Origin of the sequence: Aliidongia sp., from assembly GCF_035943795.1 — a bacterium.
Classification (GTDB): domain Bacteria; phylum Pseudomonadota; class Alphaproteobacteria; order ATCC43930; family CGMCC-115725; genus Aliidongia.
The window spans coordinates 1-42984 of record NZ_DASZBY010000021.1 but is presented as its reverse complement, the minus strand read 5'-3'; the positions used below and the strand labels follow the sequence as shown (position 1 = coordinate 42984).

40 protein-coding genes and 1 other RNA gene are annotated in these 42984 nt (G+C 67.4%); 22 read left to right on the top strand and 19 right to left on the bottom strand.

Going from position 1 to position 42984, the window contains the following annotated elements; translation table 11 throughout:
- Positions 1-199, top strand: a 199-nt coding sequence (locus VGV37_RS03620) for an SRPBCC family protein (RefSeq protein WP_326878251.1), incomplete at its 5' end; no start/stop codon positions are given.
- A 2-nt stretch (positions 200-201) separates the two neighbouring features.
- Positions 202-1236, top strand: coding sequence for an iron-sulfur cluster-binding domain-containing protein (locus VGV37_RS03615; protein ID WP_326878250.1), 1035 nt, complete (start codon positions 202-204; stop codon positions 1234-1236).
- 91 nt (positions 1237-1327) lie between these two features.
- Here the strand turns inward: VGV37_RS03615 and VGV37_RS03610 are convergent, their stop codons facing one another.
- Entirely contained in the window at positions 1328-1516 is a 189-nt protein-coding gene (locus VGV37_RS03610) for a hypothetical protein (RefSeq protein ID WP_326878249.1), read from the bottom strand.
- A 256-nt stretch (positions 1517-1772) separates the two neighbouring features.
- On the opposite strand from VGV37_RS03610, the gene VGV37_RS03605 reads away from it, so the two are divergent.
- Entirely contained in the window at positions 1773-2252 is a 480-nt protein-coding gene (locus VGV37_RS03605; RefSeq protein ID WP_326878248.1) for a PAS domain-containing protein, read from the top strand.
- Positions 2253-2429: 177 nt separating this feature from the next.
- On the opposite strand, the gene VGV37_RS03600 is transcribed toward VGV37_RS03605, so the two are convergent.
- Entirely contained in the window at positions 2430-3374 is a 945-nt protein-coding gene (locus tag VGV37_RS03600; RefSeq protein ID WP_326878247.1) for an EamA family transporter, read from the bottom strand.
- Positions 3375-3467: 93 nt separating this feature from the next.
- Between VGV37_RS03600 and VGV37_RS03595 the strand changes: the two genes are divergently transcribed.
- The 10 genes from VGV37_RS03595 to VGV37_RS03550 all read left to right on the top strand — a co-directional run bounded on the left by VGV37_RS03595 (position 3468) and on the right by VGV37_RS03550 (position 16471).
- Positions 3468-4058 carry a CGNR zinc finger domain-containing protein gene (locus VGV37_RS03595; protein WP_326878246.1) on the top strand — a complete coding sequence of 197 codons (591 nt, stop codon included), beginning with the start codon at positions 3468-3470 and terminating at the stop codon, positions 4056-4058.
- Positions 4059-4191: 133 nt separating this feature from the next.
- Entirely contained in the window at positions 4192-6654 is a 2463-nt protein-coding gene (locus tag VGV37_RS03590) for a penicillin acylase family protein (protein ID WP_326878245.1), read from the top strand.
- Between the two features lie 173 nt (positions 6655-6827).
- Entirely contained in the window at positions 6828-8300 is a 1473-nt protein-coding gene (locus VGV37_RS03585) for a M81 family metallopeptidase (protein WP_326878244.1), read from the top strand.
- 45 nt (positions 8301-8345) lie between these two features.
- Positions 8346-10043, top strand: a complete 1698-nt coding sequence (locus VGV37_RS03580) for an amidohydrolase (RefSeq protein ID WP_326878243.1) — start codon at positions 8346-8348, stop codon at positions 10041-10043.
- Positions 10044-10099: 56 nt separating this feature from the next.
- Positions 10100-11695, top strand: coding sequence for an ABC transporter substrate-binding protein (locus tag VGV37_RS03575; protein ID WP_326878242.1), 1596 nt, complete (start codon positions 10100-10102; stop codon positions 11693-11695).
- A 69-nt stretch (positions 11696-11764) separates the two neighbouring features.
- On the top strand, positions 11765-12700 hold the full coding sequence (locus VGV37_RS03570; RefSeq protein ID WP_326878241.1) for an ABC transporter permease: 936 nt from the start codon (positions 11765-11767) through the stop codon (positions 12698-12700).
- Between the two features lie 7 nt (positions 12701-12707).
- The gene (locus VGV37_RS03565; RefSeq protein ID WP_326878240.1) at positions 12708-13529 is read left to right on the top strand and encodes an ABC transporter permease; all 822 of its coding nucleotides are present in this window, start codon (positions 12708-12710) and stop codon (positions 13527-13529) included.
- On the top strand, positions 13526-14506 hold the full coding sequence (locus VGV37_RS03560; RefSeq protein ID WP_326878239.1) for an ABC transporter ATP-binding protein: 981 nt from the start codon (positions 13526-13528) through the stop codon (positions 14504-14506). The genes VGV37_RS03565 and VGV37_RS03560 overlap by 4 nt, the downstream gene beginning before the upstream one ends.
- Entirely contained in the window at positions 14499-15500 is a 1002-nt protein-coding gene (locus tag VGV37_RS03555; RefSeq protein WP_326878238.1) for an oligopeptide/dipeptide ABC transporter ATP-binding protein, read from the top strand. The genes VGV37_RS03560 and VGV37_RS03555 overlap by 8 nt, the downstream gene beginning before the upstream one ends.
- The gene (locus VGV37_RS03550) at positions 15497-16471 is read left to right on the top strand and encodes a succinylglutamate desuccinylase/aspartoacylase domain-containing protein (protein WP_326878237.1); all 975 of its coding nucleotides are present in this window, start codon (positions 15497-15499) and stop codon (positions 16469-16471) included. Before VGV37_RS03555 ends, VGV37_RS03550 begins: the two co-directional genes overlap by 4 nt.
- Positions 16472-16487: 16 nt before the next feature.
- Here the strand turns inward: VGV37_RS03550 and gndA are convergent, their stop codons facing one another.
- The 5 genes from gndA to VGV37_RS03525 all read right to left on the bottom strand — a co-directional run bounded on the left by gndA (position 16488) and on the right by VGV37_RS03525 (position 20799).
- The gene (gene gndA, locus VGV37_RS03545) at positions 16488-17921 is read right to left on the bottom strand and encodes an NADP-dependent phosphogluconate dehydrogenase (RefSeq protein WP_326878236.1); all 1434 of its coding nucleotides are present in this window, start codon (positions 17919-17921) and stop codon (positions 16488-16490) included.
- An 81-nt stretch (positions 17922-18002) separates the two neighbouring features.
- Positions 18003-18932 (bottom strand): aminotransferase class IV, encoded by a 930-nt coding sequence (locus VGV37_RS03540; protein WP_326878235.1) that lies wholly within the window; start codon positions 18930-18932, stop codon positions 18003-18005.
- A gap of 79 nt (positions 18933-19011) precedes the next feature.
- Positions 19012-19521: a peptide-methionine (S)-S-oxide reductase MsrA gene (gene msrA, locus VGV37_RS03535; protein ID WP_326878234.1), complete on the bottom strand. Its 510-nt coding sequence runs from the start codon at positions 19519-19521 to the stop codon at positions 19012-19014.
- Positions 19518-19967, bottom strand: coding sequence for a peptide-methionine (R)-S-oxide reductase MsrB (msrB, locus tag VGV37_RS03530; RefSeq protein ID WP_326878233.1), 450 nt, complete (start codon positions 19965-19967; stop codon positions 19518-19520). Before msrB ends, msrA begins: the two co-directional genes overlap by 4 nt.
- 88 nt (positions 19968-20055) lie before the next feature.
- The gene (locus tag VGV37_RS03525; protein WP_326878232.1) at positions 20056-20799 is read right to left on the bottom strand and encodes an SDR family oxidoreductase; all 744 of its coding nucleotides are present in this window, start codon (positions 20797-20799) and stop codon (positions 20056-20058) included.
- Positions 20800-20978: 179 nt separating this feature from the next.
- On the opposite strand from VGV37_RS03525, the gene VGV37_RS03520 reads away from it, so the two are divergent.
- Positions 20979-22394, top strand: a complete 1416-nt coding sequence (locus VGV37_RS03520) for an FAD-binding oxidoreductase (protein WP_326878231.1) — start codon at positions 20979-20981, stop codon at positions 22392-22394.
- Positions 22395-22441: 47 nt separating this feature from the next.
- Positions 22442-23200, top strand: a complete 759-nt coding sequence (locus tag VGV37_RS03515; RefSeq protein WP_326878230.1) for an SDR family NAD(P)-dependent oxidoreductase — start codon at positions 22442-22444, stop codon at positions 23198-23200.
- Here VGV37_RS03515 and VGV37_RS03510 read toward each other — a convergent pair.
- The 3 genes from VGV37_RS03510 to VGV37_RS03500 form a co-directional block, all read right to left on the bottom strand.
- Entirely contained in the window at positions 23193-24419 is a 1227-nt protein-coding gene (locus VGV37_RS03510; protein ID WP_326878229.1) for an MFS transporter, read from the bottom strand. The two genes, VGV37_RS03515 and VGV37_RS03510, sit on opposite strands and share 8 nt — an antisense overlap.
- A gap of 85 nt (positions 24420-24504) precedes the next feature.
- Positions 24505-25563, bottom strand: a complete 1059-nt coding sequence (locus VGV37_RS03505) for an MBL fold metallo-hydrolase (protein WP_326878228.1) — start codon at positions 25561-25563, stop codon at positions 24505-24507.
- Positions 25564-25568: 5 nt separating this feature from the next.
- Positions 25569-25742, bottom strand: coding sequence for a DUF4169 family protein (locus VGV37_RS03500; RefSeq protein WP_326878227.1), 174 nt, complete (start codon positions 25740-25742; stop codon positions 25569-25571).
- 163 nt (positions 25743-25905) lie between these two features.
- Here VGV37_RS03500 and VGV37_RS03495 point away from each other — a divergent pair, with 163 nt between their 5' ends.
- Complete coding sequence (locus tag VGV37_RS03495) at positions 25906-29220, top strand: AsmA family protein (RefSeq protein WP_326878226.1); 3315 nt, start codon at positions 25906-25908, stop codon at positions 29218-29220.
- Here the strand turns inward: VGV37_RS03495 and VGV37_RS03490 are convergent.
- The 9 genes from VGV37_RS03490 to VGV37_RS03450 all read right to left on the bottom strand — a co-directional run bounded on the left by VGV37_RS03490 (position 29210) and on the right by VGV37_RS03450 (position 35945).
- Positions 29210-29422, bottom strand: a complete 213-nt coding sequence (locus tag VGV37_RS03490) for a ribbon-helix-helix domain-containing protein (RefSeq protein ID WP_326878225.1) — start codon at positions 29420-29422, stop codon at positions 29210-29212. The two genes, VGV37_RS03495 and VGV37_RS03490, sit on opposite strands and share 11 nt — an antisense overlap.
- Positions 29423-29472: 50 nt before the next feature.
- Positions 29473-30873 carry a class II fumarate hydratase gene (gene fumC / locus VGV37_RS03485; RefSeq protein ID WP_326878224.1) on the bottom strand — a complete coding sequence of 467 codons (1401 nt, stop codon included), beginning with the start codon at positions 30871-30873 and terminating at the stop codon, positions 29473-29475.
- A gap of 135 nt (positions 30874-31008) precedes the next feature.
- Positions 31009-31506 (bottom strand): periplasmic heavy metal sensor, encoded by a 498-nt coding sequence (locus VGV37_RS03480; RefSeq protein ID WP_326878223.1) that lies wholly within the window; start codon positions 31504-31506, stop codon positions 31009-31011.
- 16 nt (positions 31507-31522) lie between these two features.
- Complete coding sequence (locus tag VGV37_RS03475; RefSeq protein ID WP_326878222.1) at positions 31523-32038, bottom strand: hypothetical protein; 516 nt, start codon at positions 32036-32038, stop codon at positions 31523-31525.
- 58 nt (positions 32039-32096) lie between these two features.
- The gene (locus tag VGV37_RS03470) at positions 32097-32627 is read right to left on the bottom strand and encodes a sigma-70 family RNA polymerase sigma factor (protein ID WP_326878221.1); all 531 of its coding nucleotides are present in this window, start codon (positions 32625-32627) and stop codon (positions 32097-32099) included.
- 164 nt (positions 32628-32791) lie between these two features.
- On the bottom strand, positions 32792-33295 hold the full coding sequence (locus VGV37_RS03465) for an SspB family protein (protein ID WP_326878220.1): 504 nt from the start codon (positions 33293-33295) through the stop codon (positions 32792-32794).
- 49 nt (positions 33296-33344) lie between these two features.
- Positions 33345-33694: a transfer-messenger RNA gene (gene ssrA / locus VGV37_RS03460) on the bottom strand.
- Between the two features lie 38 nt (positions 33695-33732).
- Complete coding sequence (locus VGV37_RS03455; RefSeq protein WP_326878219.1) at positions 33733-34338, bottom strand: 2-hydroxychromene-2-carboxylate isomerase; 606 nt, start codon at positions 34336-34338, stop codon at positions 33733-33735.
- Positions 34339-34340: 2 nt separating this feature from the next.
- Positions 34341-35945 (bottom strand): acyl-CoA synthetase, encoded by a 1605-nt coding sequence (locus VGV37_RS03450; protein WP_326878218.1) that lies wholly within the window; start codon positions 35943-35945, stop codon positions 34341-34343.
- Between the two features lie 138 nt (positions 35946-36083).
- Here VGV37_RS03450 and VGV37_RS03445 point away from each other — a divergent pair, with 138 nt between their 5' ends.
- From VGV37_RS03445 to VGV37_RS03420, 6 genes are all read left to right on the top strand, one after another.
- The gene (locus tag VGV37_RS03445; RefSeq protein ID WP_326878217.1) at positions 36084-37058 is read left to right on the top strand and encodes a Gfo/Idh/MocA family oxidoreductase; all 975 of its coding nucleotides are present in this window, start codon (positions 36084-36086) and stop codon (positions 37056-37058) included.
- 4 nt (positions 37059-37062) lie between these two features.
- Positions 37063-37917 (top strand): hypothetical protein, encoded by an 855-nt coding sequence (locus tag VGV37_RS03440; protein ID WP_326878216.1) that lies wholly within the window; start codon positions 37063-37065, stop codon positions 37915-37917.
- Positions 37918-38019: 102 nt separating this feature from the next.
- Positions 38020-40083, top strand: coding sequence for a molybdopterin oxidoreductase family protein (locus tag VGV37_RS03435; protein ID WP_326878215.1), 2064 nt, complete (start codon positions 38020-38022; stop codon positions 40081-40083).
- A gap of 208 nt (positions 40084-40291) precedes the next feature.
- Complete coding sequence (gene galU, locus VGV37_RS03430) at positions 40292-41161, top strand: UTP--glucose-1-phosphate uridylyltransferase GalU (RefSeq protein ID WP_326878214.1); 870 nt, start codon at positions 40292-40294, stop codon at positions 41159-41161.
- A gap of 36 nt (positions 41162-41197) precedes the next feature.
- Positions 41198-42577, top strand: a complete 1380-nt coding sequence (gene pgmG / locus VGV37_RS03425; RefSeq protein ID WP_326878213.1) for a phosphoglucomutase/phosphomannomutase PgmG — start codon at positions 41198-41200, stop codon at positions 42575-42577.
- A gap of 105 nt (positions 42578-42682) precedes the next feature.
- Positions 42683-42982 carry a hypothetical protein gene (locus VGV37_RS03420; RefSeq protein ID WP_326878212.1) on the top strand — a complete coding sequence of 100 codons (300 nt, stop codon included), beginning with the start codon at positions 42683-42685 and terminating at the stop codon, positions 42980-42982.
- Positions 42983-42984: the final 2 nt, after the last annotated feature.

The window sequence follows — 42984 nt, the reverse complement described above, 5'->3', positions numbered from 1 at the left end:
GACCGAGGTGTGGACCGCGACCAACGACCAGGATCGGCGCCTGGCCGAGAACAACCATCGCGGCATCCGCTCGTCGGCCTACCGGCCCGGCCCGTTCGCGCCGTCGGAATTCATGCTGAAGAATTTTTCCGACTGGTATGCGGGCAAGCTCGAGCGCTATTGCGCCGGCCCGACGCCCCGGCTCGCGGCGGCGGAATGACGGTGCCGCCGGAAACGGGCCGGATCGCGCTGACCTGCCGGGCGATCCGCGAGGAGACCGCCGCGATCAAGACCTTCGTGTTCGAACCGTCGCAGCCGATGGCTCACGAGGCGGGGCAGGCGCTGGCCTTGTCACTGTCGGTCGATGGCACGCCGCTGACGCGAACCTTCTCGATCTCCTCGGCGCCGGAAGACGGCGGTCTTATCGAGGTGACGGTGAAGGCCCATGCCCAAGGCATCGCCGGACCCTGGCTGCATCGCAACCTCGCCGTCGGGCACCGGATCGAGGCACGCCGGCCGTTCGGCCGGTTCACCCTGGCTCGGCGGCGGCCCGATGCCCCGCTGGCGCTGATCTCGGCCGGATCGGGTGCCACGCCCTTGATGTCGATGCTGCGCCAGCTCGCCCGGACGACGCCCCGGGCGGACGTGACCTGGTTTCATACCGCCCGGGCGGCATCGGAGATCCTGTTCGCCGCCGAACTCGTGCGCCTGCAGGAAAGCATGCCCAACCTTCGGGTCGCGGTGACCTTGACCGTACCGGGCGCCGGCTGGTTCGGCTATCGCGGTCGCGCGACCCGCCGGCTGCTGTCGGTCGCGGTGCCCGATCTCGCCCGCCGCGATACGTTCTGCTGCGGACCGCACGGGTTCATGGACGAGGTCAAGCTCATCTTCGCGGCGGAAGGTGGACCGCCCGACCATTTCCATACCGAGGCGTTCCGGCCGCGCAGCCAGCCATCGGCGGGCGAGCGGCTGCCGGCCCCGATGGCGGACGGACCCGAATTCGCCCTTAGGATCGGCGAGCGCGTGCTGGGCATGCATGCGGGCGAAACGATCCTCCAGGCGGCGCTGCGCCAGGGCGTCGTCATTCCGTGCGGTTGTGGCCAGGGGCTGTGCGGTACCTGCCGGATCAGGATGGTCGACGGCACCGTCGACCTGCGCCACCAGGGCGGCATCAGCGCAGAAGACGAGGCGGAAGGGTTCATCCTTGCCTGCTCGTCGCGTGCGCACTCCGACATCGCCATCAGCCTCGCCGACTGACTGTCGGCCGATCGGGATTCCGGGACATGAACAGGCAGCTTTCCCTTCACGCCGCGGCGCCAGCTCGTGTCGTGCGACCAATCGTCGGTCGCTAGCACGCAGGCTCCGTCGTGGCGGAAGCGCGGATCAGGCGAGCGCCCTGCCGAAGTTCCCAGGCGGCGTGGCGATGGCTGGCTTCGATCTCCGCCAATGCCTCCGTCTCGGTCCGGCAATGGGACAGGTCGAACCGGTCGGCGATGCCGCCGTCGCCATTCAGGATATACAATCTGAAATTGGGCATATTTACCCCATACGCTGCCGGCCTGTAGTCCGCACAAAGGTGTGGATCGAGAACCGGTTCTGCAATCCCTGGGTTTCAAAAGAGAGTTCGCTCGCCTCCTGGCGTCGTATCCCCTCGACAAACGAGGCTGGACCCACCGCACCGATCACGTAGATTGCGCTCATGGACCCAGTCTCGGGCGGCGCCAGCGTCGGGCCGGGCAGAGTTGGACAGCGTCGAACGAACCTGCGGCGCGGCATTTGCCGGAGACCGGAACATGGATGCAGACTCGCTCCGCGAGCTTGCCGAATCGATCAAGAATCCGCGGTTGCGCCGTCTGCTCGACGATTGGCTGAGGTGGCGCGGCGAACGGCTGATGCCCAGCCGGCGCGATTTTCTGCCCGAGGAGATTCGCTATCTCCTGGGAAACGTGATCCTGCACGAGGTCGCATCGCGGGACCCGCTGCGGTTCCGCTATCGCCTGATCGGCAGCCTGATCGTCGCCCGTCGGGGTTTCGATTTCACCGGCCGGTATCTGGACGAGCTGCCGTCGACCGACGTGCGCGACGTGGTCATGGCGATCAACGAGCGGGTGACCCGGGAGCGGCGTCCGCTGCTTTGGCGGTTCGAGATGAACGACCTCGATCATCGGATGCGGCATTGCGAGGTGCTGAGCCTGCCGCTGTCCGCCGACGGCGTCGACGTGAACATCATCCTGGCGGCGCAGGTCTTCAACGACGAGGAGCGAACCACCTGAGATGAAGTCGTTAATGCCACCCGTGCGCGAACCAACTTCGTCGCAGCGGTGTTTACAGGATCTCAGCCGTTGCTGAGGCTTCGGGACGCGACGCCCGGAGCAGCGTAGCCAGAGCGTCCGCCGGCACCAGCGCAGCCTCCTCCCCCGGGGCGGTGCCGGCGGGTCTCCGGCGATCGGTCACGGTCTGGTCGAGCGCCCATGCGCGATCCATCGTCCGGATGATCCCTCCGTGTGCTTCGCGGCGGCTTTCTGGCCGGAAAACCACAGCAACCCGGCGATCGAGGCCACGACCAGCGCGACGCCGACGATCATCGACACGGTCGGCCGCTCGCCGAGGACGGCCCAGCCCAGCAGGACGGCGATGATCGGGTTGACGAAGGTGTAGGTCGCAACGAGCGGCGGAGAGACCTGCCTCAGCAGCCAGACATAGGCGGCGAATGCGACGATCGTTCCCGCGAGCGTAAGATAGGCCCAGGCGAGCATGGAGGCCGGCGTGAGGTCGGCGAGCACGAGCGCATCCGGTTCCCCCGCCACGAAGCCGATGGCGATCAGCGCCAGGCCCCCCGCTACGAGTTCCATGCCGGACAGGGCGACGGGCGATGTCGCCTGAAGCCGTTCCGACAAGACGGTGCCCAGCGCCCAGGAGGCGGCCGCGCCGATCAACAGGGCGATATCGAGCGCCGACGGTCCTTCTCCAACCGATGACATCTGCTGCCACGCGATCAGGCCGACGCCGGCGATGCCGGGGATCAGCAGGGCCAAAACGCCTGCATGCGGGCGATCGTCGCCGGGCAGGACGAGTTTCAGCAGCACGATCCAGAACGGGATGGTCGCCAGCAGCACCGCCGCCATGCCCGACGGCACGCGTTCCTGCGCATAGGCGAGCACGCCGTGGCATCCGACGAAGAACAGGATCCCGCACCCCGTCGCGTACAGCCAGGTCCGGGCCGATGGCGCGAGACCGCCCGACAGCCGCGCGCAAGCATAAAGCACGAGCCCGCCCGCGACCGAACGGGTGCCCATCAGCAGAAAGGGCGGGATGGAGCGGAGCGCGATCGTGACGGCGAGATAGGTTGAGCCCCAGACGAGGTAGATGACGGCGAAGGCCGCCCAGATCATCATCTGCTTCCTTGAGGTCTTCGTTTGTCGACTCATATTATAACCCCTTATAGGGTTTCATACTGTCATCAAACCCAGGGAGGAGCGGCCGGTTCCATGAATGCGAGCGATACGCGGGAAGATCTCTGCATCCGCTTCGTCAACACGAAGGCCTGGCGGCTTCGGCAGCCGGGAGAGGAGCGGTTGGGGTCGCCCGGCGTGCTGCTCGGCTGGCTCGCGGCCAACGATCTGGCCGATCCGGTGCGGGAGGAGGACGGGTCGTCGGCGGCCGAGGCGCTCCATGTGACGGCCATCCGGCTCCGGGAATCGATCTACGAGATCTTTTATGCCCGCATCCAGGACCGGGAGGCCGCATCGGACGACCTGCGCTTCTTCACCGAGTTTCTCGCCCGGGCAGGCGCCGGCATGAGGCTGGAGCCGGGGCTGGCCGGGTTGCACTGGAGGCAGGGCCCGGGGCCGGCGGACCCGACCGGCCTGCTGTGGCCGGTCGCGCTGTCGGCGGCCGATCTGATGACCGGGCCGCGGGCGGCACGGGTCCGGCAGTGCCAGGACGATCGCGGCTGCGGCTGGCTGTTCGTCGATGAGAGCCGCGCGCAGAACCGGCGCTGGTGTTCCATGGGCGACTGCGGCAATCGCGCGAAGGCGCATCGCCACTACGACCGCATCAAGGCACAGAGGAAAGGATGAGGACGCTGGCCCATGCCTTCTCGACATGGCGCCGTGCCCGACTTGTCGATGGACAGTCGCGCGACCCCTGACGCAAGGTTTTGGGCAAAGGGCGACATCGATCAGATCGCCGGTGCCGAGGGGGAGGATGACGATGGCTCGAGGCTCTATCAGGCAACTGGTGCGCGGCGGCTTGGCGCTGGCGCTCGCCGCGACGGCGGGTGGCGTGGCCCTGGCGGCCGACGGGACGGCGTCGCCCTCGACCCGGACCCTGGATGTCGCCGGGTTGCACCAGCCGGCGGAGATCCTGATCGACAAATGGGGTGTGCCGCACATCTACGCGGCCAGCACCGACGACGCCTTCTTCGTGCAGGGTTTCAACGCGGCGCGCGACCGGCTGTTCCAGATCGACCTGTGGCGCCGGCGCGGTTTGGGCGAACTGGCCGCCGTGCTGGGCCCGAGCTATGTCGAGCAGGATCGCGCGGCGCGCCTGTTCCTGTATCGCGGCGACATGGGGCGCGAATGGGCGGCCTACGCCCCCGATGCCCGGCATATCGCGACGAAGTTCGTCGCCGGCATCAACGCCTATGTCGACTGGCTGGGCGCGCACCCGGCCGATCTGCCGCAGGAATTCCAGCTGCTGCACTATGCGCCGGCCAAATGGAAGCCGGAGGATGTGGTGCGGATCCGCAGCCACGGGCTGACGCGGAATCTGACGAGCGAGGTGGCGCGCGCCAACACCGTCTGCAAGACCGACCGGGAAAACGGACCGAAATTCGACGAGATCCGCTTCGGCCTGCAGCCGACCTGGCACACGTCGGTCCCCGACGGGCTCGATCCGTGCCTGCCCAAGGACGTGCTGAAGGTGTTCGCGCTCGCGACGGAGAACGTGCGCATCACCAAGGCGGCGATCACCGCCGGCCTGTCGATGCCGACCCGCGTCGCGTCGGACGATGATGGCGACGCCGCGGCAGAGACGTCCGAGGGCAGCAACAACTGGGTGATCGCGCCGTCGAAGTCGGCGACCGGCCGGCCCATTCTCGCCAACGATCCGCACCGCGCCTATTCGACGCCCAGCCTGCGCTACATCGCGCATCTCAATGCGCCGGGCATGGACATCATCGGCGCCGGCGAACCGTCGCTGCCGGGCATCTCGATCGGACACAACGGCACCATCGCCTTCGGCCTGACGATCTTCAACATCGACCAGGAAGATCTTTACGTCCACGAACTCGACCCCGCCGACGATCATCGCTACCGCTATCGCGACGGCTGGGAAAAGATGCGCGTCGTCCGCGAGGCGATCGCGGTCAAGGGCGCCGCCCCGGTGACGGCCGAACTGCTGTTCACCCGCGACGGGCCCGTGATCTACACCGATGCCGGGAAGCATCGCAGCTACGTCGTGCGATCGGGCTGGTTCGAACCCGGCATGTCGCCCTATTTCGGCAGCATCTCGTACATGCGCGCCCGGAATTTCACCGAGTTCCGCAAGGCGATGCTGCATTGGGGCGCACCGACCGAGAATCAGGTCTATGCCGACGTCAAGGGCAACATCGGCTGGATCCCCGGCGGGCTCGCACCGATCCGGCCCAACTGGGACGGGCTGATGCCGGTTCCGGGCGACGGGCGCTACGAATGGGCCGGGTTCTGGTCGGGCGACAAGCTGCCCTCGGCCTATAATCCGCCGAGCGGCTATGTCACGACCTCGAACGAGATGAACCTGCCGGCGGACTATCCCTATCGCGAGCGCAAGCTGGGTTTCGAATGGACCAACGGGTCGCGTCATGCCCGGCTCGACGAGTTGATCCGGTCGAAAGACAAGGTCTCGGTCGAGGATTCGGAGCATTTCCAGAACGATATCGTGTCGATCCCGGCGCGGCGGCTGATGACGCTGCTGGCGCCGCTCTCGTCGGACGACGCCAAGACGCAGGCCGCCCTCGACCTGCTGCACGGCTGGAACGGCGAAGAAGGTGCGGCCTCGCCCCAGGCGGCGCTGTTCGAGGTCTGGACGACCCGGCACCTGGGCGATGAATTCAAGCGCGCGGCCCTGCCGGAGAATGCCGTTGGTGCCATGGGCGCGCCCGATATCGCGGTCGTGCTCGACACGCTCGAACGGCCGCAGGTGCTGCTGGCCGCCGGTGCCGGCGGCACCGTCGAGGCCCGGCGCGACCATGTGCTGCTGTCCAGCCTCGGCGCTGCCTATGCCGAGATGGAGAAGCTCCAGGGCGGCGACGCGAAGGCCTGGCAATGGGGGAAATTGCAAACTTCCCTGCCCGAGCATCCCCTCATGGAGGCGGTCGACGGCGCCTTGCGGGCGAAGCTGCAGCCGGACGCGATGGCGAAGCAGGGCGGCCCCTATACGCCGAACCAGTCGACCTATCGGACGAGCGACTTCCGGCAGACCAACGGCCCGTCGTTCCGCATGGTGCTGGACGTGGGCAACTGGGACGAATCGCGGGCGGTCAACTATCCGGGGCAATCCGGCAATCCCGACGACCCGCACTATGCCGACCTGCGCCGGATGTGGCTCGACGGCACGTATTTTCCGCTGCTCTACAGCCGCAAGGCGATCGAGGCCGCGGCCGAGACGAGAATTCTGCTGAAGCCGGCGAAATAGCGCCGGCTTCGCGTGACCGGCATTGAAAGGCGGCGTGATCGGCGGATTGATGGCTTGAACCGGCACTCTGCTGAAATCCGCCCTGCGAATCGTCGGGTGGTCCGTTTCCGCGCAACGAAATCACCGGCACGCTTGAGTGAATAAAAGGAAGAATCGGGAGGCTCGCCGGCACGATGGCTCAACGAATATTGGTCGCCGAGTTCATGCACGAGACAAACACGTTCAGTGTTCAGCTCACGGATGAAGAGGCCTTTCGTCATTCCAGTTGCTTCGTCGGCGAGGATGTCCGCACCGCGTTTCGCGGCACCCGTACCTCGATGGGGGCCGCGTTCGAGGCGGCCGACGAGTTCGGCTGGGACCTGGTCCATCCGCTGGCTACCCACGCCAACCCATCCGGCCGGGTCACGGATGCGGCGTTCGAGACCTTCGCCGCGATGATGCTCGGTGCGACCGACGGACTGGACGGCGTGCTGCTGCACCTGCACGGCGCCATGGCGACCGAGAGCAGCGACGACGGCGAGGGCGAATTGCTGGCCCGGCTGCGCCAGAGGCTCGGTCCCGACGTGCCGATCGTCGTGGTGCTCGATCTGCATGCCACGGTCACCGACGCAATGGCGAGCAACGCCAACGCCCTGATCTCCTATCGCACCTATCCGCATATCGACCAGTACGAACGGACCCGGCAGGCGGCGGCATTGCTGAAAAGGGCCATGGCGGAGCCGGTGAAACCCTCAGTGGCCCTGGCGCGCCGGCCGATCCTCTATGCGCTCGATGGCGGCCGTACGACTTCGCCGCCGGTCCAGGAACTGCTGCGCCGGGCCGACGAGATCGAGGCGGCGGGCCGCGCGCTCGTGGTCAGCATCCAGGCCGGATTCTCGTCGGCCGACGTCGAGGACATCGGCCCCTCGGTCGCGGTGACCGGCTACGACCGCGCCGCCGCCCAGGCGATCGCCGAGGAGCTGATGGATTATGTCTGGGATCAGCGGAAATTTTCCTCGATCCATTTCACGCCGCTGGCCGACGCCATCGCCCAGGCGCGGAACGGGCAGGACGGCGCCGCCAAGCCGCTGATCATCGCCGACTATTCGGACAATCCTGGATCAGGGGCCTATGGCGACGCCACCGTGCTGCTGAAGGCGGTGCTCGACGCCGATCTGCAGAACGTCGGCTTCCACGCCATCTGCGACGGCGAGGCGGCGGCGCAAGCCCAGGCGGCCGGCGTCGGCAACGACGTGACCTTGCGGCTGGGCGGCAAAGTCGATCCGGCCATGGGCGGCGGTCCGCTCGAGATCACCGCACGGGTGGTCGCCATCACGGACGGCCGCTTCATCGCCCATGGCCCGATGGGCGGCGGCGCGTGGCGCAACTATGGGCTCAGCGTGCTGCTGCGGGTGCGCGGCGTCGAGATCATCGTCATCAGCCACAATGGCCAGGCGACCGATCTCGCGCAGTTCACCTCGCTAGGCCTGGATCCGACCCGGAAAGCGACCCTCATCGTCAAATCCATGCAGCATTTCCGCGCCGCCTTCCAGCCGATCGCCCGTGACGTGCTCGAGGTCGATACCGGCGCGCTATCGACCCGCAATTTCAGGGAGCGACCGTATCGCCATGTCCGGCGGCCGATCTGGCCGCTCGACGACATCTAGCGGCGACCATGGTCCTCCATCGCCGCCCTCCATCCGGATGAAAACATGAACGAGATATCGAACGGACCGCAGCGTTCCGCCCTGCCTTACGCGGACATCGTGCTGCGGAACGGCCCGATCTGGTGTGGGCGCGAGGCGGGCGTGGTCGAGGCGCTGGCGGTGTGGCGCGGCCTCGTGCTGGCGGCAGGTCGCGACCAGGACGTAGCGGGCCTGATCGGTCCCGCGACGACTGTGATCGATCTCGCCGGCCGTCTGGCGACGCCCGGTCTCAACGATTCCCATCTCCACCTGATCTCGACCGGCCTGATGATGGATTGGGTCGACGCCAAACCCGCGACCGCGCCGACCCTGGAGGCGCTGCTGGCGGCGATCGGGGCCCGGGCCCGGACGGTGCCGCCTGGGGAATGGATCCTGGCCCGCGGCTACGACCAGACGAAACTGGACGTCGGCCGCCACCCCTATCGCGAAGAACTGGACCGGGTGGCACCGGACCATCCGGTGATGCTGTCGCGGACCTGCGGCCATATCACGATCTGCAATTCGCGCGCCTTGGCGCTCGCCGGCATCACCGAGACGTCGGAGGCTCCGCCGGGCGGCCTGATCGAGCAGCGGGACGGTCGGCTGACCGGGCTGCTGGCGGAAAACGCGCGCGGGCCACTGCAGGCCGCGATGCCGCCGCCCAGCGAGGACCAGGTCGTCGCCGCGATCGAGCGGGGCGGGCGGCACCTGCTGTCGCTCGGCATCACCAGTTGCATGGATGCCGCCGTCGGCTATGTCTGCGGCTTCGGCGAGATCGCGGCCTACCAGCGCGCCAAGCGCGAGGGGCGGCTGCCGGTCCGCACCTGGCTCACCCTGCTGGGCGACGAGCACCGGTCGATCGTGCCGCAGTGCCATGCCGCGGGCCTCGTGTCGGGCAGCGGCGACGACATGTTGACGATCGGCGCCGTGAAGCTGTTCCTCGACGGCTCGGCGGGCGGTCGCACCGCCTGGATGTCGCGACCCTATCTGGGCGAGGACGGCACGACCGGCGTGCAGATGATGGCCGATGCCGACGTGAACCGTCTCGTCATGGATGCCCACCTCAAGGGCTACCAACTGGCCTGCCATGCGATCGGCGATGCCGCGATCGAGCAATTGATCACGGCCTATGAGAAGGCGCTGGCCGTGGCACCCGATCCCGACCGGCGCCATCGCATCGAGCATTGCGGTTTCTCGACCGCCGCGCAGCACGAACGCATGGTCGCGGCCGGGATTTACCCCTGCCCGCAGCAGGTGTTCGTCCATGATTTCGGCGACGCCTACGTCTCGGTGCTCGGACCGGACCGGGCGCTCGGCAGCTACCCGTTCAGGACCTGGTTCGACCTGGGGCTGAAGCCGGCAACGGGCAGTGATTCGCCGGTCTGCGAACCCAATCCTTTCCCGAATTTCCATGCGATGCTGACCCGCGAGACCTGGCGTGGCACGGTGATGAACGCTGGCGAGCGCGTGTCGATCGAGCAGGCGCTGCAGGCCTATACCGAGTTCGGCGCCTTCTCGCAGAAGATGGAAAGGATCAAGGGCAAGCTGCTGCCGGGTTTCCTCGCGGATATCGCTGTGTTCTCGCGCGACCTGCTGACCGCGCGGGCCGACGAAATTCTGCACGACACGCGCTGCGATCTGACGATCCTCGGCGGCAAACTCGTCTATGATCGCGCCGGGGATGCGGCCGAAGCAAAGCAACGCGAAGGCGCCGAGGTTCAATAGCAAATATCGCCCGAGCCACGGGCGGCGGCGACAAAAAGATGGGGGAGGGAGTTCGCATGTTCGGGAAATTCATGACGACCGCCGGGTTGGCGGTTTTTCTGGCCGTTTCGGCCCAGGCCCAGACGGAGACGCCGCGCAACGGCGGCACCATCCGGTTTACCGCACCCTATGGATCGAGCTTCGCCAACCTCGACATCCTGACCTCCAACCGGGCGCAGGACGAGATCTACGCCAAAGCGTTGCACCGCTCGCTCTATAATTGGGACGCGGTCAACAAAAAACTGGTGCTCGAGTTGGCGACCAGCGTGAGCGTATCCGACGACGGGCTGACTTATACCTACAAGCTGCGCAACGACGCCTATTTCCACAACGGCCAGAAGATGACGGCGGACGACATCATCTGGACCTACAACCACATCATGGATGGCGCCAAGGCCTATCCAGGCGCGCGCTTCATTCGGCTGATCAAGGGAGCCGTCGAGGTCGAGAAGGGCCAGGCCAAGGAAATTTCCGGCCTGAAGAAGATCGACGACTTCACTCTGCAGATGACGCTGACCGAGCGGGTCGAGCCCGGCTATTATTTCTTCGCCGCCACGACATCGATCTACCCGGCGAGCGAAGCCGTGAAGGCAGACTTTGCCAGCCACCCGATCGGCCTCGGCCCGTACAAGCTCGCGGAATACGTCCCGGGTTCCCGCCTCGTCGCCGAACGGTGGGACAAGTTCTATCAGCCGGGCAAGCCCCATGCCGATCGCGTGGTGATTTCGCTGATGGGCGAGGCGTCCGCGCGCGATGTCGCCTTCCGCAACAAGGAGATCGACGTCTCGATCCTCGAGCCGGCGCAATATGTCGCCTACAAGGCCGACCCCGTACTGTCGAAGGGCCTGCTCGAGGTCGCTGAGTTCTATACCCGCGTCATGGGCCTGAACCCGACCTTCAAGCCCTTTGCGGACAAGCGGGTGCGCCAGGCGATCAACTACGCCATCGATACCGACCTGATCATCAAGCGCCTGATCAAGGACAAGGCCTATCCGGCGACGAGCTGGCTGCCGACCTCGTCGGCGGCCTACGATCCCGCCCTGAAGCCTTATCCGTACGATCCCGAAAAGGCGAAGAAGCTGCTGACGGAGGCCGGCTATCCGGACGGCTTCGAATTCGAATGGACAGCGACCTCGAACGCGAGCTGGGGCGTTCCGATCGTGGAAGCGACCATCCCGATGCTGGCCAAGGTCGGCATCAAGGTGAAGATCAAGCCGGTCGAGGGCACGGTGCTGTCCGAGGTCGTGCGCAAGGGCGACTACCAGGCCTTCCTCTGGTCGCTGCAGACCGGGCCCGACCCGCTCAGCACCCTGAAATGCTTCAGCTCCGCCACGCCGCAATCGGCCTGCAACTACATGCTCTACAAGAACCAGCAGGTCGATGCGCTGCTCGACGAGGCGGTCGCGACGCGCGATCCGGCAAAGCAGATCGACGCGCTGAAGAAGGTCGATGCCATCATCTACGACGACGCACCGGTCTGGTTCTTCAACTACAACAAGGCGGTCCTGGCCTATCAGCCCTGGATCCATGGCCTGCAACCGAACGCCAACGAACTCGCCGTCCAGAACTACGAGGACATCTGGGTGGACGCTTCGTCGCCTGTGGCGAAATAGCCGGGTCTCCCATCCGATTTGAACCGACGGTCCGCAGGCAATCGCGGACCGTCCGAAACCGAGGCCGGCATGCTCCCTTTCGTCGTGAAGCGCCTGCTGCAGACGGCGCCGATCCTGCTGGCGGTGGCATTGCTGATCTTCGTGCTGTTCAGCGTGATCCCCGGCACTTTTGCGTCGAGCATGAGCGACGACGGGCATAGCGTGCTCGACACCCAGGTCATGGAGCGGATGAACCACGAGCTGGGGCTCGACGATCCGGTCCAGGTCCGCTTCGCCAAATATGTCGGCCAATTGGCCCGGCTGGATCTGGGCACGTCGTTCCGCAGCCGCCAGCCGGTCGCGACCGTGCTGGCGGAGCGGATGTGGCCGACCCTGAAGCTCGCCTTCACCGCGATGGTGTTCGCGATCCTGCTGGGCGTGCCGCTGGGTTTCCTCGCCGCATTGAAGCCCGGCAGCCTGCTCGACACGGCGTCGATGGTCCTCGCCATCTCCGGCCTGTCGCTGCCGCAGTTCTGGCTGGGCCTGCTATTGATGTACCTGTTCGCACTGTCGCTCGGCTGGCTGCCCAGCTTCGGCTACGGCGACGGCGGTTTCAGAAATCTCGTGCTGCCTTCCGTCGCTTTGGGCGTGGCGCCCATGGCGCTGCTGGCGCGGACGACGCGTGCCGCCGTGCTGGAGATCATGAACGCGGATTTCGTCCGCACCGCCCGCTCGAAGGGCATGAGCGAGGGCCGGGTCGTGCGCTGGCACCTGACGCGCAACGCGCTGGTGATCGTGCTGACGACGATCGGGCTGCAGTTCGGGTCGGTCATTGGCCAGGCCGTCGTGGTCGAGAAACTGTTTTCATGGCCGGGGCTGGGCTCGCTGCTGGTCGACAGCGTCTCGCTGCGCGACATCCCGGTGGTTCAGGGCTGCATCCTGTTCATCGTGCTGTTCTTCCTCCTGATCAACATGCTGGTCGATGTCCTGTGCGCGGTCATCGATCCGCGCATCAAATACAGCTAGGGCACCGATGAAAGTCAGGACCAACCTGTTGATCGGCGGCACCTTGTTCGCGCTGGTGGTCGCGGCCGGCGTGCTGGCGCCGTGGCTGGCCCATACCGACCCGATCATGGACGCCAACCTGATGAATGCCGAACTGCCGCCAGACCACGAGTTCTGGTTCGGCACCGACGGGCAGGGCCGGGACATCTACAGCCGGGTGCTGCACGGCGCCCGGATCTCGCTCACGGTCGGCATTGTCTCGCAGCTGATCAACAGCGTGATCGGCGTCTGCCTGGGCCTGTCGGCCGGATATTGGGGCGGCTGGTGGGACGATGTCGTCAACGGGCTGACGAACCTCATGCTCGCCGTTCCCTCGCTCGTCTTCGCGCTGGCGATCATGGCGATCCTCAGTCCCGGCCTCACCAGCCTGCTGATCGCGCTCGGCCTGACCAACTGGTCCTACACCTGCCGCCTGTCGCGCGCCTCCACCCTGTCGCTGAAGAGCCTCGGCTATGTCCAGGCGGCCAAGATGCTGGGCTATGGCGACGTGCGGATCATGGCGACGCAGATCTTGCCCAATATCCTGGGTCCGATCATCGTCATCGGCACGCTGGGCATGGGCGGCGCGGTGCTGGCCGAAGCCTCGCTGTCGTTCCTCGGCCTCGGCATCCGGCCCCCGTCGCCCAGCTGGGGCAGCATGCTGTCGGATGCCCGCGACCAGATCACGACCGCGCCGTGGATCTCGATCTTTCCGGGCCTGGCGATCTTCACCACCGTGCTGGGGCTCAATCTGCTGGGCGACGGGCTGCGCGACATCCTCGACCCGCAATCGCGGGCGCGGCGGGCATGACCGGCGACGCGCTGCTCACGGTCGACCGGCTGCGGATCGACCTCGCATTCGGCGGGACGAGGTACCCGGCGGTGAAGGACGTGTCCTTCACCATCGGCGCGGGCGAGACCCTGGGCCTTGTCGGTGAATCGGGTTGCGGCAAGAGCATCACCGCCCTGGCGCTGATCGGCCTCTTGCGCCGGCCGCTCGGCATCGGCGGCGGCCGCATCCTGTTCAAGGGCCGGGAAATCCAGAACCTGCCGGAAGCCGAGATGCGCAAGCTCCGGGGCAACCGGATCTCGATGATCTTCCAGGAGCCGATGACGGCACTCAACCCGCTCTCGCCGATCGGGCGGCAGATCGCCGAGATGTTCGTGTTGCACCAGGGCGCCACCTGGCACGAGGCGGAGCGCCGGGCCGTCGACGCGCTGGCGAGCGTGCGGGTGCCGGCGCCCGACCGGCGGGTCAAGGACTATCCCCACCAATTGTCGGGCGGCATGCGTCAGCGGGTCATGATCGCGATCGCGCTGGCGTGCGATCCGGACCTGCTGCTGGCCGACGAGCCGACCACGGCACTCGACGTCACGGTCCAGGCCGAGATCCTGGAGCTGATCCGCGAACGGTCGGCGGCGCAGGGCACGGCCGTGCTGATGATCAGCCACGACCTGGGCCTGATCGCCAACATGTGCGCCCGCGTCGGCGTCATGTATGCCGGCCGCCTGGTCGAGCAGCGCGCGGCCGAGGAGGTGTTCCGCTCGCCCAGCCATCCCTACACCAGTGGCCTCGTCGCCTCCCTGCCGCTGCTGGGCGCGCGGGCGCGAGACGGTCAACATCGGCTGAAGGAAATTCCCGGAGTCGTGCCGGCGGTCACCGCTTTTCCCGCCGGCTGCCGTTTCAATCCGCGCTGTCAGGCCCGGACCGAAATCTGCGTCGAGGTCGATCCCGAGGAAACGCCGCTGCCCCACGGCGGCCTGGTCCGGTGCCACCATCATGGCTGACGCCGCCGCCGGACCGCTGTTGCGCGTTGAGGACCTCGCCGTGCATTTCCCGCTGGGCGGCGGTCTGCTCGGCGGCAGGAAGCGCATCATCCATGCGGTGGACGGCGTCGACCTGGAGCTGCGCAAGGGCGAGTGCCTGGGCCTGGTCGGCGAATCCGGCTGCGGCAAGTCCTCATTGGCGCTCTCGATCGTGGGATTGCAGGCGCCGACGCGGGGTCGGATCCTGCTCGACGGCAAGGACGTCAACGGACCGGGCCTCGGCCGGCTCGATCGCGCCCGCTTCGTGCAGATGGTGTTCCAGGATCCTTATTCGTCGCTCAACCCGCGCCAGACCGTGCAGCGGACCCTGGAGGCGCCGCTTCGCCTGCACGGCATGACCGACCGGGCGGAACGGGAAGCGCGGATCGCCGAAATCCTGCGCCACGTCGGACTGCGGCCGGAACAGGCCCAGCGCTATCCCCACGAATTCTCCGGCGGACAGCGCCAGCGCGTCGGCATCGCCCGGGCGCTGATCCTGAAACCGCGGATCATCGTGCTCGACGAACCGGTCTCGGCGTTGGACGTCTCGATCCGCGCGCAGATCATCAACCTGCTGCTGGAACTCAAGGACACGCTCGACCTGTCCTACATCATGATCAGCCACGACCTGGGCGTGGTCGAACACATGAGCGACCGCGTGGCGGTGATGTACCTCGGACGCATCGTCGAGACCGGCGGCTGGCATCGGATCTTCACGGCGCCGCGCCACCCTTATACGCGTGCGCTGATCGCGGCCATTCCGGATCCGTTCGGCGCCACGCGCGGGGCGAAGATCACGGGCGACCTGCCCAATCCGCTGGAGCCGCCGAGCGGTTGCCATTTCCATCCGCGCTGCCCGGAAATGCGCGACGTCTGCCGGCAGCCGGTCGTGCCGCCGCTGGACGAGATCGATCCGGGCCACCGGGTCCGCTGCGTCAGGACGGGGGAACTCGCCGTCGAAAGGACAGTGCCATGAGCGATCCCCAGTCCGTTGCCGACCCCGACGCCTTCGACGGCGCGCTGGAAAGCGTATGTTTCACCGGTTTGGCGCCGGGTCCGAAGCTGCTGGTGCTGGGCGCGGTCCACGGCAACGAAACCTGCGGCCCGCAGGCGATCCGGCGCGCCATCGCCGATTGCCGCGCCGGCCGGCTGCGCATCGGACGGGGCGCGGTGACCTTCGTGCCCGTCGCCAATCCCAAGGCCTATCGCCAGGGCACGCGCGAGGGCGACCGCAACCTGAACCGAGACCTTCACGACAAGCCGGTCCCGCTCGATTACGAAGACCGGGTCGGCAACCGGCTCTGCGCCCTGCTGCGCGACCATGATGCGCTGCTCGACATCCATTCGTTCCGCAGCCAGGGCGAGCCGTTCGTGTTCTTCGGACCGGAGGACAATGCCGGCGATCTGGAGCCCTTCCGCCAGGCCGCGGCGGAGGGCGCCTTCGCGGCGTGCCTGGGCGCCCCCACGCTCATCCATGGCTGGCTCGACAATTATGCACGCCTGATTTCGGCGCGCGAACGGCTCGGCCTGCCGGAACTCTCGCCATCCGAAGGGCATGGCACGACGGAATACATGCGCTTCTGCGGTGGCTATGGCGTCACGCTCGAATGCGGCAATCACGAGGACCCCGCGGCGATCGAGGTCGGCCATGGCGCGATCCTCAATGCCCTGGCGCATCTGGGTATCAGTGGCTCGGCGCCGCCCTCGCGCCAGGCAAGGCAGGTGATCCGCATCGTCGATCTCGTGATCTGCGAGCAGGATGGCGACCGGCTGGAAGGCAGCTGGAAAACCGGCGACGCCGTCGCCGCCGGCCAGCCGATCGCAAGGCGCGCGTCGGGCGACGCCGTCACGGCGCCCTCCCCCGGCTTCATCATCTTCCCCAGCAGCAGTGCCAAGCGCGGCGACGGCATCTGCTATTTCGGGGTCGCGAGCGACCGCACCCTATAGGGCGGCCGCATCGTCCTCAGGCGTCGACCTCGCTGCCGTCCTGCGACCAGCGGGTATGGAACGAGCCGTCCTTGTCGGTCCGGCGATAGGTGTGGGCACCGAAATAATCCCGCAGACCCTGCAGCAGGTTGGCGGGGCCGCGTTCCCGGCGCAGCCCGTCGAAATAGGCGAGCGACGAGGCGAAGGCGGGAACCGCGATGCCGTTCTGTACCGCCGACACCACGACCTCCCGCCATGCCGGTTCGGCCTTGATCACGGCGTCGCGGAAATAGGGCTGCAGCAGCAGGCTGGGCGCATCGGGATGGGCCTCGTAGCCTTCGCGGATCCGGTCCAGGAAGGCCGCGCGGATGATGCAGCCGCCGCGCCAGATGGTGGCGATCAGGCCTGGATCCAGATCCCACTTATATTCCTTGGACGCGACCGCCAGCTGCTCGAAACCCTGGGCATAGGCCACGATCTTCGAGGCGTAGAGCGCGTCGCGGATCTTGTCGAGGTCGCCCGGCCCGGCCGTTTTCTTTTGGGTGCGATTGCCCTCGAACGCCTTGGCCGCCGCCGCGCGCTGGGCCGGTCGGCCGGAGAGTGCGCGGGCATAGACCGCCTCGGTGATCGCGGTGATCGGCACGCCCAGCTCCAGCGCCGATTGCGCGGTCCAGCGGCCCGTGCCCTTCTGCTCGGCCTCGTCGCGGATCCGATCGACCAGGGCTGCGGTACCTGACGGGTCCTGCTTGGCCAACACCGTCGCGGTGATCTCGATCAGGTAGGAGTCGAGGTCGCCGGTCTTCCAGCCCGCGAACACCCGGCCGATCTCGCCCGCCGACATGCCATAGACCGAACGCATCAGGTCATAGGCCTCGGCGATTAGCTGCATGTCGGCATATTCGATACCGTTATGGACCATCTTCACATAATGGCCGGCGCCGTCCGGTCCCATGTAGGCGCAGCAGGGCGTGCCATCGACGGTGATTGCCATCTTGGTCACCATGGGCCGGATCCGCTCCCAAGCCGCCTTCGCACCGCCCGGCATGATCGACGGACCCTCGAGCGCGCCTTCCTCGCCGCCCGAGACGCCCATGCCGACGAACAGCAGCTTCTTTTCGGCCAGCTCGCGCTCGCGGCGGCGGGTGTCGGAAAACAGCGCGTTGCCGGCGTCGATGATAATGTCGCCTTCTTCGAGATGCGGCACCAGTTCGGCGATCACATCGTCGGTCGGCTTGCCTGCCTTGACCATGATGATGATCGCGCGCGGCTTGGCCAGCGAGGCCACGAAATCCTCGATGGAATGGGACGGCACGAACGTGCCTTCGCCGCCATGCTCGCCGACCAGCCGGTCGGTCTTCTCAGGCGAGCGGTTGTGCACGGCGACGCGAAACCCCTTGCGGGCGGCGTTCCGGGCCAGGTTGGCGCCCATGACGGCGAGGCCGGTTACGCCCAGATCAGCAAGCTCTGCCATTTTTCTTCTCCGATGATTGCGCAGGCCGCGGCGGTCACGGTCAGACCGATCCCGCGGCTCCCAGGTTCTTGTCCCGGCGGTTCAGCCGGCCGATGAAAATTCGGGCTCCAGGGGGCGGACCTCGGTCCGGTGCCAGCCCTCGTCATGCTTCTGCCAATAGGCTGCTTTGAGTCTGCTTGAGATCGGTCCCGGCCGGTCGTTGCCCAGGATCGTCCGGCCGACGCGAGCGAACGGCATGACGCCGCCGGCTGTCGTGGCCGCGAAGGCCTCGTCGGCCTCCTCCAGCAGCGCGCGGGGGATCGGGCCGATGGATGCGTCCAGCCCCAACTCGGCGCAGAGTTCCAGCACCGAGCGCCGGGTGATGCCATGCAGGCTGCCGCGATCCGAGGTGATAAGCTTGCCGTCCTTGACGACGAACAGGTTGAACCCCGGGCCTTCCGTTACGAACCCCTCGGCATCGCACAGCACGACCGTGTCGAAACCATGGTCATGGGCCTCGAACAGACCGGTGGTGAGGTCGCTCCATTGATAGTTCTTCACGACCGGATCGACGGAGGCGTCCGGCACCCGCGGGGTCGAGCCGATCCATAGATGGGCACCGCGGTCCTGGACGTCCTTCGGGATGACGTCGATCCAGGAAATGGCATAGGCGACGAGGTGGTTGGCACAATCCTCCGGCCGGCGCGATCCGGCGATCCGTGGGCGGCCGCGCAGGGCCACCATCGCGACATAGGCGTCGGCGAGGCCGGACAATGCCACGCAGCGGTGCAGGATCGCCTCGATCGTCGCTCGGTCTTCGCCGGGATTCAACCGGCGCCGCGCCATCGAGTGCTGGAAGCGGTCGAGATGGTCGTCGAGCCGGAAGAAGCCGTTGCGGAAGACATGGACCACGTCATAGACCGCGTCGGAGCGGGTAAAGCCCCAGTCCGTCACCGGGATGGTGGCCTCGGCGATCGGCGCGAACCGACCGCCGACATAGGCGGCGCCACCGGCGAATTTCGACAGGTCCATGGCGGGCGCCTCACGGTCGGGTTCGGCAGGCCCGGCGGGGTCGTGCCGCCGCGGGGCCTGCTCGGATATATCGCAGCCGCTAAGCGACGTTCGCCCGCCGGGGCAGTTTCCAGTCCGGCCGGACGAAGTGGCAGGTATAGCCGTTCGGGATCCGCTCCAGGTAGTCCTGATGCTCCGGCTCTGCTTCCCAGAAGTCGCTGGCCGGCACCACCTCGGTGACCACCTTGCCCGGCCACAAGTCCGAGGCATCGACGTCGGCGATCGTATCGAGGGCGACCTTCCGCTGCTCGTCGCTGGTGTAGAAGATCGCCGAACGGTAGCTGGCGCCCCGGTCGTTGCCCTGGCGGTTGAGCGTGGACGGATCGTGGATCTGGAAAAAGAATTCCAAGAGCGTCCGATAGCTGGTCTTGGCCGGATCGAAGATGATCTCCAGCGCCTCGGCATGGTTGCCGTGGTTGCGATAGGTGGCGTTGGCGACCTCGCCGCCGGTATAGCCCACGCGGGTCGAGGTCACGCCCGGATAGCGGCGCACCAGGTCCTGCATGCCCCAGAAGCAGCCTCCGGCGAGAATGGCGCGTTCTTCGGTCATCGGGTTTCCTCCACCTGGTCCAGATAGGCCTCGTAGCCTTCGGCCGCCATGTCGTCGCGATGGATGAACCGCAGCGAGGCGGAGTTGATGCAATAGCGCAGGCCGCCGCGATCCCGCGGGCCGTCGGGAAACACGTGGCCCAGGTGGCTGTCGCCGGCGGCCGACCGCACCTCGATGCGCACCATGCCATGGGTCGTGTCGCGCAGCTCGTTGACGTGCGCCGGCTCGATCGGCTTGGTGAAGCTGGGCCAGCCGCATCCGGACTCGAACTTGTCGGCCGAGGCGAACAGCGGCTCGCCCGACACGATGTCGACGTAGATGCCCGGCTCCTTGTTGTCGAGGTATTCGCCGGTGCCGGGGCGCTCCGTGCCGCTCTGCTGGGTGACGCGATACTGCTCCGGCGTCAGGCGCGAAAGGGCTTCCGGGCTTTTGCGATAGGGGGTCATCTTGATCCTCGGTTGGCGTTCCGCTGCACAAGAAATGGGAACGAAGGGTCTCTCTGTCCAATACCCGCCGCGCATCGTCGCCATTTCGTCAGTTCGACCAGCCGCCGTCGATCATGTGGATGGTGCCGGTGGTGAAGGCCGCTTCGTCGGAGGCGAGATAGGCCGCCAGCGCCGCGATCTCCTCGGCCTTGCCGATCCGGCCGACCGGCTGGCGGGCGACGAACGCCTTCTGCACCTGGTCCAGGCTCTGGCCGGTCGCAGCCGCCTGGGTCGAGATGCGCTCGTGCAGCGAGGGCGATTCGATCGTGCCCGGGCAGATCGCGTTGCAGCGGACGCCCTTCGCCACGAAATCGGCCGCGACCGACTTCGACAGGCCGATTACCGCCGCCTTGCTGGCGCCATAGGCGAAGCGGTTGGGCACGCCCTTCACGCTCGACGCGGCCGAGGCCATGTTGACGATCGAGCCGCTGCCCTTGGCCAGCATGCCGGGCAGGAAGGCCCGGATGGTGCGGTACATCGCGGTCACGTTCAGATCGAACGAGAAAGCCCAGGCGTCGGGCGGACAGTCCAGGATCGTGCCCGAATGCACGTAGCCGGCGCAGTTGAACAGAATGTCGATGGGACCGGTCTTGGCCGCGATCGCCGCCACGGCCTCGTCCTTGGTGACGTCGAGGATGTGGGTCTCGCAACCCTCGATCTCGGCCAGCAGGGCGGCGTTGATGTCGGTCGCGATGACGCGCGCCCCTTCGGCGGCGAAACGCAGCGCCGTGGCCTTGCCGATGCCCTGGGCTGCCGCGGTGACGAGGGCGATCTTGCCTTCCAGACGACGCATTCGATGGTTCCTTTTCCCGGATCAGCCGTGGCGGCTCCGACCACGGGCATAGCATGGCTGCCCGCAATCCGCATGCTCGGCGGCCAGCCGATCCGCTTGCCCGACGCGGGGCGCCGGTCCATTCTCTCTGGTATGAGGAAAGCAGTCGAGCGATCGTGCTGCTGGAGCTGGAGGAATCGATGGCTGTTGAGATGATGCGTCGGCGCGAAGTGCCGACCGAGAGCGTGATCGAGCGCCTGAAGGCGCGCTTCGGCGAGCAGGTCTCGACGGCGACGGCGGTACGCGACCAGCATGGCAAGGACGAATCCTACCATCCGATCGAGGCGCCCGACGCGGTGTTCTTCGCGCGCTCGACCGAAGACGTGGTCGAGGCGGTCAAGCTGTGCGCGGAATTCAAGGTGCCGGTCATCCCGTTCGGTACCGGCACCTCGCTCGAGGGCCATGTGGCCGCGCGCGAGGGCGGCATCTGCATCGACCTCACGCAGATGGATCAGGTGCTGCGCGTCTCGCCCGAGGATCTCGACTGCACGGTACAGCCGGGCGTCACGCGCAAGCAGCTGAACGAATATCTGCGCGACACCGGCCTGTTCTTCCCGATCGATCCCGGCGCCAACGCCTCGATCGGCGGCATGACCGCGACGCGCGCGTCGGGCACCAATGCGGTGCGCTACGGCACCATGCGCGACAACGTGCTGTCGCTGACCGCGGTGCTGGCCGACGGGCGGATCATCAAGACCGCGAGCCGGGCGCGCAAGTCGTCGGCGGGCTACGACCTTACCCGCCTGTTCGTCGGCTCCGAGGGTACGCTGGGCGTGATCACCGAGATCACGCTCAAGCTCTACGGCATTCCCGAGGCCATCTCTTCGGCGGCCTGCTCGTTCCCGTCGATCGCGGCGGCGGTCGATACCACGATCCTGACGATCCAGGCCGGCATCCCGGTCGCGCGCATCGAGCTGCTGGACGAGGTGCAGATCGCCGCGTGCAACGCCTATTCGAAGCTCGACCTCAAGGTGGCACCGACCCTGTTCTTCGAATTCCACGGTACCGCGGCCGGGGTCAAGGAACAGGCCGAGATGGTCGCCGCTTTCGCCGAAGACAATGGCGGCGAAGGCTTCAAATGGACGACCTCTGCCGAGGAACGCTCCAAACTGTGGCAGGCCCGGCACGACGCCTATTACGCCGGCCTGTCCATGCGGCCCGGCTCCCAGGGCTGGGCGACCGACGTCTGCGTCCCGATCTCGAACCTGGCCGAAGCGATCAACGAGACCAAGAAGGACCTGGAGAAGGCCAGCATGCCGGTCTGTCTGGTCGGCCATGTCGGTGACGGCAACTTCCATCTCTGCTTCATCCTCGATCCGAACAAGCCCGAAGAATTCGTCGAGGCCGGCGAGATCAACGAACGGATGGTGAAACGCGCGCTGGCACTCGACGGCACCTGCACCGGCGAGCATGGCGTGGGCTACGGCAAGATCGGCTTCGTCGAAGAGGAGCATGGTCCCGCCACCATCAGTGTGATGCGCGAGATCAAGCGCGCTCTCGACCCGCATAATCTGATGAACCCCGGCAAGGTGATCCGCATCGGGGCGAACCACTGACGATGGAAAAGGCAAGGTCCTGCGTCCATCCACCTTCAGGAGCATAAATGTCGTTCGATTTCACGGGAAAGCGCGTCGTCGTCGCCGGCGGCAGCAAGGGGATCGGCCGGTCGATCGCCTTGGGATTCGCGGCGGCCGGTGCCAAGGTTTCGATCTGCGCACGGGGCGAAGCGGCATTGGCCAAGGCGCGCGAGGAATTGTCCGCCTTCGGTACCGCGGCCCATGCCGCGAGCTGCGACCTGGGTGTCGAGGCGCAGGTCAAGGCCTACATCGCCGAGGCGGCGGAAGCGCTGGGCGGCATCGACGTGCTGATCAACAATGCGTCGGGCTTCGGCCAGAGCGATGACGAAGCGGGCTGGGCGGCCAGCCTCAACGTCGACCTGATGGCGACCGTGCGGGCGTCCCATGCGGCGGTGCCGTTCCTTGTCCAGGCGACCGGCAGCTCGATCGTCAATGTCTCGTCGATCGCCGGATATCGACCGACCACCCGGTCCGTTCCCTATGCTGCGGTCAAGGCCGCCGTCATCCAATATACCACCAGCCAGGCGGCCCAGCTGGCCCGCCAGGGTGTGCGGGTCAATTGCGTGGCGCCCGGCTCGATCGAGTTTCCGGGCGGCACCTGGGAGGATCGCCGAACCAGCAATCCCGATCTCTACGGCCGCACCCTGAAGAGCATTCCGTTCGGCCGGCTGGGCTACCCGGAAGAGATCGCCGACGTGGTGCTGTTCCTGGCCAGCCCGCTGGCACGCTGGGTCACGGGCCAGACCATCACTGCCGACGGCGGCCAGTTGCTGGGCGTCAGCTAGCGACCCGCTCCGGCAGGGCGGCGAGCCGCGCCACCGGCGAGACCAGGATGACCAGCGCCTGGATCGCGAAGCCGGCGACCGCCACCAGCAGGCAGGCGCTGGCGCCATATCCGCCGCCGATCGCCGCACCGATCGCGGCCCCGATCGGCCGTGCGCCGGCCGTCGCCATGGTGATGATGGCCGAGACCCGGCCCAGCAGGGCCTCCGGCGTCACCGCCTGGCGCAGGGTGGTCGAACTGATGACCCACAGGATCGGCCCGACCCCGATCAGGAAGTAGCTGGCCGCGGCGAGTTCGATCGAGGGAAACCAGATCGTCGCCGCCATGACCAGAGCTGCCGCGAAGCCGGCCAGCGGCCCGATCGCGACGACCGCGCCGAACGGCAGCAGGCGCGTGATCCGCGGTGCCAGCAGCGCGCCGGCGACCATGCCGACGCCATAGGTCGCGAGCGTGGTGCCGACGCCCGCGGCACTCAGGCCCAGATGATGGACCGCGTAGGGCACATAGACCGCCTGCAGCACGAACCAGGCGATGTTGAAGAAGACTGCAGTCAACAGGATGGGGCGCAGCAGCGGGTGGCGTCCGACGAAGCTGGCACCTTCCTTGAGATCCTGCAGGAAGCGCCGGGGCGGTGCGGCCGCCCGGGCCGGCTCGCCGATGCCGGCCAGCAGCAGGACCGCGACGATCGACAAGGCGGCCGCGGCGCCAAAGGACGGAGCGGCACCCACCCGGGTGATGAGCGCGCCGGCGAGCGCCGGCCCAGCGACGAAGGCGACGGCGCGCGCCAACTCGATCCGGCCGTTGGCCTGGGCCAGTTGAGGGCGCGGCACCAGGGCGGGCACCAGCGACGGCGCGGTGACGCTGTAGGCGACCGTGCCCGTAGCGCCGACGAAGCCCAGCAAGGCCAGCAGCGGCAGGGACAGCAGGCCGGACCAGGCCAGGACCAGGATCGCGAGCAGCGACAATACGCGCAGCGCCTCTGCCCCGGCCATCAGCCGGCGGCGCGAGGTGCGGTCGGCCAGCACGCCGGCGGGGAACGAAAGCAACAGAAAGGGCAGGGTCTGCGCGGTCTGCAGCAGGCCGGTCTCGCCGGCACCGGCGCCCAGGGTCAGCACGGCGATGAGCGGCGCCGCGGCCAGGCCGATCTGTTCGGCAGACTGGGCGGCAAGGTTGGACCAGGCGAGCCGGTTGAAGGCGGTGGGCAGGGCAGGCGACGACATGACAGCGGATCCCGTTCGATGCATTCGATCGGGACAGGCTAAGGCCCATGGCCCGCCGTCTACGTTCCGCTTGTTGCTGTCGAATTCAGGATGGGGCGATTTCCCGCTCGGCCACGGCCCCCTTGGGCAGCAGCCGCGTCTCGCCGACCCGCATCAGCCAGGCGGCCTCGGGTGTCAGGCCGGCCAGGTTCGCTGCGGCGCGAAACCGCACGGGCGGCTCGAACGGCGGCTCAACGGTCATGACGATGGCGCCCCAATGCATGGCCATGACATGGCGTGCGCCCAGGTCGAGCGCGATCTGGACCGCCTCTTCCGGGTTCGCATGGTTCATGTGCATGGCGGCACGCGGCGCGTAGCAGCCGATGCCCAGCATCGCCAGGTCGAACGGACCGTAGCGGCGCCCCGTCTCGGCGAACACGGCGCCGTAGCCGGTGTCGCCACCGAAATAGAGCCGCCGCTCGCCGCTCTCGAGGATGAAGCCGGCCCACAGCGTGCGGTTGCGATCGACCAGGGTGCGGGCCGACCGATGGATCGCCGGCACGGCAGTAACGGTCAGCAGACCGGCTTTCGACTGGTGATGCCAGTCCAGTTCCGCGACCGAGCGATAGCCGCGGGTACGGAAGAACCGGCCCAGTCCAAGGGGCACGATGACGCGTATATGGGATTTGTTCGGTAGCGCCGCAATCGTTTTGGCATCGAGATGATCGTAGTGATTGTGCGATACCAGCAGCAGGTCGATCGGCGGCAGGGCCTCGACCGGCAGGCCCGGCGGCGTGAAGCGGCGCGGACCCACGCCCTGGACGGGGGAGGCATAATCGGACAGGAACGGATCGATCAGCACCGTCTGGCCACCGAGGCGGATCAGGAAGGCGGCGTGGCCCAGCCAGGTCACGCTATCCTGGCCGGCCGCGGCATCAAGTCCGTCGAGTGCTGCGCCGATCGGCAGGACGTGCCCGTCCGGAACCTCGTAGGTTTTGGCGTGGATCCGCTGACGCCAGAGGAATTTCAGCAGCTTGTTGCGTCGGCGCACACGCTCGGGCGAGCCCGCCGGATTCTGAAAGCCGGCCGGTGTGTGATGGTCCGGGGGGTCCGCTACCGGCTGCTCGCCACCCCATGCCCTTTCGGAGACCCGGTCGGATGGCATATAGTTCAATCCACCCGTTTGCCGTCCAGATCCTTCTGGGTCTGCTCGGCTTCCGTGCGCAGCTTGGCCTTCAGATCCTTGGCTTGGCCAAAGCGCACGCGGTTTTCGGCGGCCAGGCTTTCGGCCGTCCGACGGTCGCGGGCCTTGCGGAATTTGTTCAGGTTGACGACGTCGCCCATCGAAGGTGCCTCCTCTTGGGGAAGTCCAGAACCAATCCTAGTCCAAGCCGGTCGCCCGTCAAAGCGCCGGCTCGCATCCTCCACCAAGCGGTGGGCCGGCCTGCGACGGAATGTCCCGACGCCTGGACCAATCCGCTGACGATCGCCGCTCGGGAGGGTTCGGGTGCGTAATCTGCTGATCGCCATCGGGGTCGTCCTCGTCCTGCTCACGGGTGCGCTCATGGTGGTGCCGCGGCTGATCGGCACCGACCAATTGACCGCGTTCCTGACCCAGCGGCTGCGGGCCGCTACCGGATACAACGTTTCGATCCGAGGTCCGGTTGCCCTGTCGGTGCTGCCGAGCCCTAGCCTGTCGATCGACGACATCCACGTGACAGCGAATGCGGCGCTGGATGGCGCCGAGTTGGCACGGGCCGCCGGTATCGAGATCGACGTCGCACTCCTGCCGCTGCTGGGCGGCCGGGTCGAGGTGACGGCGGTGACCGTGCGCGATCCGGTCGTCACGCTCGACGGCCCGCCCAAAGCGGCAAAGCCCGTCGATCCGTCGCCGCCCTCGACCGAAGCGGCGTCATCGCCGCCAGGATCACCCGGCAGCAAATTCTCGGTGGCGGTCCGGCATGTCCGGGTAACGAATGGCAGCGTCTCCTATCGCGACGCGGGGAAGACCTTCGGGATCGATCATCTGGACCTCGATCTGACGACGGCGCCGGACGGCGCGATCAGCGGATCGGCCGATACCGGGCTCGGTGGCGACAAGCTGCATGTGACGGGTCGGATCGGCTCGACGGATTGCACCACCGCCATCCCGCTTTCGCTCCACGCGATGGGCGAGGCCGGTGCAGCAAGGCTCGATTTCGACGGGACGGCAACCTGCGAGACCGATCGACCGGTGCGGGCCGATGGCAAGCTGAAGCTCATGGCCGACAGCGCGCGCGCCGCCCTCGCACCATTCACCCATGGCACGTTGCCGCCGGCGCTCGATCGGCATTTCGCCTTGGACGGGACGCTCGGCCTGGACCGGACCAGGGCCGACCTCGCCGATCTGACGGTCGACCTGGATCAGACCCACGGCGCAGGATCGCTGACCGCGCGCGCGGGCGATCAGCCGTCGATCGAGATAACGCTGGACCTCAACCGCCTGGATCTCGGCCCGTGGCTCGAAGGGCGCGCGCCGGTTCCGGCTGCGAGTGGGCCGGTCCGGCAGGCTGCAGGCGGCCCCCAGGTCGCCACGCCGCCGGTTGCGGCCGGCGCGCTGCACGTCGGCCTGGACCTGTCGGCCGAATTGCTGTCCTGGAGCGGCGGCCTGATCCGGCAGGCGCGATTCAACGGCGGTCTCGACCAGGGCGCGATCACGATCAACCAGGCGACCGCCGAGCTGCCGGGCGGCACCGATCTCAGCATCAGCGGACAGGTCGCCGACGCTTTCGCCGCGGCCCGCTTCACCGGCACGCTCGATGCGGAGACCGACAATCTGCGGGCGCTGATCGATTGGTCCGGCCTGCGTCTCAGCGGCGTGCCGGCGGATCGGCTGCGCCAGGCCAGCTTGTCGACAAACCTCGATCTCGCGGCCGACCGGGCGTCTGCGACCGGCGTCGAACTGGAGCTCGACGGCAGTCGCTTCAAGGGGGCGGCCAACCTGGTGTTCGGTGCCCGACCGGCCATCGGTCTGCGCCTCGCCGGCGACCAGCTCAATCTGGACGCCTATCTGGCAGGCGGCACGCCCGTCCTGGCGCAAGGGGCGCCGAAACCGTTGCCGGCTTCGCCGGCGGATGCCACCCCGGCCGAGGCGCCGGTGCCGGTCGCGGCGGCGGCGGCCCTGCTGCCGCTGCTCGCGGCGAACCTGGACCTCAGCTTCGGCAGCGTCATCTGGCGCGGCCAGTTGCTGAAGGCCGTCCATCTGGCCGGCGCCATCGACGAAGGGGTGGCGACGGTCCATGACGCGCGCATCGGCGATCTCGGCGGCGGGGCCATCGCTTTCAACGGCCGCTGGTCGGGGGGCCTCGGACCCGGTGCCGTGCTGTCGGGCCACCTGCAGGCGACCGGCGGCAGTGCCGTTCCATTGCTCAGTTTCGCCGGCCTGGGTGGCCAGGAGACGGCGGGACGGCTCGGCGCCTATGGCCTGGACCTGCGGATCGCTGGCTCGCCCGCGGCGCTCGATGTCGACACGTCGCTGACGGCCGAGGATGGCCGGCTCGCCGCCAAGGGGCGGCTGGGATTTGGCGGGGCGGCACATTTCATCGGCAGTGCTACGCTCGACCATCCGGAGGCGGCGCGGTTGCTGGCCTTGGCGGCGCCGCTCTACCGGCCGGCCGGGGTCACGCTCGGCGCCCTGGCATTTTCCGCCGCGATCGATGCCACGCCGACCCGGCTGGCGCTCGATCACCTGTCGCTGTCGATCGGGGGGCAGCGGGTCGAAGGCATGGCGACGCTCGATGGTGCCGGCCACCCGGCGCGGCTCGATGCGGATCTCCTGGCCGGCGACCTGGTGCTCGACCCGTTTCTGCCGGCCCATGAAGTGGCGGAGATTGCCAGGCCGGTCCGCTATGCCGCCCTCGGCGATCCCGGCCCGCTGCCGGGGCGCTGGCCGCGCACGAAACTGGATTTTTCGGGGCTCGGCCTGCTCGATGCCACGGTCAAGCTGAGCGCGGCATCGGTTGCCGTCGGCCAATGGCATTTCGACAAGCCGGCGCTCGCCGCGAACCTGAAGGGCGGCGCCCTCGGTCTCGAAGCGCTGTCGGCCGGCCTGTTCGGCGGCAAGCTGCAGGCCCACGGCAGCCTGACCCAGGCGCCGGCGCTGGCCCTCGTCCTGTCCGGCCAGGATCTCGATCTCAAGGACCTCTCGGGGCATCTGTGGTCGAACGTGCTCGCGGCGGGCACCGGCGCTCTCGACCTCGACCTCACGGCGGCGGGCGCATCCCAGGCCGACCTCGTCGGGACGCTGGGCGGCAAGGCCAGGCTGGCAGCGCGCGACGGTACTGCGACCGGCTTCGATCTTGCCGCGATCAACGATCGGCTGGCGGCGCTCAAGGGGCCGCAGGATCTGGTCGGCGTGCTGCAGGCCGCCCAAGGCGGCGGCACCACGCGCTTTTCGACGCTGGACGCGACCGCGACCATTGCCAATGGCGTGATCCGGTCGAACGACCTGCGTCTTGCGGCTGACGGCGGGACTCTGACGGCGACGGTGACGGCGGATCTGCCGGCCTGGACGATCGACGGCAAGGCGGCCCTGGCGCTGGCCGGGCGAACCGATCTGCCGCCGCTCGCCATGAGTTTCGAGGGGCCGCTGGATCGACCGGAAAAGCGGATCGACGTGAAGACGCTGTCGGGCTACGTCGAGCGCCAGGGCGTCGGCGCCCTGCTGCAGGGGCTGTCGGGCACGCAACCGGCGACGCCCGCCTCGCCGTCACAACAACAGCAGAAGCCGGCGCAGCCGTTGCAGAACCTGTTCAAGGGGCTGCTGTCGAAGCCTAATCCTTGACGGGCTCGTCCTTGTAGCATTGCAGGACGAACACGCGGATGGCACTCGACAGGTTCGTGCCGCGCGCCGCGTCGATGGTTTCCACCAATCGATTGACGGAAAGGCCGCGCTGCTCGGCAATCTCTTTCAGCCCCGCCCAGAACGCGGTTTCGAGCGACACGCTCGTACGATGGCCCGCGATCACCACGGATCGCTTGCGCATCGCTTGTGCGCCGCTCGAGTCCCCTGCTTCAGAGCTCGGCGTGTCTCGGGTCAACGCGGACCCAGCATGCTCTCCGGACGCACCCAACGATCGAACTCCTCATCACTAAGAAAACCCAACGACATGGCCGCTTGCTTCAAGGTCGTGCCCTCGGCATGTGCCTTCTTGGCGACCTTCGCGGCCTTGTCGTACCCAATATGCGGATTGAGCGCGGTCACGAGCATCAACGACTCGTAGAGCAGCTTCTCGATCCGATCCTTGTTCGCCTCGATCCCGACCACGCAATTGTCGGCGAAGCTTTCTGCCGCGTCGGCCAGCAGCCGGATCGACTGCAGCACGTTAAAGATAATAACGGGTTTAAAGACATTCAGTTCGAAATGACCCTGACTGCCGGCAATCGTCACCGTCACATGGTTGCCCATGATCTGGGTCGCAACCATCGTCATCGCTTCCGCCTGCGTCGGATTGACCTTGCCCGGCATGATCGACGAGCCCGGCTCGTTCTCCGGCAGGTGGATTTCGCCGAAGCCGCAGCGTGGGCCCGATCCCAGCAGCCGGATGTCGTTGGCGATCTTCATGGCCGAGGCGGCGAGGGTATTGAGCGCGCCCGACAGCTCGACCAGCGCATCATGGGCGGCCAGCGCCTCGAATTTATTTTCGGCGGTGACGAACGGCAGGCCGGTCAGCTTGGCAGCCTGCTCCGCGAACGCGACGTCGAACCCGACGGCCGCGTTGATGCCGGTGCCGACCGCGGTGCCGCCCTGGGCCAGTTGGTAGACGCGCGGCAGCGTCGCCTCGACCCGGGCGATGCCATATTCGATCTGCGTGGCGTAGCCCGAGAATTCCTGGCCCAGCGTGACCGGCGTCGCGTCCTGCAGATGGGTCCGGCCGATCTTGATGATGTCGGCGAATTCCCTGGCCTTGGCATCGAGCGCCTGGTGCAGGTGCTTCAGCGCCGGCAGCAGCCGATGGGCGACCTGCTCGCCCGCCGCGATATGCATGGCGGTCGGAAAGCTGTCGTTCGAGGACTGGCCGTAGTTGACATGGTCGTTCGGATGGATCGGCTTCTTCGAGCCGATGACGCCGCCCAGCATCTCGATCGCGCGGTTCGAGATCACCTCGTTCGCATTCATGTTGGTCTGCGTGCCCGAGCCGGTCTGCCAGACGACCAGTGGGAAATGCTCGATCAGGGTCAGGTCGATCACCTCGTCGGCCGCCTTGGCGATCGCGTCCGCGATGGTCCGGTCGAGCTTGCCCAGCGCGAGGTTGGCCAGCGCCGAGGCTTTCTTCTGGATGCCCAGTGCGCGGACCAGCGGCGCCGGCATGCGCTCGCCGCCGATCTTGAAATTCTGCAGCGAACGCTGGGTCTGGGCGCCCCAGTAGCGGTCGGCGGCGACGGCCACTTCGCCCATCGTGTCGGTTTCGATGCGGGTCGCGGTCTCGGACGTCATTGGGTCATTCCTCGTCGAAGGTCACTGCCGCCGGCCGGGAAGCCCCGTCGCCGGACCAGAGCTTTCCTCCGAAAGCTCCATGGCGCCAAGGTGCCATCGCTCCAAGGCTGCAGCAAATAGCTGTTACCGCAAGGCTCAATTGCCGAGCGTGTTTCGGATGGGGCCAGCGAGGGGATTCGCCCGATCGATCACCGTGGCCATGAAGGTCTTGCGCTGGGATTCGTCCAGCGTTCCCAGGAACTTGATCGTCGCCGCGGTCGTGTCCGCCTGGAACGCCCGGCGATGCTGGGCGATCTCGTCGAGGATCTGCTGGACATGCTGGGAATCGGGTGCAGGCTGACTGAGCTCGCTCCAGGCCTCCTCGACCAGCGGCTGGTTCTGCTGGTAGAGCACGCCCTGCGCACTATGCAGGCTGCGTCGCCATTCCTTGAAGGATTTCGACTTCTCGGGATCGAGGCCGAGTTTGCTGGCGAAGCGTTCCAGCCGTCGGTCTCCACCGCCGGTCGGCGCCGCGGGGGCCGGATGGGCGGTGGTATATTGCGAATAGGCGAAGCCGCCCGCGACGAACAGGTTGAGCGCCAGCGACAGGACGAGAGCGACCTCGATCAGCCGAGGGACGCGGAGCTTGGACATCGACAGCATCCGACTCTCAGCCAACTCCATCGCCCAGCAAGGTGGTCGACTGGTCGAGAATGTCGATCGATGTGCCGATCCCGGTCGCCCCATTGATGTTGCGTTCGGTCTGCATGCCGACGTTGAAGCCGACGAGCGAGATCAGGATCAGACTAGCTGCCACGGCGCCCCAGGCTGCCCACGCGGTCATGCGGCGCGGTGCCGCAGGTCGCGGCTGGAAGGGCAGCACGGTCGCGGTCGATGCGGCGTGGTCGGATGGGATCAGGGCCTGGGCGTTGCGCAGAAAGGCGGCCGACGCGATTTCGGGTCCGACCGGATGGGTCCGGCAATCGATCAGGTCGTCGAGCGCCGCCGGATCGGCCTGCAGCAACCGCTCCAGCGGCGCCGAGCCCGGCTCGTCCAGCCGGCCGTCGAGGTAGGCCGCCAGCAGCATCGGATCGAGTTCCGCCGGCGGATCGGCCGCCACCGACTCGTGCGACCGCCAGCGCTCGAAGAGCGCCCGGTCCGGCTGAAAAGGAGCGTCGTCGTTCATGGCACGGATCCCACGTTCGAACATGGTACGATGCGGGCGCGCGGACCATCCCCGCGCCTCATGGCTTTTCGCCGAAATGGGCGCGCAGTTTCAGCATCGCCTTGTGATGGGTACTGCGGACGGTCTGGGCGTCGATCGACAGCATCGCCGCGATCTCGGCCACCTCCATGTCGCGTTCATAGAGCATCGTCAACACCAGTTGCTGGCGTGGCGACAGCAGGCCGTCGGGAATCTTGACCTTTTCCGTGATCGAGGGCTCGACTGCGAAGGCGGCTTCCGGCGTCACGTCGATCGTCTGGGTCTGCGGGCGCCGGCGCCGCAGCGTGTCGTGGGCGACGCTGCGCGACACGATGGTGAGCCAGGTCGAAAGACCGGCCCGCGTCGGATCGTATTGGCGCAGCAGGCGGAAATCATTCTTACACAGGCGCACGAACACATCCTGGGCGATGTCCTCGACGTCGATGCCGTCGGATCCGACGACCCGCCTGACGGCGGCCAGGATCAGGCCGGCGAAACGGGCGACGAACGAGTCCCAGGCCGCCTTGTTTCCGGCCAGCAAGCCGGAAAGGTCCTCCCGTTCCCCCGTCAAATCAGCTCCGTCCGACTGGCACCGCACCAAGCGATCATACGCCGGTATGGTAGCCGGTATCCCTGGGCACTCATGATCATTTCGGAGAGGGGGTCCGCAATAGTTAAAACGGGCGGATGAAACGAGGGCGGCGCCGCAGCGCCGCCCTGTTCATTCCACACCGCTTACTTCTTGCGAAACGCATCGAGCTTGACCACCTCGCCGGCCTTGTCCGGCGGGGGCGGATCGGGCTCGCTCGAATCATCCTGCTGCTGCGCCCTTTCCGGCGGCGGCAGCGGCGTCGGCGCGTCGGAGGCGGCTTCGACGCCGTCCGGCTCCGACCGGAATTCCAGGCCGAACTTCACCGAGGGATCGGCGAAGGCGGTCACGGCAGCCAGGGGCACGACCAGCCGTTCCGCCTGGTTGCGGAAACTGAGCGTGACCGAGAATTGATGCTCGTCGACCTCGAGGCCCCAGAACTGGTGCTCGAGCACGATCGTCATCTCGTGCGGATATTGCGCGGACAGATAGTCCGGAATCTCGACGCCGGGATAGGCGGTGCGAAACGTGATGTAGAAGTGATGGGCGCCGGGCAGCCCGTGCTCCGCGGTCAAGGTCAATGCGTCGCGCACCACGCTGCGCAGCGCATTCTCGACCATCTTGTCGTAACGGAGGGTAGGTCTCGCCATCTGCACCGATTCTGAAAATGCGCCGGAAAGCCGCCCGACGCGGAAATGAAGTGGGGGGCTTCTGTTGCCCGGTGCCCCCCGAACCGCGAGTTACCCGATAGCTTTCATCCCGTTAGGGATTAGGCCGCGAGAGCCTCATGCGCAACGTTATCGTTCGCATTTAGAGATTGACCCGATAACGGCGGTATCATGCCGGGCAAAAGTCGCGTCTTTACCACGCACGTCGAAGCTGGATCGCCCCCTTGGGTCGTCCCTCGGGAAATGAGCCCAAGAGCCGGTTTGGTGGAGGCGCCGGGCACTGCCCCCGGGTCCGTGACGATTATTCCACGCGCCGTTTATCGCCATAGTCGGTCACCCGACGATTGGAATATAGGCGGCGGCCGGCCCGGGCGCAACCGGCTAGGGGGCGTTCCCAGCCGGATCCTCTGACATGTCGTTCATCCGGCCCTGAGCGCGCGTTCCAGGAAGTCCAGCCGGTCCTGCCCCCAGAACGGTTCACCGCGATGGATGTAGGTCGGCGCGCCGAACACCTGGGCGGCGATGGCATCTTCGGTATGGGCACCGTAGGCCGCCGTGACCGCGTCCGTCTCGGCGGCGGCGAGCAGCTTTGCGCCGTCGAACCCCGCGGCATCGGCGACGGCGGCCAGGGTGGCGGCGTCGCTGACGTTCCGCTCCTCGGTCCAGACCGCGCGCATGATATCGGCTGTCAGCCGGCCGACGTCACCCTCCGCCTGCGTGGCCGCGACGATGACGCGCGCGGCGAGGTCGGCCGGCACCGGAAAATATTTCGGATGCGGATTGAGCGGCAGCCCCAGCAGCGCCGACCAGCGCTTCAGCTCGAACTGTCGATAGGCCTGGCGCTGCGGCGCGCGCTTGGCCAGCGGCAGGCCGCCCGAGATCGCGAAGATCCGGCCATAGTCGGCCGGCTTGTATTCGATCGTGGCTCCCGTCGCGGCGGCGATGGCGAGGAAGCGCGTGTGGCCCAGATAAGCCCAGGGCGAAACGGGCGTGAAATAATATTCGACGGTTCCGGTGGTCGTCATGCTCAGGGAGCCTCTTTCGTGCGCAGCGCGCGGCGGATGATCTTGCCGGTGGCGGTCATCGGCAGGGATTGGGCGAATTCGACGATGCGCGGGTATTCGTGGGCGGCCAGCTGCCGCTTGACGAATTCCTGGATCTCCGCAGCGAGCGCCGGCGTCGGCTCGACGCCATCGGCCGGCACGATCACCGCCTTGACCAGTTCGGTGCGGATCGGGTCGGGCTCGCCGACCACGGCGGCCAAGGCCACGGCGGGATGGCGCATCAGGCAGGACTCGATCTCGGCCGGCCCGATGCGATAGCCGCCCGACGTGATGAGATCGTCGTCGCGGCCGACGAAGCGGATGTAGCCGGCCTCGTCCTTTTCGCCCAGGTCGCCGGTCAGCAGATAATCGCCGGCGAATTTCGCAGCCGTCGCCTCCGGGTTGCGCCAATATCCCAGGAACATCACCGGATCGGGCCGGCGCACGCCGATGACGCCCTGGGTGCCGGGCGGCTGCACCTGGCCCTGCTCGTCGACGATCTCGACCCGGTGACCGGGGATCGCCGTTCCGGTCCAGCCGGGTCGGACCGGCGGCAGGCCACCGCCGTTGCCCAGGACCAGGTTACATTCCGTCTGGCCGTAGAATTCGTTGATCTGCACGCCCAGCACCTCATGGCCCCAGTCCAGCAGCTCGCCGCCCAGGCTCTCGCCACCGCTGCCGACGCTACGCAGCTTCAGGCCCGCATGGCGCGCGCCGGACCGGCGCAGCAGCTTGAGCGCGGTCGGCGGAAGGAAGCTGTTGCGCACCTCGAACCGCGCCATCAGGTCGAGCGCCGCCGCAGGATCGAACTTGCGTGCCCGGTGGGCGACGACCGGCACCCCGTGGAACCAGGACGGCAGCAGCACGTCGAGCAGCCCGCCGATCCAGGCCCAGTCGGCCGGCGTCCAGAACCGGTCGCCCGGCTGCGGGAAGCCATCATGGGGGAACGTCACGCCCGGCAGATGGCCCAGCAGGACCCGATGGGCATGGAGCGCGCCCTTGGGTTGGCCCGTGGTGCCCGAGGTATAGATGATGATGGCCGGGTCGTCGGCGCTGGTATCGACCGGCGTGAACTGGTCGCTCGCCCGTTCGAGCGTGGCGCCGAATCCCAGCGCGCCCTCGGCCGGGCCATCGACCGACAGGATCGTCTGCAGATCGGGCAGCCGGTCGCGAATCGCCGCGAGCTTCGCCAACCCCTCCGCATCGGTGACGACCGCCCGTGCGCCGGAATTGGCCAGGCGGTATTCCAGCGCCTCCTCGCCGAACAGGATGAACAGCGGTACCGAGATCATGCCCGACTTCAGGATCGCGGCATGGGCGACGCCGGTCTCGTGACGCTGCGGCAGCAGGATGCCGACCCGGTCGCCGGCCTGCAGGCCGCGCGCCACCAGTCCGTTGGCGAGGCGGTTCGACATCAATGCCAGATCGCGGAAGCTGAATTGGTGCGTCCGGCCGTCGCCATCGACCTCGATCAGCGCGGTCCGCCCCGGATCCGCGTCGGCCCAGCGGTCGAGCACGGCTACGCCGATGTTGAAGCGCACCGGAATCTGCCAGGTGAAATCCCGGGCTGCGGTCCCGAACTGGGACATGGGTCTGTTCTCCTGCCCGCTGCATGCTGCCGGGAGCTTAGCGCATTCATGGGCTCTGGCGAGAATGCGCGGGATCGGCATAATCGTTCTGCCGGGTCGCATCTGCGATCCGGTTCTTCAAGAATCAAGGGGATGTCGATGACGGTTCGGGCTGCGATCGTCGGGCTGGGTCGCTGGGGGCAGCGGCTGGTGAGTTCGGTTGAAGGAAGCGACAAGATCCGCATCGTCGCGGGCGTGACCCGCAGGCTCGAGCGGGCGCAGGGGTTCGCCGATGCGCGCGGCTTTCCGCTCGGCGCCGACTACGACGCCGTCCTGCGCGATCCTGCGATCGATGCGGTCGTCCTGGCGACGCCGCACAGCCTGCATGCCGATCAGGTCATGGCGGCGGCTGCGGCCGGCAAGCAGATCTTCTGCGACAAGCCGTTCACCCTCGACAAAGCCTCGGCCGAACGCGCGGTCGCGGCGGCCGAGGCCGCCGGTGTCACGCTCGCGGTCGGATTCAACCGGCGCTTTCTGCCGGCGTTCCGCCAGGTGGCCCGGCTGATCGCGGACGGCACGTTCGGCACCGTGCTGCATGCCGAAGCGAATTTCTCGGTGAATGCGGTCGGCCGCTACGACGACGATTCCTGGCGGCTCGACCGCAGCGAGGCGCCGGGGGGCGGCCTGACCGGGCTCGGCATCCACCTGATCGATGCCATGATCGACCTGATGGGACCGATCGACAGCGTGTTCGCGCAATCGACCGGCCGGGTGCTGAGCGAAATCGACGACACCACCTCCGTGCTGTTCCGCTTCCGCAGCGGGGCGAGCGCCAATCTCACCACCCTGCTGGCGACGCCGACCTTCTTCCGCTTCCATCTGTTCGGCTCGGCGGCCCACGTCGAACTGCGCGGTCCGGACCGGCTGGAACTGACCCGGCTCGCCGACACGGTGGCGACGGTGACCGACCATCCGCCGATCGATCTCGAGCGTGCCGAACTCGAAGCCTTTGCAGATGCGGTCGCAGGGCGGGCCGCTTTCCCGGTCCGTGGCGCGGACGCGATCCATGGCGCCGCGGCGTTCGAGGCGATCATCCGGTCGGCCGCGACCGGGCAGCCGGTGCCGGTCGCCTGAACCGATGGCGTTGGAGATCGTCGCGCGAGCCAGCCGCGCCGGCGGAGGCGTCAACGAGGATGCGGCCGGCGCGACGCGGCGCGGGATGGTCGATACGGCCTGGGTGCTGGACGGGGCGACCGGCCTGGCCGGGCGGGAGCACGTACCGGACGGCCCGACCGACGCCGCCTGGCTCGTGGGCGCGCTGTCCCAGGCACTACGCGAACTCGACCCCGGCGACCTGTCGCCCCGGGATTATTTCGCCCAGGTCATCGATCGGGTCGGGCAGCACTATCGCGCCCTGGTGCCGGATCACGCGGCGCTGCCGCCTTACGCCCTGCCTTCGGCGGCGGGCGTCTGGGTGCGGAGCGACGGCGACCGCCTCGATCTTGCTTTCCAGGGCGACTGCGTGGCCGTGGTCGAACAGCAGGGCGTCGTGCGCTGTTTCGGGACGATCGACCTGACCGGCTCGGACGACGGGCTGCAGCGGATGATCGTCGCGCGGCAATCATCGATGCCCCTCGCCGGCCCGATGCTCGAACGGCTGGGCGACGAACTGCGACGGCGTCGCGCCCGGCTCAACCGGACCGGCGGCTATTGGATGCTCGGTACCGACGTCAGGGCCGCGGCGGCCATGTCGATCGAGAGCTTCGCGGCCCGCCCCGGCACGCGGGTCCTGCTGTGTTCCGACGGGTATTGGCGGCTGGTCGATCATTTCCGGCGTTACGATGCCGCGGGTTTGCTCGCGGCAAGCTTCGAGCAGGGCCCGGACGCGCTGCTCGACCAGCTGCGCGGTCTGGAGGCCGCCGACGCGGATTGCCGCGCGACGGCCCGCATCAAGCCGATGGACGACGCGACAGCACTTCTCCTGCGCTTTTGAACTGCGTTCCGCGCGGGGCGGCTTGCGCCGCTGCCGGCTTGGCGGGGAGCGAAGTCGGTTCTAGGGTAGTTCTCCCGACGCGAGACCGGACTCCGCTCCACCATGCCGCTCGATATCGCCCATTCGGTCTGCCCGCACGATTGCCCCTCGACCTGCGCGCTCGAGGTGGAGCGGATCGACGCCCGCACGATCGGCCGCGTCCATGGGGGCCGCAAGGACGGCTACACCGCTGGCGTGGTCTGCGCCAAGGTGGCGCGCTATGCGGAACGCCAGCATCATCCGGAACGCCTGAGCCAGCCGTTGCGCCGGGTCGGACAGAAGGGTGCAGGGCGCGACGCGTTCGAGCCGATCTCGTGGGACATGGCGCTCGACATCGTCGCCGACAGGTTCGCCGAGGCCGCGCGCCGCCACGGGCCGGAGACGGTCTGGCCGTATTTCTACGCCGGCACCATGGGCCATGTGCAGCGCGACGGCATCGACCGGCTGCGCAACGTGATGAAGTATTCGCGCCAGTTCGGCTCGATCTGCGTCGCCCTGTCGGATGCCGGATGGCAGGCGGGCGTCGGGATCAGGCGCGGTGTCGACAGCCGTGAGATCGTCGAGAGCGACCTGATCGTGGTCTGGGGCGGCAATCCGGTCGCGACCCAGGTCAATCTGATGGCCCATATCCAGCGGGCGCGGAAAAAGCGCGGCGCGAAGCTGGTCGTGGTCGATACCTATCGCACGCCGACCGCGGAGGTCGCCGACCTGGCGGTCATCCTCCGGCCCGGCACCGATGCGGCGCTCGCCTGCGCCATGATGCATGTGGCGTTCAAGGAAGGCTTCGCCGACCGGGACTACATGGCCCGCTACACCGACGTGCCTGGCGAACTCGAAGCTCATGTGCAGGACAAGACGCCGGCCTGGGCGGCGGCGATCACCGGCCTTCCGGAACAGACGATCTGGGACTTCGCGCGGCTCTATGGCGGGACCAAGCGCGCCTTCATCCGGGTCGGCTACGGGTTTTCACGCAGCCGCAACGGCTCGGCGCAGATCCATGCGGTCACCTGCCTGCCAGCCGTGACCGGCGCCTGGGCGCACCAGGGCGGCGGCGCGCTCTATTCGGGCAGTTCTCTCTATAATCTGAAAAAGACCGTGATCCAGGGGCTGGATGCGGCCGATCCGACGGCGCGCGAGCTCGACATGTCGCGCATCGGCGGCGTGCTGACCGGCGATGCCGACGCGCTCCGTGGCGGGCCACCGGTCACGGCCATGCTGATCCAGAACACCAATCCGATGGTGGTCGCGCCGGACCTGACCAAGGTTCACGCCGGCTTCGCGCGCGACGACCTGTTCGTCTGCGTCCACGAGCAGTTCATGACCGAGACCGCGGCGATGGCCGACATCGTACTGCCGGCCACGACCTTCCTCGAACATGACGACATCTATACCGCATCCGGCCACACGATGCTGCAGATCGCGCGCAAGGCGGTCGAGCCGTTCGGCGAGGCGCGCGAGAACCACTATGTCATCTGCGAGCTCGCCCGCCGCCTGGGGGCCGAACACCCGGGCTTCGCCATGACGCCTTGGCAGCTGATCGAACGCACGCTGGTCGATACCGGGCTGCCGGCGGCCGAGACGTTCCTCGAAGGCCGCGGTCTCGATTGCACCTTGTCGTTCGAGGCCATGCATTTCCTCGACGGCTTCGGCCACGCGGACGGCAAGTTCCATTTCAAGGCGGACTGGTCGATGCTGGGCGCCGAGGGTGCGCGCCTGTCGGCCTTGCCGGACCAGAATTGGGTGATCGACCGCGAGACCGCGGCGAAGCCGTTCCGCCTGGTGACGGCGCCGGCACGCAGCTTTCTCAACTCGACCTTCGGCGAGACGCCGGGCAGCCGGCAGCGCGAGGGCGCCCCACGCGTGCTGATCCACGCCGACGACCTGGCCGCACTCGCGGTCGAGGATGGTACCCGCCTCCGGCTCGGCAACGACCGGGGCTCGGTCGTGGTGCCGGCCCGCGCGTTCGAGGGCATCCGGCGCGGCGTGGTCGTGGTCGAGGGCATCTGGCCGAACCATGCGTTCGAGGAAGGCATCGGCATCAACGTGCTGACCAGCGCCGAGCCCGGTCTGCCGGCCGGCGGCGCCGTATTCCACGACACCGCGATCTGGATCCGCCCGGCGGCGTAGCTGCGGCTCCTGTTCCTCATTTTGGGGAACTCGGGGGTCTGCATCCTCGCGATGGTTGCCGCCTGTCGCATGGTATGGCACAGAATGCGCCGCAGGATGGGAACAGGACGGCCCCCTCGCCCGTTAGTGCTGTTGCGATATTGGTGCGCCGCAACATGAGCGCTGGGCGCTCTCCGGCCGAGAGGGTCGGGTCGTCGAGGGGGATTACATGGGTCATAAGATTCGCAAAGCCGTATTTCCGGTGGCGGGCCTCGGCACGCGCTTTCTGCCGGCGACCAAGGCCATGCCGAAGGAAATGCTGACGGTCGTCGACAAGCCCGTGATCCAATATGCGCTGGAGGAGGCGCGCGACGCCGGGATCGAGGAATTCATCTTCGTCACCGGCCGCAACAAGACCGCGCTGGAAGACCATTTCGACTATTCCTACGAATTGCAGCGGACGCTCGAGGAACGCGGCAAGACCGAGGCGCTGGAGGCGATCAAGCGCTGGCTGCCGAAGCCGGGTCAGGTCGCGTCCGTGCGCCAGCAACTGCCGATGGGCCTGGGCCATGCCGTGCTGTGCGCGAAGACCCTGATCGGCGACGAGCCGTTTGCGGTCATCCTGCCCGACGATCTGGTGCTGTCGCAGACCCCCTGCATGAAGCAGCTGGTCGACGTGCATGAAGAGACCGGCGGCAACGTCGTCGCCGTGGTCGACGTGCCGCGCGAGCACACCAAGAAATACGGCATCCTCGACGTATCGTCCGACGACGGCCGCCTCGCCTCCGTGCGCGGCCTGGTCGAGAAGCCGGACCCGTCCGTGGCGCCGTCGACCCTGTCGATCATCGGCCGCTACATCCTGACGCCCAGCATCTTCCGCCATCTGGAGACGACCGGCCGCGGTGCCGGCGGCGAGATCCAGTTGACCGACGCCATGGTCAAGCTGCTGGGAACCGAACCGTTCCACGGCCTGCGCTTCGAGGGCGCCCGCTATGATTGCGGCGACAAGGTCGGTTTCCTCGAAGCCAACATCGCTTTCGGTCTTTCGCGTCCCGACGTGGCCAGCGACCTGCGCCGCATCATCGCGGCGCTGGTCTGAGCCAACCCTTATTCACGCCTCAAGAGAGAGCCCCCGATGAGCCATCAGTTCGACCCGACGATCCTGCGCGAATACGACATCCGCGGCATCGTGGGCGAGACCCTCAAGACCGAGGACGCGCGCGCCATCGGCCGCAGCTACGGCTCGATCCTGGCCAAGCAGGGCGGCAAGTGCGCCGCGATCGGCTATGACGGCCGCCTGTCGTCGCCGATGATCGAGGAGGCCGTCGTCCAGGGCCTGAACGAGGCCGGCATCGACGTGGTGCGCATTGGGCTCGGGCCGACGCCGATGCTCTATTACGCCGTGAACACGGTGCCGGGCGTCGATGGCGGCATCATGATCACCGGCTCGCACAACCCGCCGAACTACAACGGCTTCAAGATGATGATCGGGAAGAAGTCGTTCTTCGGCAAGGACATCCAGCATCTGGGCGCGGTGGCCTCCAAGGGCGATTGGGCGACCGGCCAGGGCACCTGGCGCAAGCTGTCGGTGTTCGATGAATATGTCGCCCGCGTCGCCAAGGACTATGACGGCACGAAGGACCTGAAGATCGTGTGGGACGCCGGCAACGGCGCCACCGGCGACGCGCTGGTCCAGCTGGTGAAGGCGCTGCCCGGCACGCATATCCTGCTGAACGAAGTGATCGACGGCACGTTCCCGGCGCATCATCCGGACCCGACCGAGCCGCACAATCTGATCCAGTTGCAGGACAAGGTCGCCGAGACGAAGGCCGATTTCGGCATCGCGTTCGACGGCGACGGCGACCGCATCGGCGTGGTCGACGGCAAGGGCCGCATCCTGTGGGGCGATCAGCTGATGGTCATCCTGGCCGAGGACGTGTTGAAGACCCATCCGGGCGCCACCATCATCGCCGACGTCAAGGCGAGCCAGGTGCTGTACGACGAGATCGCCCGCATGGGCGGCGCGCCGCTGATGTGGCGCACCGGCCATTCGCTGATCAAGACCAAGATGGCCGAGACCGGCGCGCCGCTCGCCGGCGAGATGAGCGGCCATATCTTCTTCGCCGACAAATATTACGGCTACGACGACGCGCTCTATGCCGCCGTCCGCCTGCTGGGCATCGTCGCCCGCTCGGCCGAGACGATCACCCAGGTGCGCGACCGCCTGCCGAATGTGCTCAATACGCCGGAACTGCGCTTCCCCTGCTCGGAAACCCGCAAGTTCCAGGTGATCGAAGAGGTCAAGGCCCGGCTCGAAGCGGCCGGCGCCCAGGTCTCGGCGATCGACGGCGTGCGCGTCAACACGGCCGACGGCTGGTGGCTGCTGCGCGCGTCCAACACCCAGGACGTGCTGGTCGCCCGCGCCGAGGCCAAGGACGAGGCGGGCCTGGCCCGGCTCAAGGACATCCTGGCCCAGCAGCTGAAGGCGAGCGACATCGCGCCACCGGCGTTCTGATCGGGCGATCGCCATTCCCGCGTCGCGCGGGAATGGCAGAACGAGGCGGCGGCGACAGCATTGGTTCTCGAACGACGCGCAATCCCATCCTGGTGGCAGAGCATCATGAGACTGCGATTCCTGGGGATGCTTCCGCTGCTGGCGGTCGCCGTGCCCGCCTGGGCCGCCTCCTGCAAGGAGACGGCGGGCGAGGGCTGGGCCAAGGCCTATGTCGAGCAATGCATCGAGGTCTCGACCGCGACCCATCCGCCGTGCAACGTCGACAATCCATGCGAACTGATCGTGAGCGAGATCAAACGCGGCTGCGACAGCCTGGTCAAAGGCGGTGACGACGTGCCGCCCTACTGCAAGCCGGAACTCCCGCCGGAGCAGAAGGAAGACGCGCCGGGCGAGAAGTCGGAGTGAGG

Excerpts from the sequence above, each read along its gene's own strand:
- VGV37_RS03590 (WP_326878245.1), top strand. The coding sequence starts at position 4,192 with ATGGCTCGAGGCTCTATCAGGCAACTGGTGCGCGGCGGCTTGGCGCTG.
- VGV37_RS03595 (WP_326878246.1), top strand. The coding sequence starts at position 3,468 with ATGAATGCGAGCGATACGCGGGAAGATCTCTGCATCCGCTTCGTCAAC.
- VGV37_RS03605 (WP_326878248.1), top strand. The coding sequence starts at position 1,773 with ATGGATGCAGACTCGCTCCGCGAGCTTGCCGAATCGATCAAGAATCCG.
- msrB (WP_326878233.1), bottom strand. The coding sequence starts at position 19,967 with ATGACCCCCTATCGCAAAAGCCCGGAAGCCCTTTCGCGCCTGACGCCG.
- VGV37_RS03490 (WP_326878225.1), bottom strand. The coding sequence starts at position 29,422 with ATGCGCAAGCGATCCGTGGTGATCGCGGGCCATCGTACGAGCGTGTCG.
- VGV37_RS03560 (WP_326878239.1), top strand. The coding sequence starts at position 13,526 with ATGACCGGCGACGCGCTGCTCACGGTCGACCGGCTGCGGATCGACCTC.
- VGV37_RS03420 (WP_326878212.1), top strand. The coding sequence starts at position 42,683 with ATGAGACTGCGATTCCTGGGGATGCTTCCGCTGCTGGCGGTCGCCGTG.
- VGV37_RS03445 (WP_326878217.1), top strand. The coding sequence starts at position 36,084 with ATGACGGTTCGGGCTGCGATCGTCGGGCTGGGTCGCTGGGGGCAGCGG.
- msrA (WP_326878234.1), bottom strand. The coding sequence starts at position 19,521 with ATGACCGAAGAACGCGCCATTCTCGCCGGAGGCTGCTTCTGGGGCATG.
- VGV37_RS03435 (WP_326878215.1), top strand. The coding sequence starts at position 38,020 with ATGCCGCTCGATATCGCCCATTCGGTCTGCCCGCACGATTGCCCCTCG.
- VGV37_RS03555 (WP_326878238.1), top strand. The coding sequence starts at position 14,499 with ATGGCTGACGCCGCCGCCGGACCGCTGTTGCGCGTTGAGGACCTCGCC.
- VGV37_RS03540 (WP_326878235.1), bottom strand. The coding sequence starts at position 18,932 with ATGGACCTGTCGAAATTCGCCGGTGGCGCCGCCTATGTCGGCGGTCGG.
- VGV37_RS03505 (WP_326878228.1), bottom strand. The coding sequence starts at position 25,563 with ATGCCATCCGACCGGGTCTCCGAAAGGGCATGGGGTGGCGAGCAGCCG.
- pgmG (WP_326878213.1), top strand. The coding sequence starts at position 41,198 with ATGAGCCATCAGTTCGACCCGACGATCCTGCGCGAATACGACATCCGC.
- VGV37_RS03575 (WP_326878242.1), top strand. The coding sequence starts at position 10,100 with ATGTTCGGGAAATTCATGACGACCGCCGGGTTGGCGGTTTTTCTGGCC.
- VGV37_RS03455 (WP_326878219.1), bottom strand. The coding sequence starts at position 34,338 with ATGACGACCACCGGAACCGTCGAATATTATTTCACGCCCGTTTCGCCC.
- VGV37_RS03520 (WP_326878231.1), top strand. The coding sequence starts at position 20,979 with ATGGCTGTTGAGATGATGCGTCGGCGCGAAGTGCCGACCGAGAGCGTG.
- VGV37_RS03585 (WP_326878244.1), top strand. The coding sequence starts at position 6,828 with ATGGCTCAACGAATATTGGTCGCCGAGTTCATGCACGAGACAAACACG.
- galU (WP_326878214.1), top strand. The coding sequence starts at position 40,292 with ATGGGTCATAAGATTCGCAAAGCCGTATTTCCGGTGGCGGGCCTCGGC.
- gndA (WP_326878236.1), bottom strand. The coding sequence starts at position 17,921 with ATGGCAGAGCTTGCTGATCTGGGCGTAACCGGCCTCGCCGTCATGGGC.
- VGV37_RS03515 (WP_326878230.1), top strand. The coding sequence starts at position 22,442 with ATGTCGTTCGATTTCACGGGAAAGCGCGTCGTCGTCGCCGGCGGCAGC.
- VGV37_RS03610 (WP_326878249.1), bottom strand. The coding sequence starts at position 1,516 with ATGCCCAATTTCAGATTGTATATCCTGAATGGCGACGGCGGCATCGCC.
- fumC (WP_326878224.1), bottom strand. The coding sequence starts at position 30,873 with ATGACGTCCGAGACCGCGACCCGCATCGAAACCGACACGATGGGCGAA.
- VGV37_RS03465 (WP_326878220.1), bottom strand. The coding sequence starts at position 33,295 with ATGGCGAGACCTACCCTCCGTTACGACAAGATGGTCGAGAATGCGCTG.
- VGV37_RS03525 (WP_326878232.1), bottom strand. The coding sequence starts at position 20,799 with ATGCGTCGTCTGGAAGGCAAGATCGCCCTCGTCACCGCGGCAGCCCAG.
- VGV37_RS03500 (WP_326878227.1), bottom strand. The coding sequence starts at position 25,742 with ATGGGCGACGTCGTCAACCTGAACAAATTCCGCAAGGCCCGCGACCGT.
- VGV37_RS03550 (WP_326878237.1), top strand. The coding sequence starts at position 15,497 with ATGAGCGATCCCCAGTCCGTTGCCGACCCCGACGCCTTCGACGGCGCG.
- VGV37_RS03565 (WP_326878240.1), top strand. The coding sequence starts at position 12,708 with ATGAAAGTCAGGACCAACCTGTTGATCGGCGGCACCTTGTTCGCGCTG.
- VGV37_RS03450 (WP_326878218.1), bottom strand. The coding sequence starts at position 35,945 with ATGTCCCAGTTCGGGACCGCAGCCCGGGATTTCACCTGGCAGATTCCG.
- VGV37_RS03475 (WP_326878222.1), bottom strand. The coding sequence starts at position 32,038 with ATGAACGACGACGCTCCTTTTCAGCCGGACCGGGCGCTCTTCGAGCGC.
- VGV37_RS03580 (WP_326878243.1), top strand. The coding sequence starts at position 8,346 with ATGAACGAGATATCGAACGGACCGCAGCGTTCCGCCCTGCCTTACGCG.
- VGV37_RS03600 (WP_326878247.1), bottom strand. The coding sequence starts at position 3,374 with ATGATGATCTGGGCGGCCTTCGCCGTCATCTACCTCGTCTGGGGCTCA.
- VGV37_RS03480 (WP_326878223.1), bottom strand. The coding sequence starts at position 31,506 with ATGTCCAAGCTCCGCGTCCCTCGGCTGATCGAGGTCGCTCTCGTCCTG.
- VGV37_RS03510 (WP_326878229.1), bottom strand. The coding sequence starts at position 24,419 with ATGTCGTCGCCTGCCCTGCCCACCGCCTTCAACCGGCTCGCCTGGTCC.
- VGV37_RS03440 (WP_326878216.1), top strand. The coding sequence starts at position 37,063 with ATGGCGTTGGAGATCGTCGCGCGAGCCAGCCGCGCCGGCGGAGGCGTC.
- VGV37_RS03570 (WP_326878241.1), top strand. The coding sequence starts at position 11,765 with ATGCTCCCTTTCGTCGTGAAGCGCCTGCTGCAGACGGCGCCGATCCTG.